The sequence below is a fragment of the Rhizobium sp. A37_96 genome (assembly GCF_053521765.1).
The window spans coordinates 171,561-226,456 of record NZ_JBNWDS010000010.1 but is presented as its reverse complement, the minus strand read 5'-3'; the positions used below and the strand labels follow the sequence as shown (position 1 = coordinate 226,456).

Genomic DNA, 54,896 nt, shown 5'->3' with positions numbered 1-54,896 from the left:
CCTTGATGGCGGTAGCGCCAAGCTCATGAGCCGGAACAGTCGCAAAGGCCCCGTTGAAGGAGCCGACCGCCGTACGGGCGGCGCTGGCGACGACGATGGATGGATTGCTCATGGATGCCTCCTCACAAGATGAACATGTATATGAGGCGAAACTGTCAAAGCTTTGCGTCCGAGTCAAACAGCAAGAATTCCCGGAGCATAGATTTCACAAGGCTGTCACCGCCTTCAAAAAAATCCAATCAAAGGAAAGGGCTTGCCGCATCGCACAAAGCGATTGTCACCAAGCTTCTTTTGCGTCTACACTCCGAGGTGGAGGAGTTTCCATACAATCAGACGGGGCCAGGAGACTGATAATGGCAAAGAATGAGGGCCAGATCGTAATCAAGAAATACGCCAATCGCCGCCTATACAACACTGGCACCAGCACCTACGTGACGCTGGACGACCTGGCGGAGATGGTCAAGAAGGGTGAGGAGTTTACCGTCCAGGACGCCAAGAGCGGTGAGGATATTACGCATTCTGTCCTGACGCAGATCATTTTCGAACAGGAATCGAAGACCGGCAACACGTTGCTGCCGATTTCATTCCTGCGGCAGCTCATCGGCTATTACGGCGACCAGATGCAGATGGTCGTGCCGAGCTTCCTTGAACACTCGATGCGTTCTTTCACGGAACAACAGACCCAGATGCGCGAGCAGATCAATCGCGCCTTCGGCGAAACGCCTCTCGGCAAGAACCTGCAGTTGCCCATGCAGATGGTCGAGGAACAGGTCCGCCGCAATACGGAAATGTTCCAGCAGGCGATGCAGATGTTCTCGCCCTTCATGAAGCCGCCGGTCAAGGAAGGCCGCAAGGCCGAGGCAAAGGATATCGACGAGCTGAAGGAACAGCTCCGCGCCATGCAGAGCAAACTGGACAGCCTTTGATGCAAGGCAATGTGCTTGTGAATTCGTGGAGAGTTTTCACCCGCCTCTGTCACTAACGTGACATCTCCCCCACAAGGGGGAGATTGTTAATCTCGCAGACTCCTCCCACCTCAAGCGAATATCCAATCCGCGGAAACCGCGGTCTATCGCTTAGGCGATAATGGCCGGCATACCCCAACAATCTCCCCTTGCGGGAGAGAGGTCTCGAAAAGGACAGAGAGGGTATCGGCAGCGCGGCACGCAAACAGCTGCTTCCCCCACAAGCACATGTCGATCAAAACGAAAAAAGGCCGGCAAAGCGCCAGCCTTTTTATTCATGCCATCGAGGCAGCGCTAAAATTATGCGCTTTCCTTCGGCGTCAGAACCTGACGGCCGCGATACATGCCGGTCTTCAGGTCGATGTGGTGCGGACGGCGCAGTTCGCCGGAGTTCTTGTCTTCGACGTAGGTCGAAGCCTTCAGGGCGTCAGCAGAGCGGCGCATACCGCGCTTGGACGGGCTCGTTTTTCTCTTCGGTACAGCCATTCTCGTTACTCCATGTACGGACGAAACATATCCACGGCCAGCAAGGCGGCCGAAAAAGACATGCATCAATTTCGGAAATTGGGCCGGCTTATACATGGCTTGCCGGGCTTTGACCAGTCCCTTCCAGCATTTTTTGCCCGTAGCGGCGGATTCCCGAATATTCGACCCCGAACGGTGATCAAGCTTCGTCCTCTCCGACGATCCAGGGTTCGTGCAGCGCGGCATCTTCCCACGCCCTCCAGGCCGGCAGCGCCTTCATGGTCGCCATATATTCCAGCGTGTCGGCCGCAACCGGAATGTCGTATCGCTCCAGACGGCTGACGACAGGCGCAAACATCGCGTCCGCGCCGGAAAACGCGCCGAACAGGAACGGACCGCCGGATCGCGACCGAGCCTCACGCCAGATGGTTTCGATACGCGCCACATCCGCCATGACGTCTTCGGAGAGATCGAGGCGGCGAACCGGGCGGCGCATGTTCATCGGGCAGGCGCTGCGCAGCGCGACGAAACCGGAAAGCATCTCCATGCTATAGGACCGCGCCAGCGCGCGGGCCTGCCGATCGTCGGGCAGAAGCCCGGCATCCGGGAACAGCTCGGCCGCATATTCGATAATGGCGAGCGATTCCCAGACCCTGAAACCGTCATGGACCAGCATCGGCACCCTGCCTGTCGGCGACACTTCGCGAATGCGCGGATTGCCGCCCGGAAAATCGAAGGGGATCAGAACCTCTTCGAAGGCGATGCCGCAACCCGTAAGCGCGATCCATGGCCGAAACGACCAGGAAGAATAATTCTTGTTGCCGATATAGAGGGTCAGCTTGTCCATGACGCGTGTGTTTCCTTTCTACGTTCGGAACTCGAAGACGAAGAGTTCCTCGAAATGGTTCATGTCGTCGAAGGCGCAGAAGGCCGGCGGCCGCAGCTCGAGAACAGGCTGTTCGGCGCGAAGTTCGGCAGCGGCCTCGTCCAGCATTGCCTGCCAGCGCGGCAGGGCCTCGTCGGCCAGCCGCTCGATGGCATAGGCAAACGTGATGTGAAACGGATAGGCCTCATGATCGGGGTGGCGATAGCCGAGAAGATCCGCCAGGGCATTGCGCCACTCGCGCATCGTCCTGCGGTCCGCTTCGGTTACACCGTCGACCAGCAGGCCGCTGGGCCGCGCCTTCGTCACCGCGACCTTGAACGGATCGCGCATCGAAAAGGCCTTGAGGCGCTCCCCCATGATCTCCGTCATCTCGTCGATCGGCGTATCGAGCGCCATGTCCGCGGGCCAGTGGGGTCGCGTGCGGCGATACTCGATGATGCCCTGGAACAATGTCATGTGCAGGCTGGAGATGGGCGTGAAGACGAATTGTCTGGCCTCCGGCATGTCGAGATATTTCTGCCGGGCCGCAACGATGGCGCGCTGGGTCTGCGAACCCTCCGCCACATGGCAGACGATCGTGTTGCCGGGCTCATGCAGGAAGACGCCGGAGTGATCGTAGCGCGTGCCGAAATGGCGCGGCGGCTGCGGATGCAGGCTTTTGGCATACTCGAGCAGTTCTGGGGAGAAGGCGTTGAAATCCATGGAGCAGGTCCGATCTTCGTTGGCAGATCACCCGCCCTTACTTCATGGCCAAGAATGCCAGATGACGATCAGCCGGTCGAACGACAAGTTATGATCTCAGTCATAAAGGCATTTGATGTATGCATCCGCATTCCGGGCGCGGCGCTGAATCAGCGAGGCAAGCTGGCCGAGGCCCCGCCCCGGCTTGCTCGCCACCCGATCGATCGGGTTGGGAAGCGAGACGGCAAGAAGGGCTGCCTGACGGGCCGAAAGTTTGGAGGCCGGCACCTTGAAATGGTAGCGCGCCGCCGCCTCGATGCCGTAGATGCCCGGCCCCCATTCGGCGACATTGAGGTAGATTTCCATCATGCGGCGCTTCGACCAGACAAAGGAGGCGGAAACCGCAAGCGGCAGTTCCAGGGTCTTGCGCACGAAGGAGCGGCTGTTCCAGAGAAACAGGTTCTTCACCGTCTGCATCGGGATCGTGCTGCCGCCGCGCGTGGACTTGCCGTGCAGCGTCTCCTGAACGAGCATCCGCATCTCGCCCCAATCGACGCCGCCGTGGTAGCAGAATTGCCCGTCCTCGGAGACCATCACCGATTTCACCAGCACCGGCGCGATATGGTCGAGCGGAACCCAGCGCCGGTCATAGCCCTGAAAGGTAACGGCATCGCCGATCATCAGCGTCGAGACAGGGTGGATGAACGGCAGCAGATAGACGAAGATGAAGAAATAAGGCAGCAGCAGGACGCCGATCAGCACGAGGACGATGCGTTGCCAGAGCGGCCTTGTCTTGAAGCGCGCAAGCAGGCCGGACCGTCGCGGCACCTCGGCTTCCTCCTCATTGTCCGTCGATATGTCCAATTGCCTGAGGTCCACGATGGCTCCATCCCGGAACGCCTTGGCTGCAACCGGGAAACGCTCTGCTGTTGCATTCGTCATACCGCCTACACGGAGCGATGACCAGAGTGCGGCGTCATTCCCCACGCGGCTGTTGACAATTCTCGTTGCCAGCAACCGCCTCTCATGCCAAACAGCGGCCATGGACAGCACCCATTCCTCATTCGAACAGCGCCTCAGGGACAACGCCGGCAAGATCGAAGCCATGTTGAACCGGCTTCTCGGCGACACCGCCCTCAGCGACGAGATCGCCCGCCCGGCCCGGCTGCTGCACGCCATGCGTCACGGCGTCCTGAACGGCGGCAAGCGGCTGCGCCCTTTCCTCGTCATGGAATCGGCGGCCCTTCTCGGCGGCGATGCGGAAGCGGCCCTTCGGATCGGCGCCGCGCTCGAATGCGTGCATTGCTACTCGCTCGTCCATGACGACCTGCCCGCCATGGACGACGACGACCTGCGCCGTGGCCAGCCGACGGTGCATATCGCCTTCGACTACGCAACGGCGATCCTGGCAGGCGACAGCCTGCTGACCTACGCCTTCGACATCATCGCCGCCCCCGAAACGGAGCTGCCGGCGGACCGGAAAATGGCGCTCGTTCTGGCGCTCGCGCGGGCAGCCGGCATCGGCGGCATGGCCGGCGGCCAGGCCCTCGACCTTGCGGCGGAGAAAGAGACGCCGGACGAAAGCGGCATCACCACGCTGCAGGCGATGAAGACAGGCGCGCTGATCCGCTTTGCCTGCGAGGCCGGCGCCATCGTCGCCGGCGCCCCGACCGAAGACCGAAAGCGCCTTCGAACGTTCGGCGAAAAGATAGGTCTTGCCTTCCAGCTTGCAGACGATCTTCTCGACCTCACCGCCGATGCCGCCACCATGGGCAAGGCAACCGGCAAGGATGCCGCACGCGGCAAGGGCACGCTGGTCGCCCTGCACGGACAGGAATGGGCGGAAACAACGCTCGCAAGGCTGGTGAGCGAAGCGGCAGACCTGCTATCCGTCTATGGCGACAAGGCGACCGTCCTCACGCAAACCGCCCGCTTCGTCGCAAACCGCAAGAACTGACCCCGGTGCATTGGTAGGGCGTTGCCTGACCTCGGGCGAGCCCGAGGCCACCATGCTCGCAGGTTCGGATGCGGCGAAGGCGATCCGGCCGCAATAACGGCTCATCCATTCAGCGACCGAATGTCACCATAACAAGAATCCATGCGTTGCCGGGTGATTTCCGCTGCATTTTGTGACACATTCCCATTCCGAAGTTGGCCCGTAGACGCAGAATTGTTCGCGCCGGCCGACGCTTCGGGAAATCTCTCCATGCACGAAACGCTTGCCTACCTGCCGCAGATCCTGCCGGCCTATATCGCGTACATTGTCGCTGTCGTCAGCCCGGGCCCCGCCATCATGGCGATCATCGGCACATCGATGACCCACGGCCGCAAGGCCGGCATGACCCTCTCGCTTGGGATCTTCGGCGGTTCGCTGACCTGGGCCTTCGCCGCCGCAGCCGGCCTTGCCACGCTGCTGCAAACCTATGCCATGGCGCTGGAGCTGCTGAAGATCTTCGGCGGCATCTACCTGCTCTATCTCGCCTACAAGGCGTTTCGCGCCGTGCGGACCAACGGCGAGATGCCGACCGCGGCCGAAGGGCCGAAAACGCCCGGCTTCAAATCGCTGATCCTGCGCGGCTACGGCATCCACGTCACCAATCCGAAAGCCATCTTCGCCTGGCTCGCCATCATCGCGCTCGGCATGCCGCAGGGCGCGCCGGCTTCCGTGGCGATGCTGATCATCGCCGTCTGCGGCGTGACCGGTTTCGTGGTGTTCATGGGCTATGCGATCCTGTTTTCGACGCCGCATGCGCTGAGGATCTATCGCAATGCCCGCCGTTGGATCGAGGGCGCCATGGCCGGCTTCTACTGCTTCGCCGGCATCAAGCTGCTGACGAGCAATATCTGATCCGGCTCAAGCGGCCGGATCACTCCGCCGCGACGCTCTTCTGGCCGAAGCGCTTCTCGATGTAGTCCGTCACCAGCGCCTCGAAATCGGAGGCGATGTTCGGGCCGCGCAGCGTCATGGCCTTCTGGCCGTCGATGAAGACCGGCGCGGCCGGCGTTTCGCCGGTGCCGGGCAGAGAAATGCCGATATCGGCATGCTTGCTTTCGCCGGGACCGTTGACGATGCAGCCCATGACGGCGACGTTCAGCGCCTCGACGCCCGGATATTTCTCGCGCCAGACCGGCATGTTCTTGCGGATGTCGTTCTGGATGTTCTGCGCCAGTTCCTGGAACACGGTCGACGTCGTCCGGCCGCAGCCGGGACAAGCCGCGACGACCGGAATGAATTGACGGAAGCCCATGACCTGCAGCAGCTCCTGCGCCACCTGCACTTCGCGGGTGCGGTCGCCGTTCGGCTCCGGCGTCAAGGAAACGCGGATGGTGTCACCGATACCGTGCTGCAGCACATAGCCCATGGCGGCCGACGAGGCGACGATGCCCTTGGAGCCCATGCCAGCCTCGGTCAGGCCCAGATGCAGGGCGTGGTCGGAACGCTCCGACAGCATGGAATAGACGGCGATCAGATCCTGCACCTGGCTGACCTTGGCCGACAGGATGATGCGGTTGCGCGGCAGGCCGATGTCTTCGGCGAGATCGGCCGAGATCAGCGCCGACTGCACGATGGTCTCGCGCGTCACCTGCCGGGCCGACAGCGGCGAGCCCTCGGCGGCATTCTTGTCCATCAGCGCGGTCAGGAGATCCTGGTCGAGCGAACCCCAGTTGACGCCGATGCGCACCGGCTTGTCGTAGCGGATCGCCATCTCGATGATCTCGGCGAACTGCTTGTCCTTCTTGTCCTTGAAGCCGACATTGCCGGGATTGATGCGGTATTTCGCCAGCGCCTCGGCGCAGGCCGGATGATCGGCGAGCAGCTTGTGGCCGATATAATGGAAATCGCCGATCAGCGGCACGTCCATGCCGAGCCGCAGCAGACGCTCGCGGATTTTCGGCACGGCGGCAGCGCTCTCGTCGCGATCGACGGTGATGCGCACCAGCTCCGAGCCGGCTTTGAAAAGGGCCGCCACCTGCGCCACGGTCGAATCGATATCGGCGGTGTCGGTGTTGGTCATGGACTGCACGACGACGGGCGCCCCGCCGCCGACGATCACGCCGCCGACATCGACGGCAACGGAGGAACGGCGCGGTTTCGGGTCGAAATCACTGGCTGACGACATGGAAAGCTCTCGCAGGCCTTTGCAATTGGTGCCTTTCAGGTGGATCACGAAACGGTCGTTGTCAACCGCTCCGGACATCTCTTTTGATCGGACGGGATCTACCCGTTACCGAGCAAAAGCGACGAAATTAATGCTTGCTCTCGCCGATGCCATCAGCGTAGCGCGCCAGGGACGACAAGGCCAGCACGACAAGCAGCAGCACCGGCAACGCCGTCAGCACCGGCGAAAAGCCGACATGCTCGGCGGCAAAGCCGATGGCGGACGGCGCGACCAGCATGCCGGAATAGCCGAGCGTCGTGACGACCGAAATGCCGATACCGGGCTGCAGCCCGGGAATGTTGCCGGCGGCGGAAAAGGCGATCGGCACCATGTTGGAAATGCCGATGCCGCAGAGCGCGAAGCCGAGGATGGCGATCTCCGCATTCGGCGCCAAAGCTGCCGTCAGCATGCCGACGATGGCAAAGACCGTGCAGACGCGCAGCGTGCGCACGGCACCCAGCCAGTCGCGGACGAAATCGCCGGCAAAGCGCATCGTCGCCATGGTGGCCGAAAAGGCGGCGAAACCGAAGCCGGAGAGCGCCACCGATGCGCCCTTTTCCTGGCCGAGATAGAGCGCGCTCCAATCCAGCACCGCGCCTTCCGGCACCATGCAGAACAGCGCGACGATGCCGAGCAGCCAGGGCAGCGGGATCATCGGCAGCTTTGCCTTCGGCTTGGCCTCGTCGGGATGCGGCTGATCGCCCAGAACCATCGGCCAGGCGACGACCAGAAAAAGAACGGCGAGAACGGTCGACGCCTCGGCATGGCCGAGAACGCCCCAGCGCGAGATCAGCAGCCCGCCGATCGCCGAGCCCAGCAGGCCGCCCAGGCTCCAGAAGGCATGGCAGGAAGACATGATCGCCCGGCGCATGGATTTTTCGACCGAAACGGCATTGGCGTTCATCGCCACGTCCATGGCGCCGATGAAGCCGCCGAAGAGGAACAATACAACGGCCGCGGTCCACACGTTCGGCGCCAGCGTAAGGGCGAGAATCATCGGCAGCAGCAGCACCGCAAAACAGCGCACCACGATGCGCGAGCCGCGCACGGCGATCTGCGCGCCGGCAAGCGGCATCATCACGAGCGACCCGACGCCGAAAACGAGGATCATCAGGCCGAGCTCGAATTTCGTGAGGTGCAGGCGCTCGGCGAACTCCGGAATTTTCGGCGCCCAGCAGCCGACCATGAAGCCGTTGAGCAAGAACAGCAGAGATACGGCCGCGCGCGGTTTTGTGAAAAATCCGCTCCTTCGCGCCTCAAGACCCTCCATTCTCGTCATCTCGTCCATGAAAATTCCTCCAAATCAGCACCGCAGTCTATTTAAATCGATTGAAATCTCAACGATCGAAAAGAGCGGAAACAGTCACATTTCGTCTCTGTCTGTTAAAGCGGAGGCAAAGACGCCACAACCCCGAATAAATAATTCGTGACCGTACGGCATCGGCAAAAACCGCTATTGACGGCGAAAAAGTAGGCTCCTATCCGTTGAGACTTGAAAGATTATTCGGCCGGCCCGCGTCGGGGCCATCCTCTGGTGCTCCCGTGAAAAATTCCATCAGCTATGGCATCCTGCTTACGGTGTTTGCCTACATGCTGTTCACCGCCCACGATTCGGCGGTGAAGCTGCTCGTCGCCTCCATTTCCGTCTGGCAGGTCCTGTTCATACGAAGCTGCACCATCCTTGCCGGCTGCTTCGTCTTCGAAGGACCCTCGCTCGTCCACAAGGTGGCGCGCTCGCCGATCCTCAAGCCGATGATCGTGCGCAGCATCATCATCCTGATCGCGTGGATTTCCTATTATTCGGCAGCCTCCTACCTGCAGCTCGCCGAAGTGACGACGCTCTACTACGCGGCGCCGATCGTCGGCACGATCCTTGCGACCATCGTATTGCGCGAAAAGGTCACCTTCGCCCGCTGGATGGCCGTCGGCGTCGGCTTCTGCGGCGTCGTGATCGCCTCCAATCCGGTGGGCCTGTCGATCTCCTGGCCGGTTTACCTGGCGCTGCAAGCCGCCGTCCTCTGGGCAAGCGGCATGGTGCTCCTGCGCAAGACAGCGCTGCACGAGAAGAGCCATATCCAGATGGCCGTCTCCAACATCATGTTCATCATCCTGACCGCCGGCATGGCGATTGCCCACTGGCAGACGCCGACGCTCTTCCAGATCGTGCTGCTTGCCCTGACCGGCATCATCGCCGGCGCCGGCCAGCTCGCTCTCTTCGAAGGCATGCGCCAGGCCCCGGTCTCCGTATTGGCGCCGTTCGAATATACCTCGCTCGTCTGGGCCTTCCTGCTCGGCTACCTGATCTGGGGCGACATCCCCGGCGCCAACACCTTCATCGGCGCCATCCTGATCCTCAGCGCCGGGTTCATCATCATTATCAGCGAACGGATGAAGCGACGCGCCGCGGCGGCTTGAGGCAGAGCGCTGGACGGTGGTTGTCGGTCGCGTTACGTGCCGTCGTTATCGATTAGCCGTGCGCGCGGTTCGATAGCAATTTCCGTCCCGGTCGAACGGCAACTTCGCGCCAAAAAAGTGGGCATCCTTCCAAGCGTTCATGAATGTCGAGTCTCAACCTTCTTTGCGGACAAAAGGGCAAGCGCTGCCGTTTCACCTGAATCAGACATTCCAATCCGCGTAGGTGAGCGCGGCTTCGTGACAAAAGCAGTCACTTCCGTTTACGGCGATTGACCAACTCCGATAACAAAATCGGCCCAGTGCTGTTAGGGGCGAAAAATCAGGATAACACCATTTCCTGCAGCCACGCGGACGGTGGCATCGCCGCGAAGTCCCTATCAAATAGCCAATCTACCTTCTTGACGTTGGCGCTTGAGATCACGGCAACGTCCCTACTATTATCGGAGCCAGAAAGACCTTCCAGGCCCCGTATCCGGCAATAATAATGCCTGCAACGAAAGCCACCGCAAATGTCAGGAGATATGCTGATTTATATCGAACTTCGCCGGACTTACGTTCCGCAGCAAGGAGCGGAGGGCATAATGATGCCTCCAATCCGAGCTCGTGCCAAAAATAAATATAAGTGCGCTCCCCAATTTCGACCAAAGTTCGCGAACGCTTATCAAGCATCCAAAATAATATGGAAAAGAAAGCCATCAGCACACCAAGGGGCATAAGTGGTATAAAGATTTTATACTGCAATAAGAATCCGGAGCAAGAAATCACTCCCGCACAGACGAGAAAGAACATCTTGAACACGTCCTGCCGCTGACTGGCGTGATATTCAAACCAATGACTGGCGTACTCTAGTCCGATTTGGCTTGGAGAAGTGCTCATAGAGACGCCTCCGGAAGCGGCGTCTTCCTGATGAGCTGAAGAGCGAAATGTGCAGAAGCCTCGCAACATTTATAGCGAACCGCATCGCTTTTCGATGAATCCCCAAAATCACTAACAGCTTTGATAACGAGAAAATCGGTTCTCCCTGTACTGTAAAGGGCTCCAACTGCTCCAGCTGCTTCCATTTCCACCCCAATTACGGGCCATGTTTTCCAAAGCTGCTCAAAAGACTTGTCGTCAGCAAAGACAATGGGTCCCGACGCAAGATTTCCGGATCTAACAGCCCCGATCTCTTGTGGTAAATAAGATGGCGGCCATTTGTAGGACTTGAAACGCTTGGCCGCATTATTGAGCCAAGGGCTTGTTGGGAACGCCGTGGGTCGATTCTCGACCCCATCATTAGTAAATTTTGCCAAAGAATAATCGATAACCTGATCGGCTATTATGATGTCACCAAGGTTGACTTTACCTTTCCGACCCGCGCAGATTCCAATTAGTATATAGTTTTTAACTTTAAATCTTTGGTTTATATGATGTACTAGGTTTTGGACGGATGAGGAGCCCACCTTTTCCGGGGTACACAAAAGTATTTTTGCGATACGGCCTGCCTTAGAAACGGCAACGGAAGCTGCATAAAGTGTGAAAGGCGAGTTTGCCGTAGAGGGTAGTTGTCGGACTTTTGATTTAGGCAATGCGCGCATAAAAGCTTCCAGTTCCTCATCAAGCGCGGCGAGGATTGCAAAATCATACTCGGAGCTTTCGTTCGGCAGCGTTACCTTCTTTTTGGTAGCAGCCACAGAAGGAGTGGAATCGTCCATAACGCTGCGAGCTTCTTTGTGAGCGAGGTAGTGTTTCAAAAATGGCATAGAAAGTGTCGGTGGATGTCCGGTAACAAGTCCGTAACCCCTAAGATGATTTGCGAGATCTGGATTGTCCATCTCCATGGATTCATAGAAATCTACTTCGCCATGAGATAACATTCGTAACATGTCATACTCGTCAGGATAAAAATCCTTCAATGTTTGCAAAACGTAACTTGCCCAATAATGTAGTTGCGGACGAGCAGTTCTTATCTGATCGGTCGCGGTATCTACATCGATTGTGAACGGCCAAGAAACTCTCTCTCGTTGAAGCTTGTTGAAAAGCTCGGAACAGAACTGCCGCATAAGGAGGGGATGTCCGCCATACTCGCGGTGAATCTGAGCCATTGCTTCCGGTTTAAACATTATGCCCATATAAAGCCCCAGCCTAGAAACCATGAGGCTGGCCTCTTCTAGAGTGAACATAGGAACGCTCAGGATACTCATGCCATTGAAAACGGGATTGGGTACACCATTCAAATGGGCAGACTCGAGTGCACGCGCGTTAATGCCGCAAACAACTATCGAGAACTTCGTAATTTCGCGGGTAAGCGCACGAAGGTGATCCATCAAGAAGAAGTAGTCTGAGTTCCAGTGTGGCGCTTTCGCCGTACCTGGGACGATGTGTTCGATCTCATCAAAGGCAATCACCAGGTTTTGACCTACGTTGGCATTGAGAAATTTTTGGACAGTAGTTTTAAATAGACTTGAGGCATTGTGTTCGTCGAAACGCTCCCGAATGGCGTTCGGATCAATCAATGCCGCAAGTTGAGATAAAACGATATACCATCGCGCCTGGGCACGCGCCGGATCATCCAGAGAGTAGAGTAGAATTTTTCCAATTTTTCTGTCGCGAAACGATCTCTCTAGGGAAAAAAGGATTGATGTCTTCCCTACACGACGAAGTCCAAACAGCCCTATATTTTGCCCTTCGCGCGTAGCGCCAAGCGCTTGCGTCAGCAGCCGCTGTCTTCCAAAAAACATCTGATCCGATTTGATAGGATCAGTATTATCATAGTAATTTTTAATTCCGATTGAATTGAAAAGCGTGTGCTTTACGTGGGCAGAGCGACCAGAACTATTAATAGAAAAAGGGACATAAATAAAGGATTCTGTGGCAAACATGGTGAGGTAGTCTGTAGCCGCCACCGCATTTTTTCCAGATGAGGCAATAAAAACAAATCTTGGATCTAAATTGCTTTTAGCTTGTTTGTGCGATTTGTATTCTCTAGAGACGATATCGTTTAGATCGATTTTAAGATACGATTCGACAAAATATATAGCGAGTATGGGCTGAGATAACCCAAACATAATTTCAATTTCTTTCTTCGGTTTAAGAACACATACAGCAAACAGGCTTTTGTTCGCCACCGGAGCTTTCAGAAATTCGATTTCAAAATCAGTTACAAACGTTAGAGCGAAATTTTTTAGGCCGACAAGTGATGAAAGTGAATCAGCCGTGATTCCAGTTACAAGTGATGACATCAATCCCCCTATTATTTCCGCGTAACGTATAACGGAGATGGTATTTTGCAACCGAATTTCGGCCCGAGATTGTTGCAATCGTCGTAGCTGACCAGCGACAAGGAACGTACGCTTCTTGGAAAGATGCACCTGTCACCCATGCGCAGCGCCAACCTCACATTTATATCTGGCTACGCAGAGTCGGTTCCTGACGGAAATTAATATCTCGAAGCAGTGGATTGGGTTACACGAGCACTCTGCTCGTCCGCTTCGGGCCGAAAGCGCAAGTGTCGTTGGTTTGCGAACACAGCGAAGTACAGCGGCGGCGCCCGCTGCGGTCTTGTCTTCATGCCAAAATCACCGCCCCTTCCATTCTTTGAGAAAAATATTCGCAATTGCCTTTTTTTCTCGCAGTTTTCTACGCTTCCGCGATCCAATTTTTCTGCGATGTATGCGACATTGAATGAAACCGCTCCAGGAACGGAAGAAAACGATGAACTGGTTGAAGACTGCCGCTGCTGCCGCGCTCGTACAGGCCGCGCTCCTCCTGCCCGCCCATGCCGGCGATAACCTCAAGGCGATCCAGGCCGCCGGCGTGCTGAAGGTCGGCACGGAAGGCACCTATGCGCCGTTCACCTATCATGACGAGAGCAACAAGCTCACCGGCTTCGACGTCGAGATCGCCGAGGCGATCGCCGCCAAGCTCGGCGTCAAGGCGCAGTTCCTGGAAGGCAAGTGGGACGGCCTGATCGCCGGTCTCGACGCCAACCGCTACGACACCGTCATCAACGAAGTCGGCATCACCGACGCCCGCAAGCAGAAATATGATTTCTCCGATCCCTACATCGCCTCCAAGGCCGTGCTGATCGTCAAGGAAAACAACACCGACATCAAGGATTTCCCCGATCTCAAGGGCAAGAAATCCGCACAGTCGCTGACCAGCAACTTCGGCAAGCTCGCCGAGAAGTCTGGCGCCGAGCTCGTCGGCACCGATGGCTTCGACCAGTCGATCCAGCTCGTGCTGACCGGCCGCGCCGATGCCACCATCAACGACAGCCTCTCCTTCCTCGACTTCAAGAAGCACAAGCCCGATGCCCCGGTGAAGATCGTCGCCCAGGAAGCCAATGCCGATTATTCCGCCGTCATCATCCGCAAGGGCGAGCCGGAACTGCTGGCCGCCGTCAACAAGGCGCTGGCCGATATCAAGGCCGACGGCACCTATGACAAGATCTCCAAGAAATATTTCGGACAGGATGTTTCGAAGTAAGAAGGCATAGGCAGAAACGTCAATTTGTGAAAAAGATGCGTCCGGGGTCACTTCCGGACGCATTCTCTTATGGAAAGGCTTCTCCTTGGAGCATTGGTTGCAACTGATGTGGGAGTCACTGGGCACGCTGCTTTGGGCAGGGCTCGTCTTCACCATCCCGCTTACCTTGATTACCTTCGTCCTCGGCCTGTTGCTCGGCCTGCTCACCGCCGTCACGCGCCTGTTCGGGCCGCGGCCGCTGGTGGCCGTTGCGCGCTTCTATGTCTGGGTGATCCGCGGCACGCCGCTGCTGGTGCAGCTCTTCGTCATCTTCTACGGCCTGCCGAGCCTCGGCATCTTGCTGGATGCCTTCCCGGCCGCCGTCATCGGCTTCACGCTCAGCGTCGGCGCCTACACCTCCGAGATCATCCGGGCCGTCATCTCCTCCGTGCCGAAGGGCCAGTGGGAGGCCGCCTATTCGATCGGCATGAACTGGCGCCAGGCCATGAGCCGCACCATCCTGCCGCAGGCGGCGCGCGTGGCCGTGCCGCCGCTGTCGAACACCTTCATCTCGCTCGTCAAGGACACCTCGCTTGCCGCCGCCATCACCGTGCCGGAGCTGTTCCAGGCGGCGCAGCGCATCGTGGCGACGACCTACGAGCCGCTGATCCTCTATATCGAAGCCGCCATCATCTATCTCGTGCTCAGCACGTTCCTTTCAACGCTGCAGGGCTACCTCGAACGCCATTTCGCTCGCTCCGGCGGTACGCTGGAGGCACAGACATGATCGAGCTGTCGCATATCGAAAAACGCTTCGGCGACAATGTCATCCTCAAGGATATCAGCCTCCTCATTCCGGAGGGCACGGTGACAGCGCTTGTGGGACCTTCAGGCGGCGGCAAGAGCACGCTTTTGCGCTGCATCAACCTGCTGGAGATCCCGACCGCCGGAACGATCAGCATCGGCGGCGAGACGGCCACCTTCCAGCCGGGCAAGAAGCCGACCTGGCAGGACATCCAGAAGATCCGCCGCCAGACGGGCATGGTCTTCCAGAATTTCCAGCTCTTCCCGCATCAGACCGCCATCGGCAACGTCATGGAAGGGCTGACGACCGTGCTGCGCTGGCCGCAAGACAAAGCCCGCGCCCGTGCCGTCGAACTGCTGACCAAGGTCGGCATGGCGCACAAGATGGATGCCTGGCCCTCGACGCTGTCAGGCGGCCAGCAGCAGCGCGTCGCCATCGCCCGGGCGCTCGCGCCCTCGCCGCGCGTGCTGCTCTGCGACGAACCGACCTCGGCGCTCGATCCGGAACTGGCGGCCGAAGTGGTCGATGTCCTCGGCAAGCTTGCCAACGAAGGCACGACCATGGTCATGGCGACGCACGACCTGCGCCTTGCCTCGAAGATCGCCAACAATGTGGTGTTCCTCGAGGCCGGCAACATCGTCGAAACCGGCTCCTCGCGCAGCATCTTCGGCTCTCCGGCGCAGGAGCGGACAAGGCAGTTCATCTCGACGCTGAATGCCGGCCATAGCTACGACATATAAGAGGCCCTGCGCCTAAAGCGCAGACAAGCCCGTTTGCCCTGCCGGCGGACCGCGCATTGACGATGCGCGGCTTTCCGTTTAGCTCTTATGCCATGAACACGGCTTTGGTTCTCGCAGTGGTAGGAAGGCGCATGGGCAGGATGGTGTAACCATCCGGCGAAAGCACCCATGCGCGGTAAGCAGGCTCCTGACGGGGCCTTTTTTATTGCCCTCATTCCGGGCGGCACCCGTCAGATCTCCCTCGACTTCCCACCACACGACGGACAAGGCCATGACGCGCACCGAAAGCCGCATCGAACGTTCAACCACGCAAGCAATCGAAGACCCGACGACAGGGACAGCGGCCCGACAACCGCGGCTGGCGACCCTCATCCTGCTTTCTGCCGTTGCCGTGCTGCCGGTCAACATGATCCTGCCGTCGCTGCCGAAGATCGCCGCGGCATTTCACGCCGATTTCGCCCTTGTGAACCTGTCGGTCGCCGGTTTTTCCATCGTCACCGCGTTTCTGGAGGCGATCGGCGGCGCGATATCGGACCGGTTCGGCCGCAGGCCGGTCGTCCTGACGGCGCTCTCCATCTTCATCGTCGCATCGATCGGCTGCGTTCTCGCGCCCGATATCGGCACCTTCCTCGTCTTTCGCTCGATGCAGGCGTGCATCGGGCCGTGCTATTCCGTCGCTCTCGTCGTCATCAAGGAAACATCGGGGGAACGCGAAGCCGCGAGCAAATTCGGCTATCTCGCCATGGGATGGGCGCTCGCGCCCATGGTCGGCCCGCTGTTCGGCGGGACGTTGGACGAGCTTTTCGGCTGGCGCGCAAGCTTTGTCGTGCTTGCGGTCCTCGGCATTGCCGCCTTCGCTCTGTCCATGCGCGAATTGAAGGGATCGAGAGCGCCGTCGCCGCGGACGGGCAGGAACTACCTTGCCTCCTATCGGCTGCTTTTGTGTTCGCCGCGATTCTGGGCCTATGCCCTTTGCATGGCCTGCTCCATGGGAGTGCTCTACATTTTCCTGGGAGGAGCGCCGCTCACTGTCGGCGATGCGCTCGGCGGCTCGAGCGCCAGGCTTGGCTTCTACATGGGCCTGGTTCCCGCCGGCTTCATCCTGGGCAGTTACCTGGCCGGCCGCTACGGCGCGCGGATCCCGCTCGGCAGGATACTGGTCGTCGCGCGGCTTCTGACCTGCATCGGGCTCGCCTTCGGCCTCGCCCTGTCGCTATCGGGCATGACGCAGATACTGGCACTCTTCGGCCCCTGCATCTTCGTCGGTCTCGGCAACGGCCTGACCATGCCGGCCGCCAACAGCGGCGCGATGTCGGTACGGTCGGATCTCGTCGGCACGGCCGCGGGACTCGCCGCTGCCCTTCGAATCGCGGGCGGCGCGCTCATCGGCTCCATCGCAGGGCTGTTCCTTGCACGGTCGGCAACGATCCACACGCTGTTCGTCCTGATGCTGGTATCGGCGATGCTCGCACTGCTGGCGGCGCTTTGGGCCGCCGTTATCGAGAGGCGGGCATGCTGAGAGGGAGGCTTTCGCGCTGTTATTCGATACGCTTGCTCATGTGGACGAGAAAACCGTCCTTGAGCGGTTCTTCGCGATCGATCGCATAGCCATTCCTCAGATAAAGCTGCACATTCTCGGCAAAGCGCTTGTTCGTGTAGAGCCGAAGGTCCTTGACACCGAGCGAGGCGGCAACCTGCTCGGCATGGACAAGCAACTTCCTGCCGATGCCCTGGCCCTGATGCCGAGGCGATACGGCAATATTCTCGATCAACAGGTGGTCCGCGCCCGGCACCATCTCGATCAGCGCCACAAGCTCGCCTTCGGCCTCCACGAGGTCGATGCGATGCTTACGCACGGCCTCGGCATAGTCCGCCATCATCGGCAGCGGTTCGCGACCGATAAGGGGCACCCATTTACCGTAGGCCTCGCGCGTCAAGGCACGAATGCCGTCGACATCGGCATTGGTCGCCGCGCGCAGGGAAACCGCTCCCGCCACCTCTCCACCTCCATGGATCCGGCCTTGGCCGCGGCCCGACGTAAAAAAAGCGGAAGCTTTCCATTGGCGGCCAGCTTCGCCGGCCGCCTCTCGCATCTCAATTACGCGCCATAGACGACGAGCAGATCCTTGGCATCGATCTGATCGCCGGCGCGCACGAGCACTTCGGAGATCGTGCCGTCCTTTTCGGCGTGCAGCGCGGTCTCCATCTTCATCGCCTCGATCGAAACCAGCACGTCGCCGGCCTTGATCGCCTGGCCGGGCGAGATGAAGACCGTGGAGATGACGCCCGGCATCGGCGCGCCGACATGGGCGACATTGCCGCTCTCGGCCTTGCGGCGCACCGCGCTGCCGGAAGCGCCATGGGCACGATCCGGCACCTTGATGCGGCGCGGCTGGCCGTTGAGTTCGAAGAACACCGTCACCATGCCCTTGTCGTCGGTCGCCGTCATCGCCTGGTTGACGATGACGAGCGTCTTGCCCTTCTCGATTTCGGCAAACAGCTCGTCGCCTTCCTTCAGCCCGTAGAAGTAGGCCGGCGTCGGCAGCACCGAGACGGGGCCGTAGGTGTCGGCCGCCAGCGCATAGTCGGTGAAAACCTTCGGATACATCAGGTAGGAGGCGAATTCGAAATCGTCGACCTGGCGCTCCAGCTTGGTCTCGATCGCCTTGCGCTCGGCATCGAGATCGGCCTCGGCCAGCAGCGAGCCGGGACGGACGGTGTAGGGCTTGTCGCCCTTCAGAGCCTTCTTCTGCAGGGCTTGCGGCCACCCGGCGGGCGGCTGGCCGAGATCGCCCTTCAGCATGGAGACGACCGAGTCCGGGAAGGCGATGTCCCTGGCCGGGTTCTCGACGTCGGCAACGGTCAGATCCTGGCTCACCATCATCAGCGCCATGTCGCCGACGACCTTGGAGGACGGCGTCACCTTGACGATATCGCCGAACATCTGGTTGGCATCGGCATAGGCCTGCGCCACCTGATGCCAGCGGGTCTCAAGCCCGAGCGAACGGGCCTGTTCCTTGAGATTGGTGAACTGGCCGCCCGGCATTTCATGCAGGTAGACTTCCGAAGCCGGTCCCTTGAGATCGCTTTCGAAGGCGGCGTACTGGTGGCGGACCGCTTCCCAGTAGAAGGAGATGCGGCGGATCCATTCGGGATCGAGGCCCGGATCGCGCTCCGAGCCCTTCAGCGCCTCGACGATCGAGCCCAGGCATGGCTGCGAGGTATTGCCCGACAGCGCATCCATCGCCGCATCGACCGCGTCGACACCGGCATCGACTGCGGCCAGTACCGTGGCGGCCGCAATGCCTGACGTGTCATGCGTGTGGAAGTGGATCGGCAGGCCCGTCGCCTCGCGCAGCGCCTTGAACAGCACCTTGGCCGCGGCCGGCTTCAGCAGCCCGGCCATGTCCTTCAGCGCGATGATATGGGCACCGGCCTTTTCCAGCTCGACGGCAAGATTGGTATAATATTTCAGATCGTATTTCGGGCGGGCGGAGTTGAGGATATCGCCCGTGTAGCAGATCGCCGCCTCGCAGAGCTTGTTCTCCTCGGCGACGGCATCCATCGACACGCGCATGTTCTCGACCCAGTTCAGGCAGTCGAAGACGCGGAACAGATCGACGCCGCCCTTGGCCGCCTGGCGGACGAAGTATTTCACGACGTTGTCGGGATAGTTGGTGTAGCCGACGCCGTTGGCGCCGCGCAAAAGCATCTGCAGCAAAAGGTTCGGCGCGGCTTCGCGGATCAGCGACAGGCGCTCCCACGGGTCTTCGGTGAGGAAGCGCATGGACACGTCGAAGGTAGCGCCGCCCCAGCATTCCAGCGACAGAAGCTGCGGCAGGGCGCGCGCATAGGTGCCGGCCACGCCGGCGATGTCGTGGGTACGCATGCGGGTCGCGAGCAGCGATTGATGCCCGTCGCGCATCGTCGTGTCGGTCATCAGGACGCGCTTCTCGCCGCGCATCCACTCGGCGAATTTCTGCGGACCGAGCTTGTCCAGCAATTGCTTGGTGCCGTCCGGAATGGCGCTGTCGATATAGGGCAGCACAGGGTTGGCGGCCTTGGGCGAGGGCGCGGGACGGCCGCGGGTCTCCGGGTGGCCGTTGACGGTGACATCGGCGAGATAGGTTAGCAGCTTGGTGGCGCGGTCCTGGCGCTTGACCTGCTGGAACAGTTCCGGCGTCGTATCGATAAACCGCGTCGTGTAGCTGTTGTCGCGGAATTTCGGGTGGGTGATGATCGCTTCGAGGAAGGTCAGGTTCGTCGCGACGCCGCGGATGCGGAATTCGCGCAGGGCGCGATACATGCGGGCGATCGCCTCCTGCGGGTTCGGCGCCCAGGCCGTCACCTTCACCAGCAGCGGATCGTAGTAACGGGTGATGATCGCACCGCTGTAGGAGGTGCCGCCGTCGAGACGGATGCCGAAACCGGAAGCCGAGCGATAGGCGGTGATGCGGCCATAGTCGGGGATGAAATTGTGTTCCGGATCCTCGGTGGTCACGCGGCACTGCAGGGCATGGCCGTTGAGACGGATGTCCTCCTGCTTCGGAACGCCCGATTCCGGCGTGCCGATGGCAAAGCCGTCGAGGATATGGATCTGCGCCTTGACGATATCGATGCCGGTGACGACTTCCGTCACCGTATGCTCGACCTGGATGCGCGGATTGACCTCGATGAAGTAGAATTTGCCGGTGTCGGCATCCATCAGATATTCGACGGTGCCGGCGCCGACATAGTTCGTCGCCTTGGCGATCTTCAGCGAATAGGCGGCCAGTTCCTGGCGCTGCGCCTCGCTGAGATAGGGCGCGGGCGCGCGCTCGACGACCTTCTGGTTACGGCGCTGAACCGAACAGTCGCGCTCAAAGAGATGAACGACATTGCCGTGCGTGTCGCCGAGGACCTGGCTTTCGACGTGGCGGGCGCGCTCGACCAGCTTTTCGAGATAGACTTCGTCCTTGCCGAAGGCGGCTTTCGCCTCGCGCTTGGCTTCCGTCACTTCCTTGGCGAGATCAGCCTCGGAGCGGATGGCGCGCATGCCGCGGCCGCCGCCGCCCCAGGAGGCCTTGAGCATGACCGGATAGCCGATTTCCTCGGCCATGCGGGCAACTTCCGCCATATCGTCCGGCAGCGGCTCGGTTGCCGGCACGACGGGCACGCCGACCGAGATCGCCAGATTGCGCGCCGCGACCTTGTTGCCGAGCTGGCGCATCGTGTCGGCCCTCGGGCCGATGAAGATGATGCCGGCGGCATCGCAGGCATCGACGAATTCCGGGCTTTCCGACAGCAGGCCGTAGCCCGGATGGATGGCATCGGCACCGGAGAGCTTGGCGACGCGGATGATCTCTTCGATCGACAGATAGCTCTCGATCGGCCCGAGATCGCGGGCAAGGTGCGGCCCGCGGCCGACCTGATAGCTCTCGTCCGCCTTGAAGCGATGCAGCGCCAGTTTGTCTTCCTCGGCCCAGATGGCGACCGTTTTTATCCCAAGCTCGTTAGCGGCGCGGAACACGCGGATAGCGATTTCGGAACGGTTGGCGACCAGGATCTTGGAAATAGGCAATGCGCTCTCCTCACGACATCGAAACGGGCAATGCTGCACCCGCGAAGAGAATTCTTAACTTCTTGTCACAGGAAGTTCAATTTCCCCAGGGCGTCGGACATCAAAATAGTTACCGCTACGGAATAAGTCCGTTTCTGAAAGCGATGGCAACGATGTGCTGCCGGTTCTTGGCCTTCAGCTTGTCCTGGATGCTGTTCATGTACCAGTCGACGGTATGATTGGAGATTGCCAGCAGCCGGCTGATCTCGATCGACGTCATGCCGTCGGCGAGATGGTTCAGCACCTCCATCTCGCGTTTCGTCAGCTTCACATCGGCTTTTCCGGGCTCCTCGAAGGATTGCGCCTCGTCGTTCAGCTCCAGAAGCCGCCAGAAGGCCTTTCTGGCAACCGCATCGAAGAGGGAAAGCTCCGTCGGCGAAAGATCGACCGCCTCGCCGCCGATCGTCATGCTTCCGAGCAGGCCGCTGCGCCCATGGATCGGAAAAATATAGCCATCGACAAGCCCGTTGGCGCGGGCATCCGCCATCATCTGTTCCATCCGCCGCTGGAGCGGGTCTGTCTTCAGCGCCGCGACGGCATCGCGCCAGCGAAAAGGGCGCTGCGCCCGGGTGGCATAGCGCGCGACCGGATCGACCAGCATGTACCGCTTGCGAACGTAGGTCAGCGGCCATTGATCCGGCCACCGTCCCGCCAGCATGAAGTTGGTGACATCGACATTCGGCCGCGTCTGTTTCAAGAGGCCGTAGAAATCGAACTTATAGGAACGGAGCACGAGCTCGAGCTCAGTGACGACATTCCTGGCAAGCTTGCACTCCTCGATGACCACAAGCAATTGTAATAGCGAATGGATATTCACATCTACCCCTCGGCTTTTCAGCCTGACTTATTGGCGGACGAGCATTGTAAACCATGCCCGCTCGGCCCCACAGCGCGCGCTCAATTGCCGGCAACATACTCGGGACGGTACAAAATTGAACGCCCTTAGAGAATTTTTTACCATTCACCCGCGAATGGCGATCTCTGCGTAGCTCGATTAAGAGCGGACAATGCCGCGGCAGGTTCGTCCTCAAATTGTCACATTTCTGCGGCGACCGATAGCACCCTCCTCGTCTCATCGCGCGCGCCGCGCGAAAAATTCCCTTAAGAAAACAGCTGTAGATTCCGTTAATCGCCGGTTCAGGTAGCAATCTGTAGCATCCGAGCATTCCGAAGTTTTGCTGATGCACAGAGGGTGCCAGACGTGTCGCTGTTCAAAGTCTATGCCAGAGCCCTGAAGTATCTTGGCGCGTATCGATACCGCGTATGGATGGTCGTGATCGCGAACATCGCGCTTGCGATGACCACCATCTACGAGCCGGTTCTGTTCGGTCGCATCTTCGACGCCATTGCCAAGAAGGACCCGGTCGCTCCGACCATGATGCTGTGGGCCGGCTTTGCCGTCTTCAGCGCCGTGGCCTTCATCGTGGTGTCGCGCGAGGCCGACCGCCTTGCGCATGGCCGGCGCGCATCCCTGCTCACCGAAGCATTCGGCCGCATCATTTCCATGCCGCTGTCCTGGCATAGCCAGCGCGGCACGGCCAGCGCGCTGAACACGCTACTGCGCGCCTGCGAAGCGCTGTTCGGCCTGTGGCTGGAGTTCATGCGCAACCACCTGTCGACCGCCGTCGCCCTCGTCATCATGATCCCGACCGCCATGGCCATGGACCTGCGCCTGTCCGCAGTCCTCATCCTGCTCGGCGTCTTCTACTGGTTCATCGGCCGTCTGGTCATGAGCCGCACGAAGGATGGCCAGACCTCGGTCGAAAGCCACTACAACACCGTCTTCTCGCATGTCAGCGACTCGATCAGCAACGTCTCGGTGCTGCACAGCTACAACCGCATCGAAGCGGAAACCAAGGCGCTGAAGTCGTTCACCGAGCGGCTGCTGGCTGCCCAGTACCCGGTTCTCGACTGGTGGGCCCTGGCCGGCGCCCTGAACCGCACGGCCTCGACCGTCGCGATGATGGCGATCCTGATGATCGGCACCGTCCTCGTTCAGGACGGCAGCCTGAGCCTTGGCGCGCTGATCACCTTCATCGCCTTTGCGAACGTGCTGATCGGCCGCCTGGAGCAACTGCGCAACTTCGCCAACCAAATTTTCGAGGCCCGCGCCAAGCTCGAGGACTTCTACACGCTGGAAGATTCAGTTCGCGACCGCGAAGAGCCGGCCGGCCTCGCCGAAATCAAGGACGTCAAGGGCGAAGTGGAATTCCGCGACGTATCCTTCGGCTTCGCCAACAGCTCGCAGGGCCTGCACGGCATCTCCTTCAAGGTGAAGGCAGGCCAGACCGTCGCCATCGTCGGCCCGACCGGCGCCGGCAAGACGACGCTGGTCAACCTGCTGCAACGTGTCTTCGACCCCCAGAAGGGCCAGATCCTCATCGACGGTCAGGACATCACCAAGGTCACGCGCAAGTCGCTGCGCCGCTACATCGCCACCGTCTTCCAGGACGCAGGCTTGCTGAACCGCTCGATCAGCGACAACATCCGCCTCGGCCGCGAAGGTGCGACCCAGGAAGAAATGATCCGTGCCGCCCAGGCCGCCGCCGCCAACGACTTCATCGAAAACCGTGAAAGCGGCTACGATACCCGCGTCGGCGAGCGTGGCAACAAGCTCTCGGGCGGCGAGCGCCAGCGCATCGCGATTGCCCGCGCCATCCTCAAGGATGCGCCGATCCTCGTGCTCGACGAGGCAACCAGCGCTCTCGACGTGGAAACGGAAAACCGGGTCAAGGCGGCAATCGACAACCTGCGCCAGAACCGCACGACCTTCATCATTGCGCACCGCCTGTCGACGGTACGCGAGGCCGATATCGTCCTCTTCCTCGACAACGGTCGCATCATCGAGAACGGCAGCTTCAACGAGCTCAGCCAGAGCAACGGCCGCTTCGCCGCCCTGCTGCGTGCCAGCGGCATCCTGACGGACGAGGAAGTCCGCAAGGCACACACGACGGAACACGAAGCCGCCTGATTTCGCAAGCGGCCCAAGATCGAAGCCGGGAGAGCACCGCTCTCCCGGCTTTTTGCTGCGTGGCTTCCTGCCTGACGGAGTTTGTCAGACAAGCGTGATGCCACCGCAGCCCCGTCTCTGGCTCCTCACCCAGACTCTTTACCCGCGAACGGCAAGGCTGCCGCATATGGGCCGGTCGATGCGGCATATACCTTCTCCCCTCGGGGAGAAGGTGGCCCGAAGGGTCGGATGAGGGGGGTGTTTGCCTCAGACCCATCAGCTTCGTGCCCTTGGCAGCCCCCTCATCCGCCTGCGGCACCTTCTCCCCGAGGGGGAGAAGGAGTTGCGCGGCAGCCATCCCGTCTCATAGGCGATAGCTCTGGCAGGTGCGGGGAGAGGGAGTTTACCGCGCAAAATCAGGACCTTTCTTTGCAGGTGCCGCAAGCACGGAACAGGTCCCCTCCCCCCGTTTCAACGGGGAGAGGGTTAGGGTGAGGGGCAATGCCCGGGAGGAATGCACCCGGAAAACACAGACGAACCAAAAACAAAGAAAGGCCCGGCGGGAAAACCGGGCCTTTCCGCTTTTCTGATCGGAGGTCAATTCGGCTGGATGCCACCAGGAGTTAACATCGGCACCCAACCGGGATCGGATCAGAATTTGCGCTCGAAGCGGAGTACGCCGGCCCACTGGTCGCGGTCGGCGGCATCCCAATTGGTGTAGGAAACTTCCGGCTCGACCAGCAGATCCTTGACCGGACGCCAGGCGACGTTGGCGGTGGCGGCGAAGATCTTCGAATCGGTATAGGCAACCTGGGCATTGGCCTGCAGCTTCGGGGTCAGCTGATAGCTGGCACCCGTCCAGAAGGCCCAGTCGCCCCAGCCGCAATCCTTGCCGTCGGTCGGGCAGGCGGCACGGTTGCTGTTCAGGTAGGAACCGGCATACTTGTTCAGCTTGTCGCCGTCCGTATTCCAGCCGCCCATCAGGAAGGCTTTGAATGCACCGAAATCGGCGTCGATACGGGCCTTGACGGCACCTTCCTCGACGACGCTGTCATAGCCGCCGATAACGCGGAGGGTCCAGGCACCCGTCTTGTAGCCGGCGCCGAGAACAACGTCCGGAGCATAATGGTCACCCTTGCCGGTACGCCATGCGCCGCCGTAGGAAGACGTATCGCCCGAGGAATTGGAATCTTCGAGCGAGATGACGGCCGTGAAGCCATTGCCGGCATCGTATTTGTAGGTGAGCTGGTTCAGTTCCTTGGGGCCGTCATAGATGACGTCGTCGTTGATGACGTTGCCGGCATAGCCCATGAAATAGTTGTATTGCGAGTCGGCCTTGCCGACGAGGAAGCCGCCGAGGCTGATATTGGCCCAGAGCAGCTTGGTGCTGGTGGTGTTGCCGTCGTTCCAGTCCCAGCGGATGACTGTGTTGGTCTTTAGCGGACCGTATTCGGTGTCGGTCGCCGTGTCGACGGCCAGCTCCGCGCGGGTGTGCCACAGCGTACCGTTCTTGCTGCGGGCATTGTAGGCATCGTACCATTCGCCCTCGGTACGGACGCGGCCGCCGACCTTGAGGCAGGTTTCCGTGCCGGGAATAAAGAAATAGCCGGCGCCATAGGCGTCGCAAATGCGAACATATTGAAGCGGTTCCGGCTCGGCAGCCACGATGGCGTCAGCCGCCTGCGCCCCCGTTGCGGCTGCCAGCGCGGCGGCCGAACCGAGAAGAAGACTTCTGATATTCATAGATTACTCCAATCCAGTATAGATTGGGCATGAGTTATCGCGCCGAGAATTCGACGTCCCTACCCCATTCCCCACTTTGACAATCCCCACGAAGGCGCGGCCATCCGTGCGGATGCGCCGGCGACGCGATGCTGGCGCTCCCCGAGCGCCGTCACATCGACCATATAGCAATTAAATTTTGCACAACAAGATTTTGGGCACTTTAATATCTGCCGCAACGCAGCGTGATTATTTCGCGTTGCAGAAAAATCACGTCACACTTCCTTCGCGAAAGTGTCACAATAGAAAATTCCAGGAAAATCAAATAATTGAGCCGCGGATCGGCGCGCGGCTCGATGGAAGGTTCAACGATGCCTGCCGATATGGAGGGGCAGAGTGATGCGCTCCGCCGTGGCCTTCTGCGCGCGCTGGCCGGCAAGCTGCAGCCGCTTGTGCTCCAGGTGATAGGCATAGAGAAACTGCGCGGCGATGCCGATGACGACATAGATCGCGCCGACGGTCGGGCTCTTGTTGGTCACATAGAGCAAGACCTGACCGGCCATGGCCAGGATCGTACCCGCGACGAAGATGCTCAGTGAATGCCGCCCGAGGATCGTCAGCGGATGGTTGGCCGAGCGGCGCAGCTGCTGCGACAGCGAGGGGATGCTGATGATCAGATAGGCGAGCGCCAGCACATGCAGCAGCCGCGGCAGCGACAGGAAGGTCTTGTCGAAACCGGTGACGACGGTGGGCAGGCCGAGCATGGCGAGGTAGTCGCCAAGGATCCAGAGCTTGTCGGTGACCCAAATGAAGGAGACCAGCACGTAGGCCGAAGCCAGCGCAATCAGCACCGGATGAACGGGAATGCGCCCGCCACGCTTGACATGCATGGTGCCGATGAAGCCGATGACGAACAGGAGCTGCCAGGAGAGCGGATTGAGGAACCAGAACCCCTCCAGCAGTGTCGTATGCGGCGCGATGTAGTAGATGCCGGATACCAGCCACACGCCGGCCGAAATCAGCAGCAGAAGCGGGGGGCTTTTCGCCTCCAGCGCCATGATCAGCGGCAGCATCAGGAAGAGGGCGCCGTACATCGGCAGAATGTTGTTGTAGCCGATCTGATGCCCGAGCGTCAGCAATGCGGGAATGCCGCGTGCCGGGTCCATCAGCAAAGCGAGGATGTTCACTTCGCAGAGCAGGCCCTTCTGGTGAAAGATCCATGCGCCGGAAATGAACAGCACCAGCGTCACGAAGGTCGTGATCATGTGTGCGTTGTAGAGGGTAAAGGCGCGTTTGACCGCCTTCAGCATCGTTGCCAGCCGGTTGCCGGGAAGAAATTTCGTACCGTAGGCGAGGCCGACGGAAATGCCGGAGATCAGGACGAACGCCTCGGCTCCATCGGAAAATCCGAAATTCTTCGAGGTAAACTGCTCGAAGATCTGGCCGGGCACATGATTGATGAAGATCATCAGCAAAGCGAGGGCCCTGAGGACATCCAGTCGGGTATCCCGCGGTGCCGCCGGCTTCGGCAAGCCCACCTGCTTCACCGTTGTCGGCTCGATTTTCGCCCTGGAGTTCATGAACATCTCCTGTTCCGACAATCAAATGCAGTCGGGGCCAAAGAGTTCCCTCTTGGCCCCGATCGCTGACGTAAAACAGTGCAGGAAACGCTACTGTCCGATCGGATGGCCCTCTTCGGGATGGGCGATCGCCCTGTCATTAATCGTGACCGAGTATCCCGTCGCATCGGGCGCTTTTGAGACGGAAATACGGTAATTTCCGCTCGGCAGCTCGAGATCCGCCGCAAAGCCATCCCAGTTCGAAGGCAGTGCCGGCTTGACGAAAAGTCGGCCGTTCTTCACGCGGATACCGAGAATACCTTCGACAGCGACGCGATACAGCCAGCCTGCGGATCCCGTATACCAGGTCCAGCCGCCACGGCCGGTCAATTGTCCTTCGCCGTAAATATCAGCCGCGACCACATAGGGCTCTACACGATAGGTATCGGCCTGATCACGATCGCGTGCATGGTTGACCGGGTTGAGCATGTCGAAGCAATGCCAGGCATCGTCGCCACGATTCATCTCTGCCAGCGCCATGACGACCCAGGTCGCGGCATGGGTATACTGGCCGCCATTTTCGCGGACGCCCGGCGGATAGGACTTGATGTAGCCCGGATCGCGCGCCGACTTGGCGAAGGGCGGGGTGAAGAGCCGGATGATGCGGTTTTCATCGTCCACCAGCTTGTCGAGAACGGCATTCATCGCCTTCTCGCCACGCGCCCTGTCGCCTTCGCCGGAGAGAATGTTCCAGGACTGCGCGATCGAATCGATCTGGCATTCGAAATTCTCGCTGGAGCCGAGCGGGCTGCCGTCGTCGAAGTAGCCGCGACGATAGTGGCCGCCGTCCCACCCGGCCGTCTCCAGCGCCTTGCGCAGTTCCGGCAGGTGATCCGCCCAGCGCTTGACGCGCTCCTTGTCGCCGCGCGCTTCGGCATAAGGCACGAAGGCGGTGAGCATGCCGGCCAGGAACCAGCCGAGCCAGACGCTCTCGCCACGGCCCTGCACGCCGACGCGGTTCATGCCGTCATTCCAGTCGCCGCCGAGGATCAGCGGCAGGCCGTTGCCGCCCTTGCGCTTGACCGCGAGATCGAGGGCGATGGCCGCATGCTCGTAGACGCTGACCTTATCCTGCGACACGGTCGGCTGATAGAAGACGTCATGCGTGCCGGGCATCAATGCCGCACCTTCGACGAAGGCAAGCTCCTCGTCGAGGATCGATTTGTCGCCCGTCACCGTGCAATACTGATCGATGGCATAGGCGAGCCAGACGACATCGTCGGAGATGGACGTACGCACACCGGCGCCGCTGCCCGGCAGCCACCAATGCTGCACGTCGCCCTCGCGGAACTGACGCTGCGCCGCATTGAGGATCTGGTTGCGGGCAAGCTCCGGCTTGTGCATCAGGAAGGCCAGCGTATCCTGCAGCTGGTCGCGGAAGCCGAAGGCACCCGACGACTGATAGAAGGCCGTGCGCGCCATGATGCGGCAACCCAGGCTCTGATACGGCAGCCAGGCATTGATCATGTTGTTCATCGCCTTGTCCGGCGTCGAGATTTTCACATGACCGGTGAAGCCGTTCCAGAACTCCCGGTTCTCCGAAAGCACGGCCTCGAAATCCGCCTTGCGGATCTCGGAAACCAGCACACGGGCTTCTTCGACCGTGGCGGTATCGCCCATATAGAAGCAGATTTCCTTCTGCTCGCCGGCCGCGATCGTCACATCGAAGGCCAGTGCGCCGCAAGGATCACCGTCCAGATCGGCGGAGTTGGAGAGCGCGGCAGCGGCAACGACGGCTTCCGGCATCTGGATCGTGCCGTGGCGGCCGATGAACTCGCGACGGCTTGCCGAGAAGCTCGAATGCGTCTCGCTCGCCGCCATGAAGGCGGTCCGCTTGAAGTAGTCGATGCTGTATGGGTTGTTGGCAAACAGCGCCCCCGTCTCCTCATCCAGCGTCGACAGGATGAAGGGCCTGGTCTTGTTCTGATTGATGCCGAGCACCCATTCCGCATAATTATAGATCCGCAACCGCCGGCTACCGGCGCCGTTGTTGCTGAGCCGCAGGCGGAAGAGCTTGACCGGGCGCTCGCGATCGACGGTCTGCGTCAACTCCAGCGCCACGCCGTCCTCTTCGCTCGAGAAGACGGAGTAGCCGAGACCGTGACGGGCCTCGAAACGGACCTTCGCGTTGCGCGACAGGCCGGCATAGGGCGTCATGACCTTGTTGCCGTCGAGATCGGCCACATAGAGCGCCTCCCCCGGACGGTTGACGACCATGTCGTTGGTCCACGGCGTCAGCTGGTAGTCGCGCGAATTGTGGCTCCAGGTGAAACCGCCGCCTTCGGCGGGGACATGGAAGCCGAAGCGCTCGTTCGAGATGACGTTGATCCACGGATGCGGCGTCGACTGGCCACCCGGAAGGCGGACGACATATTCGCGGCCGTCCTTGGAGAAGCCGCCATAGCCGTTCCAGAAATCGAGATCGTCCTGCGCCTCCAGTATGTCGGCCGCAAAGACCGATTCCTGCAATGCAGCAGGCACGGTGAGGCGATTGACCGGCGCCGGCCCGTCGGACTGGGCGGAGGCAAACAGCGTCGCCGCGCGTGCGATCTGGTCCACCAGCTTGCCGTTGCGGGCATGGAAGATCACCCGCGATGCGGCAAGGATCTCCTGGTAGGTCTCGTTCTCGATCAGGTCCTTGCGAACCGAGAAGATGTTCTGGCGCAGACCGTCGCCCTGATTGTGACGGACGTGCTCGACGAGCTTGTCCAGCTCGCGCTGCATGTCCTGAATATGGTCGACGGCGCGTTCGTTGACGATCACCAGATCGGCGTTGATGCCGCGCGAGCGCATATATTCCGCCGCCATCAGCGCTTCCCTGGCGATTTCGAGATCGACATCGTCGTTGATGCGCAGCGTGAAGATCGGGAAATCGCCCGAGATCGTCACCGGCCAGAGCGCGGACTGCGAATGCAGGCCGGCCTGCACGGTGGCGCCGTCGGCGCGCAGGTGCATGTCCGGATAGACGAGATAGCGTGCGAGTTTCTGGAACGCGGCCGCCTGCTGCGAGGTGACGCCGACATGGCGCATCTGCATCTGCGTACGGGTCCACGCCTGCGTGAGCTCGATCCCGAAAGTATCAGGATTGCGGTAGCGCTCGACGGCCTTGTCGACTTCCTCGCGGTTCGATGCGGCGATGGTCCAGAAGATCACGCTGACCTTCTTGCCCGCAGGAACGCGCACGACGCGGCGCAGCGACAGGCAGGCGTCCATGGTGAAGCCGTCCGTGCCGGAAAGGGTCGCCCCCGGATCGAATGCCGCGGCTTCCGCAAGCGTGCGGCCACGGCCGAGGAACTTGCGGCGATCGGTTTCGAACTCTGTCGGGCGTTCCGATCCGGCATTGTCGACCACCAGATGGGCGACCGACATATCCGGCTCGTTATAGTCGCGCTTATTGCGCTCGGCACGGATCACGTCGCCGCTATTGCCGATCTCGGTGCGCACGAACATGCGCGTGAAGACCGGGTGACCGGAATCGACGTCGTCGCTGGCAATTGCCGGCTCGAGATAGGAGGTTACTTCGATAAAGCGATCTTCCGCACCCATGTTGAGCAAGGTCACACGGCGGCCTTCGGCATCGTGCTCGGTTGCGACGATGCATTCGACGTCGCTGGTGAGATCGCCGACCGTCTTGCTGTATTCGGCCTTTTCATCGCTGAAGGAGACCTTGGCCTTCTCTCCTTCGATGCTGCGCGGCTCGGCGGTCGCCGACCACCACTGGCCGGAGGCCGTATCGCGCAGGAAGATGAAGGTGCCCCACCGGTCTTCCGTCGGGTCGGCGCGCCAGCGCGAGACCGTCAGGCCGTTCCAGCGCGAGTAACCGGCGCCGGTCGCGGTCAGCATGACCGAATAATGGCCGTTGGAAAGGAAGGCGAGCTCGCGATCCTGCGTGGCCGGATCGGCGATCTTGCGGATTTCCGGACGCAGCATGTCTTCCTGGATATTGGCCGGCTGGTCGCTCTCATGCTTGGCGGCCATGACCGGAATATCGCGGGGTGCCTTTTCCTGCAGCAGCAGTTCGGCCGCTTCGATCACCGGATCGGAATGGAAGAGCTCTCGCAGGCGGCCGTTGAAGGCGACGTTGGCGATCGCGGCGATCGACATGCCGTGATGGTGCGCATAGTAGTTGTAGACCACAGCGCATTTCTTGCCCTCGGGAACGCGCGTCGGCGTGAAGTCGACGGCATCGTGGAAGCCGTAGACGCCGAGTGCGCCCACCTTGCGCAGCTTCTGCAGATTTTCCAGCGCCGCGGCCGGGCGATACTGGCTGGCCAGGATCGAAGCGTAGGGAGCGATGACGGCATTCTGGCCGAGACCGCGCTTCAGGCCGAGGGAAGGCACGCCGAAATTGGTGTACTGGTAGTGCATGTAGTGGTCGCGGGCGTTGAAGGCCGCTTCCGAAATGCCCCAGGGGATATCGGAGCCCAGGCGCTTGGCGTAGTTCATCTGCTCCTGCACGACCAGATTGTTCGTCTGGTTGAGGATACCGCCCTGGCGCTCCTGCATGACGAGCGGCGGCATCAGATATTCGAACATCGAGCCGGACCAGGAGACCAGCGCACCGCGCGAGCCGACGGGCACGACCTGACGGCCCAGGCGATACCAGTGCTCGGTCGGCAGATCGCCCTTGGCGATGGCGAAAAGGCTGGTGAGGCGGGCTTCGGAGGCAAGAAGGTCGTAGCAGGCGGCGTCGAGCTCGTTGGTCTCGACGCGGAAGCCGATCGAGAGCAGGCGCCGTTCCGGACGATAGAGGAAGGCATATTCCATGCCGAAGGCGAGATTGCGCATCTCGTCCCGCAGCTTCGCCAGACGCTGGCGCAGCGAATCCACATTGGCGAGGTCGAAGATGCTGTCGGCGACATGGCCTTCGCAGACCTTCACGAGGGATTGCGACCAGGTGAGCACTTCGCCGCTCTGCGTCGACTTGACCTCATGGTCGAGATTTGCCGCCAGCTTCTGGATATCCTGCGCCAGCACCGAGAGGTTGATGACGCGGATGGAGGCGAACTCGTGCTCGCGCTTGACGGCGGCAAGTGCGCTCTGGAAACCGGCGATGCGCTCTTCCAGGCGGCGGCGCAGCGGGCGCACCGTCTTGCGGTCGTCCGGGAGCTCGGCAAGCGTTTCGGCGAGAATGCCGGCAACATCGCCGATACCGTCGAGATTGCCCTGCATATGCGCTGATGGTGCTTCCGCCCAGATGCGGCAGGCGGAGGAAACGGCGATCAGATGGCCGGCGAAGTTGCCGCTATCGACTGCCGAGATGTAACGCGCGCCCATCGGCTTCAGCGTATCCGTGTGATACCAGTTGCACAGGTGCCCACGGAATTTTTCGAGCTTCGCCACGGTCGCCATGGTCTTTTCCATGCGATCGATGGTTTCCTCGAACGAGGTCCAGCCGAAATGACGCGCCGAGATGACGGATAGCAGGTAGACGCCGATATTGGTCGGCGAGGTGCGCGAGGCGACGACGGCATTCGGGGTCTGCTGCACGTTGTCCGGCGGCAGGTGGTTCTGCTGTTCGACGACGAAGGTCTCGAAATAGCGCCAGGTGCGGCGGGCGATCTTGCGCAGCTCGAACGAAACGCTTTCCGGCACTTCGAGCCGGTCTTCGGTTTCGGCCGACTGGCTGACATACCAGGCGATCGCCGGCGACAGAACCCAGAGCAGCGCAAAGGGGATGCCGACGAAGAAGGCGTTGTCGCCGGAGAGCGACGCGAAGGCCAGAGCCAGCAGCGCCAGCACGGGCGCATGCCACATGACGCGATAGTGACCGAGGATCGTCGTCTGGGCTGCTGCCTGCGCGCTTGCGGCGGTCCGCCATTGCAGCATCAGCTTGCGGCTGACGAAGGCGCGGTAGAGCGAGCGGCCGATGGCATCGGCCATGATGCAGGCGCCGTCGGCGATGAAGACGATACGCAGCGCGACCTGCGCGTTGGCGGCGCGAATATCCGTCCACACCGTATAGAGATGGGCGCGGGCGACGATATCGCTGCTGCGCGGAATGATGCCGTTGATAAGAGACAGCGTCGGCGCGACGAACAGGCAGAAGATCAGCAGGATCTGCCAGATCAGGGCAGCGAACGGCCCCATGAAGTACCAGCCGAGGACGGAGGCGAAGAACCAGGCGATCGGCGTCAGCGAGCGGCGCAGATTGTCCATCATCTTCCAGCGGCCGAGACCGGTGACACCGCGCTTCGGATTGAAGAGATAGGGAAGCAACTGCCAGTCGCCGCGGGCCCAGCGATGCTGGCGCGAGACTTCCACTTCGTAGCGGATCGGGAAATCCTCGACCAGTTCGCAATCCGTGACCAGCGCGCAACGCGCCATCGAGCCTTCGAGCAGGTCATGGCTGAGAACGGCGTTTTCGTCGATCTTGCCCTTCAGCGACGCTTCGAAAGCGTCGATATGATAGAGGCCTTTGCCGGTAAACGTGCCTTCCTCGACCAGATCCTGGTAGACGTCGGAAACGGCAAACACATAGGGGTCGAGACCGCGATTGACCGAGAAGACGCGCTGGAACACCGACGCATCCTTGCCCGTGGTCAGCGACGGGGTCACGCGCGGCTGCAGCACGCCGTAGCCGCGCACGACGCGCTTGCTTTCGGGGTCGAAGACCGGGCGGTTGATCGGGTGATGCAGCTTGCCGACGAGCTTCGTCACCGTATCGCGCACCAGGCGCGTATCGGAATCGAGCGTCATGACATACTGCACGTCCTTCGGCACGATATTGGCGCCGGGCAGGAAGGTGGTGTCGCGGTCGCCGCGCAAAAGCAGGTTCAGCTCGTGCAGCTTGCCGCGCTTGCGCTCCCAGCCCATCCAGGCGCCTTCGGCCGGATTGTAGAGACGGCGACGATGCAGCAGATAGAAGCGCTGCGTGCCATCCTCATTGTAGCGGGCAGCCAGATTGGCCACTTCGCGGCGGGCATAGTCGAGGATTTCCAGATCGCGCTCGCTCTCCTCCTCCTGGCTGTCGGGCCAGTCGCTGAGCAGCGCGTAGTAGATTTCGCCGCCCGGGTTCGCGAGGTAATGGACTTCGAGATTGCGCACGAGTTCGTCGACGCTGTCGCGGTTGCCGATCAGCGTCGGCACGACGACCAGCGTGCGGGCCTCTTCCGGAATGCCATCCTTGAATTCGTAGCCGACCAGGCGTGCCGGCGTCAGATACATGGTGACGAAGAAGTTGAAGAGGCCGGTGGCGCCTTCCGACGCCGGCAGCGAGAACATCAGCAGGAGCAGAATGGTCTCGGCCCAGCCCATGCCGGCGTGCAGCATGAAGTAGCCGACGACGACCAGCGCCACGACAGTAAGGAACAGAACCGGCGCGGCGATCGACAGCCAGTTGAGCTTGCGCCACTGGCGCACGAAAGTCACGGACAGCGGCGCACGATAGCCGATGGCCTTTTCCAGCTTCTGCGTCTGCTGGCCCATGATGTAGTCGCCGATATTCGGCTCGCGCGGATCGCTCTCGGCCGATGTCCTGGCCGCTTCGGTCATCGCCATGGCGACCTGGGCGATCTCCATTTCGGTCTTGTCGGACCGGCGGGCAAGCTTTTCGATGCGGCGGCGATAGCTGTTGCGCGAGCCTGGATCGAGCTTGGCGTAGTCGGTCTCGTCCCAGAGCAGCTTGTCGACGGCGCTGACCTCTTCGACCCAGACGGACCAGTCGGTATCGTCGATCAGGCGCAAGCTCTTGATGATGTTGCCCATCGTCACGTTGCCCGACGAAAGGCGGTTGTGCTCGGCCATCATGACGCTTTCGGCGTCGGTGCCGGCCTCGGCGAGCCGCTTCTCCAGCCAGGTCACGGCAAGACCCGACGTATGCGAGCCGTCGCGAAGGCGGTAGAGGAACTGCGTGGCGAAGGTATTGTCCGAGGTATAGGGCTCGAGCGTCTTCAGGAACTCGGCGACCTTGGCATCGTCATTCAGGCGGATCAGCTCGTCGGCGGCGGCATTGGCCTTCTTGCGCGTGATGCGGCTCTGCTCGACGCGGCTCGAAATGCGGCGCAGGTTTTCGACGAGGATGTAGCGCACCAGCGAGGGCACGGCCCAAAGCTCGCCGATCTTCAGCATCTCCACCGACTGGAAGCCCTCGACCAAAGCCAGCAGGCCCTGGTTGGAAACCGTGCTGTGCGTGTGGGCGACGTAGAGCCAGGCCAGCGCCATGGTGCGCGGCATCACCATGCCGCCGATGGTCAGCGTCTGCAGCTGGTCGTAGAACTTCTTCGGAAAATCGCGGCGGACTTCCTGAATGGCCTCTTCGATGATGTAGTGGTTGTCGAGCAGCCATTCGGCCGCCGGCGTGATCGATTCGCCGGCATCGACATCGGCATTGGCCGAGCGATAGACGCGCAGGATCTCTTTCTCGTTCTCCTTGTGCCGGGCGAAGAAATCGAAGGGGGCAAAGCCCGGCAGCTTGGTGCTGGCGCCGTTGCGGGCGAAGGTCGCGCCGCATTCCCGTATCTGCTCGTTGGAGAAATACGAAGCGCGGATCGCATCGTTGTGATCGATCTGCTTGGCTTCAGAATCGCGCGGCGTAACGGTGGAGAGATTTTGAGATGTCATGGATTCGGGTTCTGGGTCCAAACAGAGTGAGTGGCATTATCGCCTTTATCGTTTTTGCCCTGCCTGACACAAGAATTCACGCATCTGGACCCTTTTGCTTCGCTTCCCGGCGGGCGAAGGGGGTGAATTCGAAGTGACAGCTTAGAACAAACATATAGAGGCGAAGATTTTCACGGGGCCGGTCTTAGGGATCATGGCGTCTTTGCCATCATCCCCGGTGGGTGTCCGTGAAACTGGATACGCGGCCAAATGGTTCCGGCAGCGATCCGCACACGTCAACGACAATCGATCAAGGTCATGAGGCATTCTCCTTCGGCTGATTGATCCCGTTTCGGAAATTCAGCATGGTTCGGCATATTGAACCCTCAATATCCCGCAGAAGATGAACTTAAACTGAACCCCCTCAAAAGATTCGCGAATTCCTTTCGAAACATCCCTTTTGCGGAGCGATGATCCATCCGAAACGAAGCCACATGCAAGCGCTCGCATGGGATGCATGCGCCGGCAAAGGCGGCCGCGCTCTCATGTCACGCCGTGCGGAAACGGCTATTTTTCAGTCCTGGAAAACGTGCAACGCACAAATCCGAATGGCTTCTTCACGCCGCCAAATCCTGACTGCGCCCAGCCGCCTCCCCGAAAGCCTCTTGTTTGCGTGAAGCTTACTGTTTTCACGCCGTATATGCCATCAGCCCGGCCAAATTTTCTTTGCCCGGCGAAATTCCGCCAACGAAATGGGAGAGGGATTGCCTTGAAGGGATCGCTGACGTTGGAGAGGACGAGCCAAACAGGCTTCCGACCCCCGGCCGGCCAAGCCTGTCACCATCCATATATCAGGAAATCGGCCGCATCGGCCAAGCGATCAGCGGCGGCACGGGATGCCGCCCCGCAAAACATCGTTTTCAGACAACGATGCCGCAAACGATGGCCGCGACGAACAGGAATGCAGCCGAAAACAGAGCGACGTGAACCGCGGTCTGTATCTTGTGCCGCGTCTTGGCGGCACGCTTGGAACCATCGAACTGATTCACATGCGTATTCGAAATACCCAAATTCGCCATGTGTTGCCTCCGTTCGTTTCTTATGTATTTCGCGGGCCAAGCCCAAAACGGATATTCATACATTTCCTATCAATTAGGTAGAGATGAATTTCCGTCCAGAACGCGACCCGAGAAAAATTAAACCACTGGATTTCGAGGACCCGAAAGATCGGCAATGCCAATTCAGCAAAGAATGCGGCGGGCCCAAATCAAGCTGCGCTCGATGGCGCTGGTATCGGCCGTCTGCTCTTCGGCAGGCCCGGCCTGGCGGCGGCAATTGTCTTCGGAAAGAGAGGCGGACCGTGCACCTTCCTGCTTCGCCGGAACCGGCGGATGAAGATAGCCCATGGTCATGCCACCCATGAAAAACATGCCTGCCTCCACTCGCGTGTGACCCGTGATCGGGATCACGAAAGTTAACTGCCATTAACGAGATCATGACAGAATTGCGGCAGGTGTCAATAGTCTATACGATTGGTCGTGTTTAGCCGGCCCATTCGTTAACGGGCCGGGAGCGCAAAAGTCGTCCGCTCAGGCGCGGACGAACCCCTTGCTGGCAACCATGAGATTGCGTGTGTAATCTTCCTTGACGTCGCCCGCCGCGAGCTCCCTCGCCGTCAGTCTCTCGACGACTGCGCCGTTGCGCATGACGGCCAGACGCTCGCACATATGGGTGACGACGCCGAGATCGTGGCTCACCATCACGAAGGTCAGATTGCGGTCCTTGCGCACCTGTTCGAGCAGGTTGAGCACCTCGGCCTGCACGGAGGCATCGAGTGCCGAGGTCGGTTCATCGAGCAGCAGGATGGACGGCTCGACGATCAGCGCACGGGCAATGGCGACGCGCTGGCGCTGGCCGCCGGAAAGCTGGTGCGGATAGCGGAAGCGGAAACCGGTGCCGAGGCCGACTTCATCGAGCGCACGGGCAATGCGCGTCTCGGTGTCGCCAATGCCGTGGATCGCCAGCGGCTCCAGCAGCAGCCGGTCGATCGTCTGACGCGGGTGCAGGGAACCGTAAGGATCCTGAAACACCATCTGCACCTGCCGATAGAAGGCCTTGCTGCGTCTTGCTCCCTTCAACTGCTCGCCACCGACGCGGATGGTGCCGTCGGTAACGGGCGCCAGACCCGCCACAGCGCGCAGCAGCGTCGACTTGCCGGAGCCGGACTCGCCGACCAGGCCGAAGGACTCCCCCTCGTTCACGTCGACGCCGACGGCATCGAGCGCATAATAGCCGTCATAGACGACGCTGAGGCCATGAACTGCAAGTGCTGTCGTCATGCCGCCCACTCCGGCTTGCGGTCGAGCACCGGCAGCGGATGCCGGTTCTCGCCGACGACAGGCATGCAATTCAGCAGGCCGCGCGTATACGGATGCTGGGCATTGTTCAATTCGGAAGCCTTGAGCTCTTCCACCACCTTGCCTGCATACATGACGATCACGCGATCGCAGAAGGACGAAACCAGCCGCAGATCGTGCGATACGAAAATCAACCCCATGCCGCGCTCCGAAACGAGCTTGTCCATGATCTTGAGCACATCGAGCTGGACCGTGACGTCGAGCGCCGATGTCGGCTCGTCGGCGATCAGCAGCTCAGGCCCGGCGATCAGCATCATCGCGATCATCACGCGCTGGCCCATGCCGCCGGAAACCTCGTGCGGGTGCAGGTCGTAGACACGGCCGGGATCGCGGATCTGCACGGCCTCCAGCATGGCCAAAGCACGTTCGCGCGCCTCCGCCCTGCCGACCTTCTCATGCGTGCGCAGCGTCTCGGTGATCTGCCGGCCGATGGGCATGACGGGATCGAGCGAGTATTTCGGATCCTGCAGCACCATGGCGATGCGCTTGCCGCGCAGCGACCGGCGTTCCCTGGCCGAGGTCGACAGCAGATCGATGCCGCTGAAATCAAGCCGGTCGGCCGTGACGATGCCATGCGGCGGCGTCAGGCCCATGATGGCGCGGCCGGTCTGCGACTTGCCGGAACCGCTTTCGCCGACGATGCCCAGCCGTTCGCGGCCGAGCGTGAACGACACGCCGCGCACGGCATCGATGACGCCCGTGCGCGTCGGATAGCGAACCTTGAGGTTCTCCACGGTCAAAAGCGTCGTCATTGCCCGCTCTCCTTCGGATCGAGCGCATCGCGCAGGCCGTCGCCGAGCAGGTTGAAACCGAGGCTGACGACGAGGATCGCGATGCCGGGCATGGCCGCCACCCACCACTGGTCGAGATAGTATTTGAAGCCGGTCGCGATCATCACGCCCCATTCGGGCAGCGGCGGCTGCGCGCCGAGGCCCAGGAAGCCGAGGCCGGCGGCCGTCAGGATCACGCCCGCCATGTCGAGCGTGACACGCACGATCACCGAGGAGATGCAGAGCGGCATGACATGACGGAAGATGATCCGCAACGACGACGCGCCCATGAGCTGCACGGCGGCGATATAGTCAGAACGCCGCACCGTCATCGTCTCGGCCCGCGCCAGGCGCGCATAGGGCGGCCAGGAGGTGACGGCGATGGCGATGATGGCGTTTTCGATGCCGGCCCCCAGCGCGCCGGCAAAGGCAAGCGCCAGCACCAGCTTCGGAAAGGCCAGGAAGATGTCGGTGACGCGCATCAGGATCGTATCGGTCCAGCCGCCGAGGTACCCGGACACCATGCCGATGATCAGCCCGATCGGCGCCGATATGATCGCCACCAGCACGACGATGTAGAGCGTCCAGCGCGAACCGTAGATGAGGCGGGACAGGATATCCCGCCCGAGGTCGTCGGTGCCGAGAAGGTAGCCCGGCGTGCCGGGCGGCTTCAGATAGGCGTTGGTCAGGTCGCCGATGACGGGCGAATGCGGAGCGATGACATCGGCCAGCGCCGCCACGAGCACGAGCGCGACGATGATCAAAAGCCCGATGACAGCCAGGCGATTGGCGGAGAACTGCCGCCAGGTGACGTAGGCACGCCCCAGTCTGGCCTGCCGGCGCGACTGCGGTCGGTCTGACAGCAGCCAGTCACGCCAGCCGGGTTGGGTGGTCTCAGCCGTCATTTACGTCGGGTCCTTGGGTCGAGGGTCCGATACAGAAGATCGGAAATGAGATTGATGCCGATGAAAACCGTGCCGACGACGATGGTGCCGCCGAGAACGGCGTTCATGTCGGCATTGCGCAGCGAGCTGGTGATATAGAAGCCGATGCCCGGCCAGGAGAACACGATTTCCGTCAGCACGGAGCCTTCAAGCAGACCGGCATAGGAGAGCGCGATCACCGTGATCAGCGGCACGGCGGCGCTGCGCAGGGCATGGCCCCAGATCACCCTCGTCTCCGAAAGCCCCTTGGCGCGAGCCGCGACGATATATTCCTGCCCCAGTTCGTTCAGCATGAAGCTGCGTGTCATGCGGCTGATATAGGCGAGTGAGAAGTAGCCGAGCAGCGAGGCCGGCAGGATGATGTGGCGGAAGACGTCCCAGAAGACATCCCACTGGCCCTGCAGCACGCTGTCGAGCAGGAAGAAGCCCGTGATCGGCGTGAAGGTATATTCGAAAGCGATATCGATGCGGCCGGGATAGGCCACCCAGTTCAGCTTCGCATAAAAGATGACGAGCGAAACCATCGCCAACCAGAAAACCGGCACGGAATAGCCGACGAGGCCGACGACACGGACGATCTGGTCGATGAAGCTGTTGCGGCGGACGGCGGCAAGAACACCGAAGGGAACGCCGAACACGGCGCCGATGATCGTGCCGACGGTGGCAAGCTCCATCGTCGCGGGAAAGACGCGCTTGATGTCATCCATGACCGGGTTGGTCGTCAGCACCGAAATGCCGAAATCGCCGCTCAGGGCGCTCAGCAGATAATAGTAGAACTGCAGATAGAGCGGCTGGTCGAGGTGCATCTCGCGCCGCAGACGTTCCAATACCTGCGTCGGCGCGTGATCGCCGGCGATCGCCAACGCCGGATCGATCGGAATGACGCGTCCGATGAAGAAGGTGACGGCCAGAAGGCCGAGATAGGTGGTGACTGCCACGACGAGGAATCGCAGCAGTCCCATAAGAAAAGGAGCGGCACGGCCCTTCTTGGGCCGCACCTGCATTTTCCGTTCAACTGTGCTCAAAAGACCAATCCTACCGGATCATCACTTGGAGATCGGCCAGACGAAGTTGTTGTCGAAGCTCGGGCCAAGCTTGAAGTCCTTCAAGTCCTTGCGATAGCCGGCAACTTCCGTCTGTTGATAGAGGATGATGAACGGGCTTGCGTCCAGGAACTTCTTCTGGATTTCCTGATACATGGCGCCGCGCTTGACCGCATCGCCCTCGAACAGGGCCGCCTTGGCTTCCTTTTCCAGCTCAGGCGAGGTCCAGGTGTTGCGCCAGACAAGCGTCTTGTTGGTGCTGGTGTCGGAATTGTCGTCGTTGGTCGTGAACGTATCGGCGTTGGAATGGGGATCCCAATAATCCGGGCCCCAGTTGCCGAAATAGATATCGTGGTTACGGGCGCGGTACTTGGTCAGCTTCTGCTTGCCGTCGCCGGGGATGATCTCCACCTTGATGCCGGCCTGGCCGAGCGTCTGCTGGATCGCGGTCGCAATGCCCGTATCCGGCTCGATGCTGCGCACGTCCATGGTGATCGAGAACCCATCGGGCAGACCTGCCTTGGCGAGCAGTTCCTTGGCCTTGGCGACGTCGAGCTTGAACGGATTTTCATCCAGCGAGCCGAGCATGCCCTTCGGTTCGAAAGTCTGGTGGATCTCGCCGATGCCCTTGATCAGGGTCTTGCCGATGGCGTCGTAGTCGACCAGGTACTTGAATGCCTGCTGCACTTCCGGCTTGGCAAGATTGGCGTTCTTCTGGTTGAGGCTCATGTAGTAGATCGTGCCCTTCGGCGCGCTGGTGGAAGCGAGCTGCGGGTTCTTTTCGACGGCCTCGAGGTCGGTCGGCGAGAGATTGCGGGCAATGTCGATATCGCCGTTCTCAAGCGCCAGGCGCTGTGCGGAGCTTTCCTTCATGAAGCGATAGATGACGCGGTTCAGCTTCGCCTTGTCGCCGTAGTAGTTGTCGTTGCGCTCCAGCACGACGGCTTCGTTGGCGCGCCATTCGCGCAGCTTGAACGGGCCGGAACCGGCAAAACCGGTCTTCAGATAGGCATTGCCGAAGTCGTTGTCGTATTTGTAGTCGGCGGACGGCGTCACCGGCTTCACATGCTGCAGGACGAGCTTCTTGTCGACCACTTCGGCGACGGTCGCCGTCAGGCAGTTCAGCACGAAGCTTGGCGCGTAGGGCTTGTCGACGGTGAAAGTGAAGGTGTTCGGATCGGTCGCCTTGGCCTTTTCCGTCACGTTGTCGCCGTTGAGGCCGAACTGGGTGAGAATGAAGGCCGGGCTCTTGTCGAGCTTGACGACGCGCTCGAAGGACCATGCAACGTCATCGGCGGTGATCGGGTTGCCGGAGGCAAACTTCAAGCCGGGCTTCAGCTTGAACGTATAGGTCAGGTGATCGTCGGACACCGACCAGCTCTCGGCAATATCGCCCTTGATCTTGGACGTGTCGTCGATGTCGAGGCGAACGAGCAGGCTGTAGGTGTTGCCGGTGATTTCCGCAGCCGACAGCTCATAGGCCTCGGCCGGGTCCATGCTCAGGATGTCGTCGAATGCGAAGCCTTCGACCAGCGTATCCTTGGGCGTCGCAGCATATGCGTTGGGTGCCGCCATCAGCAGAAGCGAGAGAGCCGCGCCGGCGGAAAGCGCGCGGAAACCGCGGTTCATCTTGGTAATCATCATTGTTTTCATTCCCCTCTTAGTAAACTTTACGCAATATCAGGACGCACTTGATCGGCTGCCTTCCTTCCAAGCGGACGCGAGGACGCGAAGCCAGTTCTCCCTGCACAGCTTTACAAGATCGGCTTCACCATAGCCAACGTTCCGAAGGGCGGCAATCAGGTTTTGATTGCCTGCCGCATCGCCGATTTCCTCCGGAATCGTCGCGCCGTCGAAGTCCGATCCAAGGCCGACGCAATCGATGCCGACGCGACCGACCAGATAGTCCACATGCCGCACCATCGCCTCGAGCGGCGTATCGGCATCCGAACGGGCGTCCTCGCGCAACATCGCCGTCGCATAGTTGAGGCCGACGATGCCGTGGCTCTCCTTGATGGCGTCGAGCTGCTTGTCGGTGAGGTTGCGCGCAACGGGCGTCAGCGCGTGCGCGTTGGAGTGGCTGGCCACCAGCGGCTGGTCCGAGGTCTTGGCCACGTCCCAGAAGCCCTTTTCGGTGATGTGGGCGAGATCGACGACGATACCGAGCCGATTGCATTCCCGCACCAGCGCGAAACCCGCCTCCGTCAGGCCCGGTCCCGTGTCGGGCGAGCTCGGAAAGGCAAAGGGCACGCCATGGGCAAAGACGTTGTTCCGGCTCCAGACGGGGCCGAGCGAGCGCAAGCCGGCGGCGTAAAAGGTTTCGAGCGCGATGAGATCGGCATCGATCGCTTCGCAGCCTTCCATATGCATCACGGCGGCGAAGATACCCTTTTCGATGCTGTCGCGGATATCAGCGGTGGAGCGGCAGAGCTTCCAGGCGCCGGCACGGTCGAGCCGCAGCGCGATCGCCGCCATGTCAAGCGCGATGTCGAGCGACGGCGCGCGCTCCAGCGGGGCCGCGAGCGGCGTGGCATAGTGACCGTTGCTGTCCGGATCGGCAAAGACGAGATCGCCTGACGGGATATAGATGGCGCAGAGCCCGCCGGCCAGCCCGCCCGCCTTGGCACGCGGCGCATCGATATGGCCGCTTGACGTCCCGTCCCTGAATTCGGCGATCGGGTCGGCGCCGTCACGCGCATGATGCCAGAGCCTCAGGAGAACGTCGTTATGACCATCGAATACGGATTGCATCGTCTATCCTGGATGAAGCGCTCGGGAGAGCGAATGGAAAGCGGCAACAATAGAAAAGCTGGCGGAATTCGCCATACCCAAATGAAAAAAATTTGCATTTGCATGGAATGGCATATTCAAACGGAAAAGGCGGGGCAAAACCCCGCCTCTGGAATGTGGTCCGTATCGCTGACGATGCTCGGGCGTTTCAGCGCTTGGCCCGCTTCTTCTGGCGGTAGACGTCGATGGCGACGGCGGCGACGATGATGAAACCCTTGGCGATTTCCTGATAGTAGGCATCGACGTTGAGGAAGGTGAAGCCGGAGATCATCACCCCGAGGATCACGGTGCCGATCACGGTGCCGGCGATGCGCCCGACGCCGCCGGTGAGCGAGGTGCCACCGATGACGGCCGCCGCAATCGCGTCCAGCTCGTAGTTGACGCCCATGCCGGCCTGCGCCGTCTGCACGCGGGCCGCCGTGATGATGCCGGCGAGACCGGCCAGAAGCCCTGCAATTGCATAGACCTTGACCAGATGCGCCTCGACGTTGATGCCCGAAACGCGCGCCGCCTGCACATTGGCGCCGATCGCATAGGTGAACTTGCCGTAGCGCGTGTAGCGCAGCACGACATGGAAGATGACCGCGATAATGAGGAAGACGACGACAGGCCAGATTCCCGAACCGATGAAATTGAACTGATCGGTCAGGCCCGAGATCGGCTGCCCCTTGGTGTAGAGTTTCGACAGGCCGCGGGCCGAAACCATCATCCCGAGCGTGGCGATGAAGGGAGGGATCTTCGTCTTGGTGATCAGCTGGCCGTTGACGTAGCCGGCGGCCAGGCCGATCAGCAGGCCGATGCCGATCGGCACGAAGAAGGGCATGTCGGTCAGCGCCGGATAGACGGCCCTCGCCCATGTCGACGACTGCGCGAAGCTCGCGGCGACCATGGCCGTCAGGCCGACGACGGAACCCGAGGACAGGTCGATGCCGCCGGTGATGATGACCTGCGTCACGCCGACCGAGATGATGCCGATGACCGAGACCTGCAGGATCATGATCTTCAGGCGCTGCAGGTTCATCAGGAAGCTCTGCCCGACGAAGATCCAGCCGAGGACTTCACAGAGGAGCGCGATGCCGATCAGCACCAGGAAGATGCCGAGTTCGGGCGGCACACGGCGGCGTCTCGGACGTGTCAGCGGCTGCACCGCCGTCTCCGCAACTTTGGTAACCATGGTTCAATCCTCCCTTGCGATGATTGGCGGCGTCACTGCGCGGCCAGCTCCATCACCTTCACTTGAGTTGCGTCCGCGCGATCCAGGAATCCCGTGACCCGTCCTTCATGCATCACCATGATGCGGTCGCTCATGCCGAGCACCTCGGGCATTTCCGACGAGATCATGATGACGGCAACGCCGTTGCGCGCCATTTCGGTGACGAGACGATGAATTTCCGCCTTGGCGCCGACGTCGATGCCGCGCGTCGGTTCGTCCAGGATCAGAATGCGTGGATTGGTGAGCATCCACCGGCCGATCAGCGCCTTCTGCTGATTGCCGCCGGAGAGGTTTTCGATCCGTTCGTCGAGGTTCGGCGTCTTGACACGCAACTTCCTCGCCATTTCCTCGCAGGCCTCTTCGATGGCACCTTCCTGCACGAAGCCGCCGCGCACGAACTTGTCGTGCAGCACGGCCACCTGCATGTTCTCAAGCACGCTGAGGATGAGAAGACAGCCCGTATCCTTGCGGTCTTCCGTCAGGAAGGCCATGCCGTGACGGATCGCCGCCGCCGGCGAGGCGATTTCCGTCTTCTTGCCGAAGAGCTCGATCGTGCCGGAAGAGGCGGGCGTAACGCCGAAGATGGTCTCGGCGACATTGGATCGACCCGAGCCCACAAGCCCGGCAACGCCGAGAATCTCGCCGGCCCTCACCTCGAAGGACACATTGGAGAAGACACCGTCGAGGCAGAGATCCTTGACGGAGAGCAGGGTTTCGCCGATCGGCACCTCCTCCTTCGGGAACATCTGCGTGATCTCGCGGCCGACCATCATGCGGATGATATCGTCGCGAGTCACATCGGTGGAGGCGTGCGTACCGATGTATTTGCCGTCGCGGAACACCGAAAACTCGTCGGCGATCTCGAACAGCTCGTTCATCTTGTGGGTGATGTAGACGATGCCGATGCCCTGGGCGCGCAGGTCGCGGATAATCTGGAAAAGATGCGCCACCTCGCGCTCGGTCAGGGCCGAGGTCGGCTCGTCCATGATCAGCACGTCGGAATTATAGGACACCGCCTTGGCGATTTCGACCATCTGCCGGCTGGCGACGGAAAGCTCGCGCACCTGGATCTCCGGGTCGAGGGAGATGTTCAGGCGACAGAAAAGTTCTTCGGTCTTGCGGCTCATTTCCGCGTGGTCGACGAAGCCGAAACGGTTCTTCGGTTCGCGCCGGATCCAGATGTTCTCGGCAACCGTCATGAACGGCATCAGGTTAAGTTCCTGATGGATCATCGCGATGCCGTTTTCCAGGGCATCGAGCGGCGACTTCAGCCGGATTTCGACACCCTTGAGGCGCACCTCGCCCTGGTCGGGGATATAGATGCCGGCAAGGATCTTCATCAGCGTCGACTTGCCCGCGCCGTTTTCGCCCATCAGCGCATGCACGGTGCCGCGCTTCAGACGGAAGGAAACGTCGTCGAGGGCCAGAACGCCCGGAAATTCCTTGCGGATGCCTTCCGCGCTCAGCAGATAGGCGGCATTGGGAACGGCGCCGCTGCTGCGCACCGCCGCCATGGTGGATGGGCTCACAACCATTTTTCCCTCCCGGGCAGATCGGATTTCAAAGGGTGCGGGATCAGACGCCCGCACCCGTCGATCATTGCGTCATCAGTTCTTCTTGACGAAGTCCTTGACGTTGGCCGGCGTCACGAGCTGGAAGGGGATGTAGACCTTCTTCTCGATCTTATCGCCCTTGGCGAGCTTGAGCGCGGCATCGACCGCGCCCTTGCCCTGGCCGGCGGCATCCTGGAACACCGTGACCTTCAGGTCGCCGGCCTGCATGGCGGCAAGCGCGTCCTGCGTCGCATCGACGCCCGCGACGACGATCTTGTCGAGAGGCTTGCCGGCAGCCTTCAGAGCCTGAATGGCGCCGATCGCCATTTCGTCGTTGTTGGAGATCACGGCATCGAATTCGAGGCCGCTGGAGAGCCAGTTGGTCATAAGGTCGGAGCCCTGGGTGCGCTGCCAGTTTGCAGTCTGCTCCTGAACGATCTGGATGCCCTTGCACTCGTCGGTCGCCACCACGTCATGGACGTCCTTCGTGCGCATGCGGGCAGCCTGGTTGGAGAGCTCGCCCATCATGATGACGGCCTTGCCCTTGCCACCCAGCAGCCTGCACACTTCCTTGGCTTCCAGCGTGCCGGATTCCTGCTCGTTGGAAGCAACGAAGGCCTGGTTGTCGGGAAGGCTGTCGACGTTTGCCGGCTCGCGGTTGACGTAGACCAGCGGGATCTTTGCTTCGGCGGCCAGCTTGGAAATGGCAGCCGTCGCGTCGGTATCGACCGGGTTCACGATGATGGCATCGACCTTGGACGCAATGAAGTTCTGGATCTGGCTCTGCTGCTTGGCGATGTCGTTCTGCGCGTCTTCGACCTGCAGCGTCACGCCCTTGTCCTTTGCGTAGTCCTGCATGCCGTTGCGCAGAACGGTCAGAAAGTTGTCGTCGAACAGGGCCATCGAAACGCCGATGGTTTGAGCGTGGGCAGCGGTCGACAGCAGAAGCGCCATTGCAGTGCCAAGGATAAATTTCTTCATGTTTTCCTCCCAGATACGGTGCCCGGCCGCACCCCTCCTGAATGCCGGAGCCCCCAGTCTCAACCGCAGGGCCTTTCATTAATTTGGCCGCCACTCCCATGGTGGCCACATTAAAAACGGAACAAACAAACCGTAAAATTCATTATGCGGAATATTCATTCCATTTTTCACTGCAAAGGTCAACACTAAATTCTGGCCGCCCGCCAGCAGCGGCAAAAGCGAGATTTCGTGCCGCCACTACTGCAAGAAATCGGGATAGAGCCTACATAGGGCGCCCGACTCGATGGAATGGACATTCCATCGACATGGGAATGGAATAGAATGCCAGCGAACAATCGGCCGCACCGCGGCCTGCAACGGAGAACACGCATGCCCTCGATGTACAGTTTCTCGGTCCCCGTCTTTCAACGCGGCCTCCAAAGCCTTTCGGCCTATCTCGACAAGATCGAGGCCCATGCCGCAGAAAAGGGTATCCCGCCCGAGGAACTCGTTTCCGCTCGCCTGATCGACGACATGCTGCCGCTCTCGGGCCAGTTCCAGCGTGCCTCCGACAGCGCGAAGCTCGCCATCGTCCGGCTGACCGGCATCGAAGCGCCGCGCTTCGAAGACAACGAAACCACCGTCGCCGACTTGCGCGAGCGCCTGAAGAAAACGCAGGATTTCCTGGCGACGATTACGCCGGCCACGATGGAAGGCACCGAAACGCGGGAAGTGACGGTGTCGCCCGGCGGCAACAAGACCGTATTCACGGGCGAGGATTATCTGGCGAAATTCGCGTTGCCGAATTTCTTCTTCCACGTCACCACGGCGCACGCCATCCTGCGCAGCCGCGGCCTGCCGGTCGGCAAGATGACCTATCTCGGATCGTTCGCCTGAGGCAGGATCAGGGCCGGAGCGAAACCGGCCCTTTTTCCGTCAGCTCCGTATAGGCGAGCGTCTGGTCCAGGTGCCGGGCGCGAAGGGAAAGAAGCTTTTCGGCATAGGCAAGCCTGATCGCCGCATAGCTGCCGTCGTCGGCAACGTTGGAAAGCTCCGCCGGATCCTTCGCCAGATCGAAGAGCAGCGGCGGCAGACCGGCGCAATGAACATATTTGAAATGTTCGTCGCGAACGACGGCCAGATTGCAAGCATTCGACCTGAGGCCGAAATGCCGCTCGGAAATACCCTCGGCGATATCCCGGAAATCGAACTCCCAGAAGGCCGCCTCGCGCCAGTTTTCCGGCTCGGAACCGGAGAGGAACGGCAGAAGGCTCTCGCCATCGACATGGTTTTTCGGGGCAATGCCAATCCGGTCGCACAGACTTGGAAAAATATCCGCCGCACTCGTGAAATGCGCCACCTGCCGGCCATGCGTGGCAGGCTGGCCGGGATCGCGAATGACGAGCGGGACATGATAGCTGCCGTCGAAGAAGCCGCCCTTGCCGAGCGTCCAGTGATCGCCCATCATCTCGGCATGGTCCGACGTGAAGACGATCACCGTGTCGTCCCATGCGCCGGCATCCTTCAACGCCTGCCAGATCCGGCCGAGCTGCGCGTCGACTTCGGCGATCATGCCGTAATAGATGGCGCGGATCGCCGAAAAATCCTCCGACGTCCACTCATTGATCGGGCCTTTGCCGCCATACATGAAACCGCCCTTGCCGATCAGCGGCAGACCGAAGGCAAGCAGCGGATGCAGCGCCATTTCCGCCGCGCGGTCGGCCGCGCGCGCAAAGGCCGGACCGTCGGCGGCCGAGAACATGCGGTTGTAGGGTTCCGGCACGGAGAAGGGCGGATGCGGCCGCAGGAAGGATACATGCGCAAACCAGGGCTGATCCTGCTCGCCGAGCCAGCGGATGAATTCGCCGGCCAGAAAAGCCGTCTGCGTCTCGTCCTTGGAATAAGCGGGCGCATTGCTGGAAATCTCGCCCGGCGCAGCACCGACCGGAATGTGAATGTCGCGGCTGACGGCATCGGCATGGCCGCGCGAGCGCAGCCAGGATAGCCATTGCTTTTCGTGCTCGGGCAGAAGCTGCCGCGCCGTAAAGCCGGGCAACACCCCTTCATAGGTCGTCAGATGCGGGTCGCGGGGATCCCGGCTGCGCGGATCGGGCGCCGTATCCGTGTAGCCGAACAGCGTCGGATCATAGCCGGCCCGCTGCGCCGCAAGCGCGGCATTGTCGAAACGCGCATCCAAGGGCGAGCCGTTGCGGCAAACCCGGTGGTTCATCTGGTAGAGGCCGGTATAGAGCGTCGCCCGCGCCGGCGAACACGGTGCCGTGCCGGCATAATGCCGCCGAAACAGCACGCCTTCCCGCGCCAGCGCATCGACGTTCGGCGTCTTGACGCACGCGTGTCCGACGGCGGAGAGACAATCTCCCCGCCATTGATCGGCCGAGATCAACAGGACGTTCGGGCGCCTGCCCCCAACGCCGGAGGCGCGCTCAATGCTGGTTGGATTTGGCATGCCAGTTCCACGCGGATTCGATGATGCGGCTCAGATCGTATTGCGGCGACCAGCCGAGAATATCGCGCGCCTTGTCGTTGTTGGCGACCAGCGTCGTCGAATCGCCCTCGCGGCGGCCAACATACTCGACCGGGAACGGCCGCTTCGACACGGTTTCGATCGTTCCGAGCAGTTCCTTCACCGTCGTGCCCGTCCCGGTACCGAGATTGAGCGCGACGGATTCGCCGCCATCCAGCAGATATTCGACTGCGCGGACATGGGCGTCGGCGAGATCAAGCACATGGATGTAGTCGCGCACGCAGGTGCCGTCGCGCGTGTCATAATCGCTGCCGAAGACCTTGAAGCCCTGGCGGCGGCCCAGCGCCGCCTCGATCGCGAGCGGAATGGCGTGGGTTTCCGGCGTGTGCCACTCGCCGATGCGCCCCTCGAAATCGGCGCCGGCGGCATTGAAATAGCGCAGCACCACGGAGCGCAGCCCCTTGTACTGGTCGTAATCGGCAAGCGCCTGTTCGACGATGTATTTCGTGCGGCCGTAGGGGTTGATCGGCACCTGCTGATGGCTCTCGTCGAGCGGCACGCTTTGCGGCAGGCCGTAGGTCGCGCAGGTGGAGGAAAAGACGAAAGCCTTCACGCCGGCCGCCTGGGCAGCCGAAAGCAGGGTCAGCGTGCCGATGACGTTGTTTTCATAGAATGAGACGGGATCCTTGACCGACTCGCCGACCTCGATCAGCGCGGCGAAATGCAGGATGGCGGCAGGCTTGTGCTTGGCCAGCACCTCGTCGAGGCGTGCCCGATCGCGGATATCGCCTTCCTCGGCCGGACCCCATTTGACGAACTCACGATGGCCGTTGGAGAAATTGTCGTAGACGACGGGCTTGAACCCCTTGTTCGCCAGATCCAGACATGTGTGCGAACCGATATAGCCGGCTCCGCCTACCACAAGCACCGTTTCTCCTGCCATGACCACCCCTTCTCAACCCTGAAATTTGACGCCCGGACGCCTCGGACCAGGCTCGATCCGACGCGTACACTTAGAGAGCTGTAGCCGACTTGCAAGGCTGGAGAAAGGAGCAAGATTGGCAGTATCGGCAATGGACGGAGAGAAGAAGCTAAGCCGGCTTTGCCTCTGCCTTGGCGGCATGCATCAGAATTCCGGCGAGCGCGAGAACCGGCGGCAGAAGGAAACAGGCCATGCCGACGAACAGGAAAAGTGCGGCAGCCACGCCGCAGCCCAGGGCAAAGCCGCCGACGGCGGCCCCCATGCGGGCAAGCCGCGTCTTCATCGCAGCTTTCTCCTCGGGCTTGGCGCCGCGCAGCAAGTCGGCGATATCGATCATGATCTGCGTCGTCGTTCCCGTCATCATCGTCGTCGGCGGCGTCGAGCCGAGGTGGATGCGATGCGCCGTCGTCTGGATGGCCATTGCGGCAATCAGCGTCATGCCGGTCAGGATCGCCTGCCAGCCGTCGCCATCGGCGAAAGGACCGAAGAGCAAGGCCAGGATCGCCGCAACGACGAGCAGCACGAATTTCAGTGTCAGGATGATCTGCAGCGTCGGCAGATTGCGCCGCGTCAGATCGCCGCCGAGAAGGCGGGCGAAAATGACGACGACGCAGAAAACCGGCAGTGCCAGAAGCTTGGCGACGGCGCCCGAGGTGCCCAGCGCCAACGCTGCGCCGAGCGTCACGAAATTGCCGGTGACATGCGCCGTGAACAGACCGTGCAGGGCGAGAAATCCGGCGGTATCCACATAGCCGCCATTGATACTCAGAAGGGTGGGCAGGCTCGGCTTCATCGGTTCCTCGCTCGCGTCTATCGTCTCCGACCTTATCGCGCAGAACGGCCGTCGATGTCGAGATGTTTGCGCAGCCGCAGGGCGAAACGCCGTTATTCCAGTCGGCCGAGGGACCGGCGCGTATCGCAGACCCAGGTTGTATCCTCTTGCTTAACGGAGTTGTGTTTTGCTAGCTCTCCGTTTGGTGGATGTTGGGGAGTGTCGGTTCATGATTCTCGCAGATTTCTCGCATCTTGCGCGTCGCGTCGCGCACCTCTGTCGGCTCGCGGCCGCGGCGGGACTGGCGCTTGGCGCATTGACGGCGGCGGCGTTGGCCCAGGTGCCGGGAGCGCCGATGCAATTCATGCTCGTCCATGCCGACCCCGGCGGCGGGAACTGCCGGCCCGAGGGCTGCATGGACTGGATCGCGGCCGAAGGCATGATCGATGCGAGGTCGCCGGGAGACCTGCGCAAGCTTCTGGCCAGCATCGGCAACAGGAAACTGCCCGTGATCGTGAATTCGCCCGGCGGAAACGTCGCGGCTGCAATGGAAATGGGTGAGATCATCCGGAAACGCGGCCTGTCCGTCGCCGTGGGCGGCACCAGGCTGCGGTCCTGTCCAAGCGGCCAGCCGCTCTGCGGCGAAGGCTGGCGCGCCGGCGCGAAAGGCGTAGCCTATTCCGCCGGCACCGAATGTCTCTCGGCCTGCCCTTTCATACTGGCAGGCGGGGTCAGGCGCGTCATCAGCCCCTTCGGCATCGTCGGGGTGCATCAGGTCAGGACCACCTACGATCAGGAACGGATACTCTACCGGATGAAATATCAGGTCGTTAACGGCCGGAAGCACATCATCAGCCGACAGGAAATCAGCCGCAAGTTCGTCGGGCTTTACGACAGTACGAAGCTATCGAAATCGCTGCGATCGAAGATCCTTGCCTATTTCAAGGAAATGGGCATCGATCGGTCGATCCTGGACATGGCGATGAGCGCCGCACCAAGCTCGATACGGCTCATTCCGAGGGACGAGGCGACAAAGATCGGGCTGATGACCGACCAGGCCTCCACCGACGACCTCATCGATGCCGGAGCCTGCGCGGTCGGCCAGCCGTTCTCGGCCTGCGTCGCGCCCGTATCCGCCGACGCAACGGCTCTTGTTGCCAATCCGCCCTTTGCGGACTGGCAAACAAGCCCCGTGCAGGATTTCCTGCCGTCTTTTGCAACGCCGAACACCAGCCAGACCCCGCAAAGCGGCAACTGCGTCCGGCAACAGGCGAATTATTCGCCCCACTGGGATTCAAGCCCGGCGATCTCCTCGGATATTTCCGTGATGCGTTGCCGGAGCTCCGCCTCGGTGCCGTCGTCCACCTCGCCGTCGCCGAAACAATAGCGGGCCCTATGCAGCTCGAGCTTGGCCTCGAGCTCCTCGCGCTGAGTGCGCAGATGTTTGAGATAGCTGTTTCGCATTGCGAACCACGCTTTCGAATAGAATGAGTCTCACCTCATAAATAGGTTTGGCAGCGGAAAGTTTCGATAGGCACCCTACCCATCCGTTCGAGATTGCCGCCATGAACTGCGGCAATGCCCCTAGTTCATACCTGTTGCAAAGACATCGACCGGTCATCACATTGATGCGACCGGCACCTGAAATGATCCCGAACGCGAATATTGGCGCTGACACGCGCCGCGGATTCGGGCTAATTCAGGTGGATTGTTCGAGGTAGATTGTGTTGAACGAAAAAATTGCCGTCATCGGCCTGGGTTATGTGGGCCTGCCAGTCGCGATCGCGCTTGCCGAAAAATTCCATGATGTGGTCGGTTTCGACATCAAGTCCTCCCGCGTCGCCGCGCTGAAGGCGGGCGAGGACGACACCCGCGAGGTGTCCGCCGAGCGCCTGAAATCGAGCGGCCTGCGCGTCAGCAGCGAGATTGAGGACCTGCGGGACCGCTATATCTTCATCGTTGCCGTGCCGACGCCGATCGACCGGAACCGCCAGCCGGATCTGCGGCCGATGATTTCGGCCTCGCGCACGGTCGGCAAGGTTCTGCGCAAGGGCTCGATCGTCGTCTATGAATCGACCGTCTATCCCGGCGTCACCGAAGAGGTCTGCGGCCCCGTACTGGCCGAGGTTTCCGGTCTGCGGCAGGGCAAGGATTTCCATGTCGGCTACTCTCCGGAGCGCATCAACCCCGGCGACAAGGAACACACCTTCGAGCGCATCGTGAAAGTCGTCGCCGGCGACGACGAGGAAACGCTGGAGAGGATCGCCGCCGTCTATGGCGCGGTCGTGCGGGCCGGCATCCATCGCGCCCCCAGCATCAAGGTCGCCGAAGCCGCGAAGGTGATCGAAAACACCCAGCGCGACGTCAATATCGCCCTGATGAACGAGCTTTCGATCATTTTCGAGAAGATGGACATCCGCACGGCCGATGTGCTGCAGGCGGCGCGGACGAAATGGAACTTCCTGCCCTTCACCCCCGGCCTGGTGGGTGGCCACTGCATCGGCGTCGATCCCTATTATCTCACAGCCAAGGCCGAAGAGCTCGGCTACCACCCGGAAGTCATCCTTTCCGGCCGCCGCATCAACGACGGCATGGGCGCCTTCATCGCCCAGAAGCTCATCAAGATGCTGGTCTCGGCGAAGAAGCCGATCAATGGCGCCCGCATCGGCATCTTCGGCCTGACCTTCAAGGAAGACGTGCCCGACCTGCGCAACAGCCGCGTGCCCGATATCATTCGCGAGCTGCATCAGTTCGGCCTGGAGCCGCTGGTGCACGACCCGATGGCCAGCCATCAGGAGGCCGAAGAGGAATACGGCATCCGCCTGGTCGAGCTGAAGGATTTCGGCAAGCTCGACGCGCTCGTCCTCGCGGTTCCCCACAAGTCCTATCTGGCCGATGGCGCTGCCGAGGTCCTCGATCTGCTCAGCGAAAGCGGTGTGGTGGTCGACGTGAAGGCAGCCATCGATCGAACCA

At 61.0% G+C, this 54,896-nt stretch carries 41 protein-coding genes (1 of these 41 only partly in view); 11 read left to right on the top strand and 30 right to left on the bottom strand.

Going from position 1 to position 54,896, the window contains the following annotated elements:
* A partial coding sequence (locus ACQZ6J_RS23185) for a thiolase family protein (RefSeq protein ID WP_449085772.1) occupies positions 1-112 on the bottom strand: 112 nt, incomplete at its 3' end.
* Positions 113-353: 241 nt separating this feature from the next.
* Between ACQZ6J_RS23185 and phaR the strand changes: the two genes are divergently transcribed.
* On the top strand, positions 354-926 hold the full coding sequence (gene phaR, locus ACQZ6J_RS23180) for a polyhydroxyalkanoate synthesis repressor PhaR (protein WP_163987247.1): 573 nt from the start codon (positions 354-356) through the stop codon (positions 924-926).
* A gap of 339 nt (positions 927-1,265) precedes the next feature.
* Here the strand turns inward: phaR and rpmF are convergent, their stop codons facing one another.
* The 4 genes from rpmF to mtgA form a co-directional block, all read right to left on the bottom strand.
* Positions 1,266-1,451, bottom strand: coding sequence for a 50S ribosomal protein L32 (rpmF, locus tag ACQZ6J_RS23175; RefSeq protein WP_006724402.1), 186 nt, complete (start codon positions 1,449-1,451; stop codon positions 1,266-1,268).
* Between the two features lie 178 nt (positions 1,452-1,629).
* Positions 1,630-2,277, bottom strand: coding sequence for a glutathione S-transferase family protein (locus tag ACQZ6J_RS23170; protein ID WP_449085762.1), 648 nt, complete (start codon positions 2,275-2,277; stop codon positions 1,630-1,632).
* A gap of 18 nt (positions 2,278-2,295) precedes the next feature.
* On the bottom strand, positions 2,296-3,018 hold the full coding sequence (locus ACQZ6J_RS23165; protein WP_449085761.1) for a DUF1868 domain-containing protein: 723 nt from the start codon (positions 3,016-3,018) through the stop codon (positions 2,296-2,298).
* A gap of 96 nt (positions 3,019-3,114) precedes the next feature.
* Positions 3,115-3,939, bottom strand: a complete 825-nt coding sequence (gene mtgA, locus ACQZ6J_RS23160) for a monofunctional biosynthetic peptidoglycan transglycosylase (protein ID WP_449085760.1) — start codon at positions 3,937-3,939, stop codon at positions 3,115-3,117.
* 100 nt (positions 3,940-4,039) lie between these two features.
* Between mtgA and ACQZ6J_RS23155 the strand changes: the two genes are divergently transcribed.
* Both ACQZ6J_RS23155 and ACQZ6J_RS23150 read left to right on the top strand, forming a co-directional pair.
* Positions 4,040-4,954 (top strand): polyprenyl synthetase family protein, encoded by a 915-nt coding sequence (locus ACQZ6J_RS23155; RefSeq protein WP_449085759.1) that lies wholly within the window; start codon positions 4,040-4,042, stop codon positions 4,952-4,954.
* Positions 4,955-5,203: 249 nt separating this feature from the next.
* A complete protein-coding gene (locus ACQZ6J_RS23150; RefSeq protein ID WP_449085758.1) occupies positions 5,204-5,845 on the top strand; it encodes a LysE family translocator in 642 nt (213 codons plus the stop codon).
* A 19-nt stretch (positions 5,846-5,864) separates the two neighbouring features.
* Here the strand turns inward: ACQZ6J_RS23150 and ispG are convergent, their stop codons facing one another.
* Both ispG and ACQZ6J_RS23140 read right to left on the bottom strand, forming a co-directional pair.
* Positions 5,865-7,118: a flavodoxin-dependent (E)-4-hydroxy-3-methylbut-2-enyl-diphosphate synthase gene (gene ispG, locus ACQZ6J_RS23145; protein ID WP_163987252.1), complete on the bottom strand. Its 1,254-nt coding sequence runs from the start codon at positions 7,116-7,118 to the stop codon at positions 5,865-5,867.
* A gap of 127 nt (positions 7,119-7,245) precedes the next feature.
* The gene (locus ACQZ6J_RS23140; protein ID WP_449085757.1) at positions 7,246-8,445 is read right to left on the bottom strand and encodes an MFS transporter; all 1,200 of its coding nucleotides are present in this window, start codon (positions 8,443-8,445) and stop codon (positions 7,246-7,248) included.
* Between the two features lie 254 nt (positions 8,446-8,699).
* On the opposite strand from ACQZ6J_RS23140, the gene ACQZ6J_RS23135 reads away from it, so the two are divergent.
* A complete protein-coding gene (locus tag ACQZ6J_RS23135; RefSeq protein WP_449085756.1) occupies positions 8,700-9,572 on the top strand; it encodes a DMT family transporter in 873 nt (290 codons plus the stop codon).
* Positions 9,573-9,989: 417 nt separating this feature from the next.
* Here ACQZ6J_RS23135 and ACQZ6J_RS23130 read toward each other — a convergent pair whose 3' ends face one another.
* The gene (locus ACQZ6J_RS23130; protein ID WP_449085755.1) at positions 9,990-10,448 is read right to left on the bottom strand and encodes a hypothetical protein; all 459 of its coding nucleotides are present in this window, start codon (positions 10,446-10,448) and stop codon (positions 9,990-9,992) included.
* Complete coding sequence (locus ACQZ6J_RS23125) at positions 10,445-12,793, bottom strand: phosphorylase family protein (RefSeq protein ID WP_449085754.1); 2,349 nt, start codon at positions 12,791-12,793, stop codon at positions 10,445-10,447. Before ACQZ6J_RS23125 ends, ACQZ6J_RS23130 begins: the two co-directional genes overlap by 4 nt.
* Before the next feature lie 472 nt (positions 12,794-13,265).
* Between ACQZ6J_RS23125 and ACQZ6J_RS23120 the strand changes: the two genes are divergently transcribed.
* The 4 genes from ACQZ6J_RS23120 (at position 13,266) to ACQZ6J_RS23105 (ending at position 17,082) form a co-directional block, all read left to right on the top strand.
* Complete coding sequence (locus tag ACQZ6J_RS23120) at positions 13,266-14,039, top strand: amino acid ABC transporter substrate-binding protein (RefSeq protein WP_163987256.1); 774 nt, start codon at positions 13,266-13,268, stop codon at positions 14,037-14,039.
* Between the two features lie 85 nt (positions 14,040-14,124).
* On the top strand, positions 14,125-14,805 hold the full coding sequence (locus ACQZ6J_RS23115) for an amino acid ABC transporter permease (protein ID WP_163987257.1): 681 nt from the start codon (positions 14,125-14,127) through the stop codon (positions 14,803-14,805).
* On the top strand, positions 14,802-15,563 hold the full coding sequence (locus ACQZ6J_RS23110; RefSeq protein ID WP_449085753.1) for an amino acid ABC transporter ATP-binding protein: 762 nt from the start codon (positions 14,802-14,804) through the stop codon (positions 15,561-15,563). The genes ACQZ6J_RS23115 and ACQZ6J_RS23110 overlap by 4 nt, the downstream gene beginning before the upstream one ends.
* 271 nt (positions 15,564-15,834) lie before the next feature.
* Positions 15,835-17,082 (top strand): MFS transporter, encoded by a 1,248-nt coding sequence (locus ACQZ6J_RS23105; RefSeq protein ID WP_449085752.1) that lies wholly within the window; start codon positions 15,835-15,837, stop codon positions 17,080-17,082.
* A gap of 19 nt (positions 17,083-17,101) precedes the next feature.
* On the opposite strand, the gene ACQZ6J_RS23100 is transcribed toward ACQZ6J_RS23105, so the two are convergent.
* The 3 genes from ACQZ6J_RS23100 to ACQZ6J_RS23090 form a co-directional block, all read right to left on the bottom strand.
* Positions 17,102-17,560, bottom strand: coding sequence for a GNAT family N-acetyltransferase (locus ACQZ6J_RS23100; RefSeq protein ID WP_449085751.1), 459 nt, complete (start codon positions 17,558-17,560; stop codon positions 17,102-17,104).
* A 101-nt stretch (positions 17,561-17,661) separates the two neighbouring features.
* Complete coding sequence (gene pyc, locus ACQZ6J_RS23095) at positions 17,662-21,123, bottom strand: pyruvate carboxylase (RefSeq protein WP_449085750.1); 3,462 nt, start codon at positions 21,121-21,123, stop codon at positions 17,662-17,664.
* A 115-nt stretch (positions 21,124-21,238) separates the two neighbouring features.
* A complete protein-coding gene (locus ACQZ6J_RS23090) occupies positions 21,239-21,979 on the bottom strand; it encodes an autoinducer binding domain-containing protein (protein ID WP_163987261.1) in 741 nt (246 codons plus the stop codon).
* A 384-nt stretch (positions 21,980-22,363) separates the two neighbouring features.
* Between ACQZ6J_RS23090 and ACQZ6J_RS23085 the strand changes: the two genes are divergently transcribed.
* Positions 22,364-24,133: a glucan ABC transporter ATP-binding protein/ permease gene (locus ACQZ6J_RS23085; protein ID WP_163987262.1), complete on the top strand. Its 1,770-nt coding sequence runs from the start codon at positions 22,364-22,366 to the stop codon at positions 24,131-24,133.
* Between the two features lie 630 nt (positions 24,134-24,763).
* Here ACQZ6J_RS23085 and ACQZ6J_RS23080 read toward each other — a convergent pair.
* From ACQZ6J_RS23080 to ACQZ6J_RS23015, 14 genes are all read right to left on the bottom strand, one after another.
* A complete protein-coding gene (locus ACQZ6J_RS23080; RefSeq protein WP_449085749.1) occupies positions 24,764-25,855 on the bottom strand; it encodes a porin in 1,092 nt (363 codons plus the stop codon).
* A gap of 344 nt (positions 25,856-26,199) precedes the next feature.
* Positions 26,200-27,414, bottom strand: coding sequence for an OpgC family protein (locus ACQZ6J_RS23075; RefSeq protein ID WP_449085748.1), 1,215 nt, complete (start codon positions 27,412-27,414; stop codon positions 26,200-26,202).
* Between the two features lie 90 nt (positions 27,415-27,504).
* Complete coding sequence (locus ACQZ6J_RS23070; protein WP_449085747.1) at positions 27,505-36,015, bottom strand: GH36-type glycosyl hydrolase domain-containing protein; 8,511 nt, start codon at positions 36,013-36,015, stop codon at positions 27,505-27,507.
* A gap of 899 nt (positions 36,016-36,914) precedes the next feature.
* Complete coding sequence (locus ACQZ6J_RS23065) at positions 36,915-37,073, bottom strand: hypothetical protein (RefSeq protein WP_204326577.1); 159 nt, start codon at positions 37,071-37,073, stop codon at positions 36,915-36,917.
* Positions 37,074-37,235: 162 nt separating this feature from the next.
* Entirely contained in the window at positions 37,236-37,424 is a 189-nt protein-coding gene (locus tag ACQZ6J_RS23060; protein WP_163987266.1) for a hypothetical protein, read from the bottom strand.
* A 159-nt stretch (positions 37,425-37,583) separates the two neighbouring features.
* Positions 37,584-38,333, bottom strand: coding sequence for an ABC transporter ATP-binding protein (locus ACQZ6J_RS23055; protein WP_449085746.1), 750 nt, complete (start codon positions 38,331-38,333; stop codon positions 37,584-37,586).
* Positions 38,330-39,163 carry an ABC transporter ATP-binding protein gene (locus ACQZ6J_RS23050; protein WP_163987268.1) on the bottom strand — a complete coding sequence of 278 codons (834 nt, stop codon included), beginning with the start codon at positions 39,161-39,163 and terminating at the stop codon, positions 38,330-38,332. Before ACQZ6J_RS23050 ends, ACQZ6J_RS23055 begins: the two co-directional genes overlap by 4 nt.
* The gene (locus ACQZ6J_RS23045; RefSeq protein ID WP_163987269.1) at positions 39,160-40,086 is read right to left on the bottom strand and encodes an ABC transporter permease; all 927 of its coding nucleotides are present in this window, start codon (positions 40,084-40,086) and stop codon (positions 39,160-39,162) included. The genes ACQZ6J_RS23050 and ACQZ6J_RS23045 overlap by 4 nt, the downstream gene beginning before the upstream one ends.
* Positions 40,083-41,150: an ABC transporter permease gene (locus tag ACQZ6J_RS23040; protein ID WP_163987270.1), complete on the bottom strand. Its 1,068-nt coding sequence runs from the start codon at positions 41,148-41,150 to the stop codon at positions 40,083-40,085. The genes ACQZ6J_RS23045 and ACQZ6J_RS23040 overlap by 4 nt, the downstream gene beginning before the upstream one ends.
* Positions 41,151-41,171: 21 nt before the next feature.
* Positions 41,172-42,812, bottom strand: coding sequence for an ABC transporter substrate-binding protein (locus ACQZ6J_RS23035; RefSeq protein ID WP_449085745.1), 1,641 nt, complete (start codon positions 42,810-42,812; stop codon positions 41,172-41,174).
* A gap of 36 nt (positions 42,813-42,848) precedes the next feature.
* The gene (locus ACQZ6J_RS23030) at positions 42,849-43,919 is read right to left on the bottom strand and encodes a dipeptidase (protein WP_163987272.1); all 1,071 of its coding nucleotides are present in this window, start codon (positions 43,917-43,919) and stop codon (positions 42,849-42,851) included.
* 187 nt (positions 43,920-44,106) lie between these two features.
* Positions 44,107-45,132 carry an ABC transporter permease gene (locus ACQZ6J_RS23025; protein ID WP_163987273.1) on the bottom strand — a complete coding sequence of 342 codons (1,026 nt, stop codon included), beginning with the start codon at positions 45,130-45,132 and terminating at the stop codon, positions 44,107-44,109.
* Positions 45,133-45,164: 32 nt separating this feature from the next.
* Complete coding sequence (locus tag ACQZ6J_RS23020; RefSeq protein WP_449085744.1) at positions 45,165-46,706, bottom strand: sugar ABC transporter ATP-binding protein; 1,542 nt, start codon at positions 46,704-46,706, stop codon at positions 45,165-45,167.
* 72 nt (positions 46,707-46,778) lie between these two features.
* Positions 46,779-47,705, bottom strand: coding sequence for a sugar ABC transporter substrate-binding protein (locus ACQZ6J_RS23015; protein ID WP_163987275.1), 927 nt, complete (start codon positions 47,703-47,705; stop codon positions 46,779-46,781).
* A gap of 369 nt (positions 47,706-48,074) precedes the next feature.
* Here ACQZ6J_RS23015 and ACQZ6J_RS23010 point away from each other — a divergent pair, with 369 nt between their 5' ends.
* Positions 48,075-48,581, top strand: a complete 507-nt coding sequence (locus tag ACQZ6J_RS23010) for a DUF1993 domain-containing protein (protein WP_449085743.1) — start codon at positions 48,075-48,077, stop codon at positions 48,579-48,581.
* Positions 48,582-48,588: 7 nt separating this feature from the next.
* Here the strand turns inward: ACQZ6J_RS23010 and ACQZ6J_RS23005 are convergent, their stop codons facing one another.
* The 4 genes from ACQZ6J_RS23005 to ACQZ6J_RS22990 all read right to left on the bottom strand — a co-directional run bounded on the left by ACQZ6J_RS23005 (position 48,589) and on the right by ACQZ6J_RS22990 (position 53,387).
* Complete coding sequence (locus tag ACQZ6J_RS23005; RefSeq protein ID WP_449085742.1) at positions 48,589-50,151, bottom strand: alkaline phosphatase family protein; 1,563 nt, start codon at positions 50,149-50,151, stop codon at positions 48,589-48,591.
* Positions 50,129-51,112, bottom strand: a complete 984-nt coding sequence (gene galE, locus ACQZ6J_RS23000) for a UDP-glucose 4-epimerase GalE (RefSeq protein WP_449085741.1) — start codon at positions 51,110-51,112, stop codon at positions 50,129-50,131. Before galE ends, ACQZ6J_RS23005 begins: the two co-directional genes overlap by 23 nt.
* A gap of 148 nt (positions 51,113-51,260) precedes the next feature.
* Positions 51,261-51,944, bottom strand: coding sequence for a YoaK family protein (locus tag ACQZ6J_RS22995; protein WP_163987373.1), 684 nt, complete (start codon positions 51,942-51,944; stop codon positions 51,261-51,263).
* A gap of 1,254 nt (positions 51,945-53,198) precedes the next feature.
* Positions 53,199-53,387 carry a hypothetical protein gene (locus ACQZ6J_RS22990; protein WP_449085740.1) on the bottom strand — a complete coding sequence of 63 codons (189 nt, stop codon included), beginning with the start codon at positions 53,385-53,387 and terminating at the stop codon, positions 53,199-53,201.
* A 260-nt stretch (positions 53,388-53,647) separates the two neighbouring features.
* Here ACQZ6J_RS22990 and ACQZ6J_RS22985 point away from each other — a divergent pair, with 260 nt between their 5' ends.
* Positions 53,648-54,896 carry the 5' portion of a nucleotide sugar dehydrogenase gene (locus ACQZ6J_RS22985; RefSeq protein ID WP_449085739.1) on the top strand. It continues 38 nt past the right edge of the window, so the window shows 1,249 of its 1,287 coding nt (coding positions 1-1,249); the start codon lies at positions 53,648-53,650; the stop codon falls past the right edge of the window.

Bases quoted from the DNA above. Each gene is read 5' to 3' on its own strand.
- ACQZ6J_RS22995 (WP_163987373.1), bottom strand. From the start codon at position 51,944: ATGAAGCCGAGCCTGCCCACCCTTCTGAGTATCAATGGCGGCTATGTG.
- ACQZ6J_RS23080 (WP_449085749.1), bottom strand. From the start codon at position 25,855: ATGAATATCAGAAGTCTTCTTCTCGGTTCGGCCGCCGCGCTGGCAGCC.
- ACQZ6J_RS23055 (WP_449085746.1), bottom strand. From the start codon at position 38,333: ATGACGACAGCACTTGCAGTTCATGGCCTCAGCGTCGTCTATGACGGC.
- ACQZ6J_RS23020 (WP_449085744.1), bottom strand. From the start codon at position 46,706: ATGGTTGTGAGCCCATCCACCATGGCGGCGGTGCGCAGCAGCGGCGCC.
- ACQZ6J_RS23150 (WP_449085758.1), top strand. From the start codon at position 5,204: ATGCACGAAACGCTTGCCTACCTGCCGCAGATCCTGCCGGCCTATATC.
- ACQZ6J_RS23050 (WP_163987268.1), bottom strand. From the start codon at position 39,163: ATGACGACGCTTTTGACCGTGGAGAACCTCAAGGTTCGCTATCCGACG.
- galE (WP_449085741.1), bottom strand. From the start codon at position 51,112: ATGGCAGGAGAAACGGTGCTTGTGGTAGGCGGAGCCGGCTATATCGGT.
- ACQZ6J_RS23170 (WP_449085762.1), bottom strand. From the start codon at position 2,277: ATGGACAAGCTGACCCTCTATATCGGCAACAAGAATTATTCTTCCTGG.
- ACQZ6J_RS23030 (WP_163987272.1), bottom strand. From the start codon at position 43,919: ATGCAATCCGTATTCGATGGTCATAACGACGTTCTCCTGAGGCTCTGG.
- ACQZ6J_RS23045 (WP_163987269.1), bottom strand. From the start codon at position 40,086: ATGACGGCTGAGACCACCCAACCCGGCTGGCGTGACTGGCTGCTGTCA.
- ACQZ6J_RS23130 (WP_449085755.1), bottom strand. From the start codon at position 10,448: ATGAGCACTTCTCCAAGCCAAATCGGACTAGAGTACGCCAGTCATTGG.
- ACQZ6J_RS23110 (WP_449085753.1), top strand. From the start codon at position 14,802: ATGATCGAGCTGTCGCATATCGAAAAACGCTTCGGCGACAATGTCATC.
- ACQZ6J_RS23005 (WP_449085742.1), bottom strand. From the start codon at position 50,151: ATGCCAAATCCAACCAGCATTGAGCGCGCCTCCGGCGTTGGGGGCAGG.
- ACQZ6J_RS23070 (WP_449085747.1), bottom strand. From the start codon at position 36,015: ATGACATCTCAAAATCTCTCCACCGTTACGCCGCGCGATTCTGAAGCC.
- ACQZ6J_RS23105 (WP_449085752.1), top strand. From the start codon at position 15,835: ATGACGCGCACCGAAAGCCGCATCGAACGTTCAACCACGCAAGCAATC.
- ACQZ6J_RS23010 (WP_449085743.1), top strand. From the start codon at position 48,075: ATGCCCTCGATGTACAGTTTCTCGGTCCCCGTCTTTCAACGCGGCCTC.
- ACQZ6J_RS23155 (WP_449085759.1), top strand. From the start codon at position 4,040: ATGGACAGCACCCATTCCTCATTCGAACAGCGCCTCAGGGACAACGCC.
- ACQZ6J_RS23015 (WP_163987275.1), bottom strand. From the start codon at position 47,705: ATGAAGAAATTTATCCTTGGCACTGCAATGGCGCTTCTGCTGTCGACC.
- mtgA (WP_449085760.1), bottom strand. From the start codon at position 3,939: ATGACGAATGCAACAGCAGAGCGTTTCCCGGTTGCAGCCAAGGCGTTC.
- ACQZ6J_RS23025 (WP_163987273.1), bottom strand. From the start codon at position 45,132: ATGGTTACCAAAGTTGCGGAGACGGCGGTGCAGCCGCTGACACGTCCG.
- ispG (WP_163987252.1), bottom strand. From the start codon at position 7,118: ATGTCGTCAGCCAGTGATTTCGACCCGAAACCGCGCCGTTCCTCCGTT.
- ACQZ6J_RS23120 (WP_163987256.1), top strand. From the start codon at position 13,266: ATGAACTGGTTGAAGACTGCCGCTGCTGCCGCGCTCGTACAGGCCGCG.
- ACQZ6J_RS23125 (WP_449085754.1), bottom strand. From the start codon at position 12,793: ATGTCATCACTTGTAACTGGAATCACGGCTGATTCACTTTCATCACTT.
- ACQZ6J_RS23035 (WP_449085745.1), bottom strand. From the start codon at position 42,812: ATGATGATTACCAAGATGAACCGCGGTTTCCGCGCGCTTTCCGCCGGC.
- ACQZ6J_RS23140 (WP_449085757.1), bottom strand. From the start codon at position 8,445: ATGGACGAGATGACGAGAATGGAGGGTCTTGAGGCGCGAAGGAGCGGA.
- ACQZ6J_RS23060 (WP_163987266.1), bottom strand. From the start codon at position 37,424: ATGTTTTTCATGGGTGGCATGACCATGGGCTATCTTCATCCGCCGGTT.
- rpmF (WP_006724402.1), bottom strand. From the start codon at position 1,451: ATGGCTGTACCGAAGAGAAAAACGAGCCCGTCCAAGCGCGGTATGCGC.
- ACQZ6J_RS22990 (WP_449085740.1), bottom strand. From the start codon at position 53,387: ATGCGAAACAGCTATCTCAAACATCTGCGCACTCAGCGCGAGGAGCTC.
- ACQZ6J_RS23065 (WP_204326577.1), bottom strand. From the start codon at position 37,073: ATGGCGAATTTGGGTATTTCGAATACGCATGTGAATCAGTTCGATGGT.
- ACQZ6J_RS23165 (WP_449085761.1), bottom strand. From the start codon at position 3,018: ATGGATTTCAACGCCTTCTCCCCAGAACTGCTCGAGTATGCCAAAAGC.
- phaR (WP_163987247.1), top strand. From the start codon at position 354: ATGGCAAAGAATGAGGGCCAGATCGTAATCAAGAAATACGCCAATCGC.
- ACQZ6J_RS23075 (WP_449085748.1), bottom strand. From the start codon at position 27,414: ATGAACTCCAGGGCGAAAATCGAGCCGACAACGGTGAAGCAGGTGGGC.